The organism is Rhizobium sp. Root1204, from assembly GCF_001424965.1.
Lineage (GTDB): Bacteria > Pseudomonadota > Alphaproteobacteria > Rhizobiales > Rhizobiaceae > Pararhizobium.
Map to the genome: position 1 here is coordinate 57,672 of NZ_LMCZ01000018.1, position 55,625 is coordinate 113,296.

Genomic DNA, 55,625 nt, shown 5'->3' on the forward strand with positions numbered 1-55,625 from the left:
GACCCGCAGCGTAAACTGCTGGACGGTTCCGGCAATACCTGCGTGCACCGTCGTTTTATCAAGTTCCACCTGCGCCTGCGCCAATGCCGCTTCGGCACTCGCCTTTTGGGCCGGCAGGAGGGTGGCGATCTTGGTTTCCAGCGTTGCCTTGGTGGCAATGGTCGCGGCCACGGCGCTTTTGCGGCCCTCGACGGTGGTTTCGAGACGCTCGACCTCGCGTCTGGCAACCGCGTCGGTTTTGAGAAGCTGGGCTTTCATCTCGTATTCGTCGATAGCCGTCTGCAAGGCGCTTTGCGCCTCGCTGATCTGCGCGTCCGCCGTTATGAGTTCGGTTTTGGTGACCGTCATTTCGGCATCGAGTTCCGCGATCTGGCGCCGCGCGGTTTCGATCGCGGCCTCCTGCTGGGCGCCGTCCAGCCGGAAAAGCGGATCGCCGGCGGCGACCTTCTGGTTCAAGCCGACATAGACTTCGTCGACGCGACCGACCGATTCCGGCAGGATCGTCACCGTGCGGAAGATCGCCGTGACACTCTTGGTCGACGGGTGGAAGTAAAAAATCATGGTGATCAGCGAAACCGTCAGCAGCAGACAGGCGCTAATGCCCCAGCGGAGCTCGTACCACATGGTGTAAAGCGTGATGTCGATGCCGATCCTCTTGCCTTGGCCGTAGCGGCGGAAGAGGTAATCCGGGAAGATCGTCAGCATGGAGCATAGGATCAACTCAAACATGTGCAGATCCCTCCGCCATGGTGTTGGTGCGGACCACGGGTTCCGGCAGAGACGCCGGCTCACTGTGTTCGATACGGGCGGGATTGTCGGTCTCCTCATCGACTGTGGGTCTGCCGGAGAGTTTCGCAAGCGAATCCGCGATCGAATAGAGCGGAGTGGAAAAATCCGGAATATGGACGAACGCGAGCAGCAAGCCAGCGATCCAGAAGAGGTGATTGTGGGTAAAGAGCGAGATCAGCGCCAGAACGGCGACGATTTCCATCTGCACCTTGCTGGTGCGATGCGCCATACGTTCGGGCACAGCATGCAACTGAAAATACAGGTTGCCGATCACCAGCACCACGACGATAAGGAAAATGATGACCCCGTAGAAAAGATAGTCCGTCTGCCCCGGCGCCGTGATGAAGGGCGGTAAGTGTTCAATCGCTGCTGGATGTATCGAATCGGCCATGCAAGCTTTCCCCCTGGTCTATAACTGCGTGTCTTCCAAGTCGTCTTCGAAATGTGGCTGGCGGGCTGTCAGAGTTGACGCGTTTGAAGAGGCGAGGTTTGAAGCCCCACCTCGACACGCGCTTCAATCACATCGCCTTGCGGGCTTTCGTCCATCCATGCATTCAGCAAGGTATAGGCTGTCGCCAGGATCACTGGCCCTAGGAATATGCCGAGAATGCCGAAGGCAATCAGTCCGCCGATGACGCCGGAGAGGATCAGAAGCAGCGGCAGGTCGGCACCCTTGCGGATGAGGACGGGTCGCAAAAATCCATCCAGCGTCACGGCAAGCAGGGTGAAAACCAGAAGCACGGTCGCCCACACACCGTCTCCGGAATAGTACAGCCATATGACCGCGGGAAAAAGCACCAGCCCGGGTCCGATCTGGACAAGGCAGAGAACGAACATCAAGGCTGTCAGCAGAGGCGCAAAGGGCATGCCGGCCACGGCGAGGCCGATGCCTCCAAGCGCGCTCTGGGCAACGGCTGTGACCATGACGCCGAGGGCGACGCCGCGGATGGCCTTTCCGGCGAGACGGACGGCCATTTCGCCACGATCACCGCCCAGGCGCCGGCCGAACCGAATGGCCGTCGCCGCTCCAGTTTCGCCACCGGAATACATCACGGCGGCGATCACCGTCGTCAGGACAAACTGCAGGAACATCCCGCCGAAATTGCCGGCGGCCAGGGCGAACCATTGTACGGTAGCACCGGCATAGGGCAGCAGCTTCGGTGCGATCACGTTGATGCCGGAGGTCGCAAGCCGGGTCCAGGCCTCCGCCACTCTGCCGCCGAACAGCGGAATTCTCGCTACCCAGTCCGGGGGCAGGGGGATCTGCAGCGTCAGGGCATTGTGGACGAGTTGGGTAATGCCATCCAGATTGGAAAGGATTGTGCTGACCGCAAGCCAGAAGGGAACGATCAGCGCGAAAAGCAGCGCCAGCGTCATGATCAGCACGGCAATGATGCGGCGATTTCCGGTGTGGCGCTGAACCCAGATCATCAGCGGCCACGTCGCGATCACCAGCGTCATGGCCCAGAGGATGGCGGGCAGAAACGGTTGCAGCACCCAGAAGCTGGCCGCAATTAACCCACTGACGAACATCACGCTCAGCGTGATCTGGGTGAGGTCTCGACGCAACGCATGCTCCCCTGCTTCATCACTAACGTCGGCCTACGGATGTGGATACGCTCCCCAGCGCACCGCTTCGAAACTCGGCCTGCAATTTGCAGCCAGAGGTATGCGCGAGAGATGCTTCCACCGGGCGTCAGACTATCTCTGGCGGGGTGAACTGCAGTAGAATAAGTTGTTGGAAACATACACCCTTGCGCGTCCGTTGCAAGCTGTTAGTGTGTCCAACTGTGTCTCAAATTCTATGGTGAAATAAAAAACCGTGAAACCTGACGGCATGCCCAAAAAATACACACTTTATCAAAGCTTAGATGGCGGGAAGTCGAACATTATTAGTAATGTCTGAAGTTTTTTATGTAAACGTGGCCGAATTCGTGCACGTTTTTTACTGCACTTTGGACTGTCCGAAGTGTGCGTGATTTTTATGTTTCCCGGGTCGAAAAAATTGGAGTGCTGGGCTTAGAACGTCGTTGCCAAAATGCGCGGAAGTCCGATTAAAACTCATTCCAATGAACATAGTTGCAACTCCGTGAGACCGATAGCTTCGTATATTCGAGTGCTGATCTATTACTGATATAAGAGCTTGGGAACGCGGGTTCCTGACGATACGCGTACCCCTTTCGGCGGGGAGCCGATATTGCTTTGCTCCAGCCACGCGGTGCGACGGCCGGTTGAATTGGTTTGCCACAGACTGCTGGATCAACAGGAGAACTAAGCCAATGACCGTAATCGACTATAAGAAGTACGAGAGCATGAGCCCGTTCGAGATCAAGGACGGGCTGATCAAACTCGCCAAGGCCAGTGCGCAAAAATCGGCCCATGCGTTGCTGAATGCCGGCCGTGGCAATCCGAACTGGATCGCGACCACGCCGCGGGAGGGCTTCTTCCTGTTCGGAATGTTCGCACTCTCGGAAGCACGGCTGACGATGGACAATCCTGCGGCCGGTCTTGCCGGCATGCCACAGATGAAAGGCATCGCCGCCCGCCTGGAGGCCTGGCTTGCCAAGCGCGCGGAAGATCCCGGCGCCGAGTTCCTGTCAAAGATGGTCGATCACGGCGTCAAGGCGTTTGGCTTCGACGCCGACGCCTTCGTGCACGAGCTGACGGATTCGATCATTGGCGATAATTATCCGGTTCCCGACCGCATGCTGGTTCACGCCGAGCAGGTCTCGCACCGCTACCTGATGTGGGCTATGGGCGGCGATACGGCCATGTCCGGCAAGTTCGACCTCTACGCCGTCGAGGGCGGCACGGCTGCAATGTGCTACATCTTCAAATCGCTGATGGCCAATCGCCTCCTGAAGAAGGGTGACACGATCGCCATCGGAACACCGGTGTTCACGCCGTACATCGAGATCGCCGAGCTGGAAGACTATGCCTTCGAGGCGGTTCACATCAGAGCGACACAAGAGCACCGCTTCCAGTATTCCGACGAGGAGATCGCCAAGCTCGAAGACCCGAAGATCAAGGCCTTCTTCGTCGTCAATCCGGGCAACCCGACCTCGATGGCGATCGATACGGCAACGCTGAAGAAGCTGGTCAACCTGGTGAAGACCAAACGGCCGGACCTCATCCTTCTGACTGACGACGTCTACGGCACCTTCGTTCCCGGTTTCCGCTCGCTGATGTGCGAGCTGCCTTACAACACCATCGGCGTCTATTCCTATTCGAAGTACTTCGGCTGCACCGGTTGGCGCTTGGGCGTCATCGGCATCAACGAGAAGAACATACTCGACGACATGTTGGCCAAACTTCCGGCCAAGGAGCTGGAGGCGCTCGACAAGCGCTACATCTCGATCACGCTGGAGCCGCGCAAGCTCAAGATGATCGACCGTCTCGTCGCCGACAGCCGTGACGTCGCACTCAATCACACGGCCGGGCTCTCCCTGCCACAGCAGGTGATGATGACGATGTTCTCGATCAGCGAGCTGATGGACACCGAAAAGGTCTACCAAAAAGCCTGCATGGAGATATGCCACAACCGCGTCAACACGCTGCTCGAGGGCCTGCCCCTCGATTTGCAGCCGAACGCGAACTTCGCGGCCTATTACGGTACGATCGATTTCGAATTCTGGCTGCGAAAATACGTCGGCGAGGACATGGTGACATGGCTGAAAGCCAACGTGCATCCACTCGATCTCGTTGCACGTCTTGCTGAGGACCATGCCATCGTGCTGCTCAACGGCGGCGGGTTCGAAGCACCCAACTGGAGTGTGCGGGTGTCTTTCGCCAATCTGCCCGATGATGCCTATGACGATATCGGCCGCGCGGTGCGCGCCGTCGGGCGCAGTTATGTCGATATGTACAACGCGACGAAAGACAAGTGACGCGGAAGAAGCTGGGCCGATCCTTTTCGTTCGGTCTGGTCTGCAGGCCCACTTCGGTTCGCGGCAGAGGCGAACGATATCCAGCGCGTCAGGAGAACGAATATGCAGAGCGGATTTCAGTTTACAAGCGTCCACACCCCTCTCGTACGCCTTTCGGCACCTGAGGCCGACAAGGACAAAATGCTGTCGGGGCGAGAGAAGAGCCAGCTCAACCGCTCATCGACAGCGAAGCGGCGGGACGCTCGAGCGGCAATGTGTGCGCCACTTTCATTCTTTGACGAAAGGCGCATAATCGCCCGGAAGCCTCGACGTTTTCTTCATCGACGCACGGTTGGCTTTCGATCCTCCGGCGCGCTGTCAGGTTTCTCAAGTGGCGCGACTGTCCGCGCCACCGCCTATGGAGGTCTATGAGATGCACCTGCATGGCCTTTCAGCATATCTGCGCTTCGTTTTCGCGATCCTTATGGCCTCGGTGTTCAGCCTTGCGGCCACAGCCGGCGCGATTTCAACCTCGGCCAGCGCGCAGCAACTGCCCTCCTCGGGCAGCGAAGAAACAACCGCGACGCCTACCCCTTTGACCGCGAGTGAACTTGAGGTTCTGGTCGCACGCATCGCGCTCTTTCCGGATGAGTTGGTCGCGCTGGTGTCTTCTTCGTCGCTCTATCCACTACAGATCATCGAGGCGCAACGTTTTCTGGAGCAAAAGAAGGACAGCGCCGATCTGAAACCTAAGGAAAGCTGGGACGACAGTGTGATTTCGCTGCTCAACTATCCTGATATCCTGAAAATGATGAGCGACGACCTCGACTGGACGCAGGCTCTGGGAAGCGCGCTTGCCTATCAGCAAAAAGACGTCCTGATCGCCATTCAGGACTTACGCGACAAGGCCGTTGCAAGCGGCGTGATCAAGACCGACGACAAGGTGAAGGTAGAGACGCAGGGCGAGAACGTCGTAATCCAGGCGGCCGATCCGGAAAAGATCTATGTGCCGAGATACGAACCCGAAATGCTGTACGAGCCGGGTTACGTTCAAGCTCCGGTGACCTACTATGACGATCCTTATCCCAGCTATTACTACCCCTCAGCGCCCTATTTCGCGGCTGCCATAACGGGCGCGGCGATCTGGGCGGCGGTGATCGATTGGGACGATTTGGGCGTCTGGGGCGGGCGCTGGAACGGCGACGTCGATATAGATTGCAACAAGTGTTTCAACAACATCGATATAGATCGCGACAAGTTCAAGATGGGCGACGTGGACTGGAAAAACATCGACCGGTCGAAGATCAAGTTCGACAGGAATCAAATTGCCAACATCGATCGCGGCAAGTTCAAAAACGAGTTCAAGGCCGACCGAGGCAACAACATCGCCAACCGAGCCAACGATGTCCGTCGAAACGGCGGCGACAGGATAACAGGCAACCCAAAGGTTTCGGTGGATGACGTTCGAAAGAGCAAGGTCGACGCCAATCGGACCCGCGCCGAACGTGAGCGCGCCGCCAACAGCAACCGCATCAAGGACAGACCCGCTGCTGCGGACCGAAAGAATGACGGGAAAGCCGCCGCCAATCGATCGGTGGCCGGCAACAAGAAAATCTCCAACAGCCCGAAGAACGTCAACCGCAAGATCAACAAACCGAAACCCGGCGCCCAAGCCAACAAGTCCGGCAACCGCTCGGCGGTTGGGAACGTCAACAATAAGCGTCAGACGCAGATGTCTTCGAATCGTGGCCGCCAGTCAATGAACGGTGGCGGTCATCGACGTCCGCAATCGATGGGTGGCCACCGTGGCGGCGGCGGAAGGCAAATCCATCGGGGCGGTGGTGGCGGACGCCGTCGCTGATGGGACAATCACAGCTGAGGATCATGGAAATGGTACGTGTAAAGCTGATGCTCTCGATTCTAGGAGCAATACTTGTTGGCGAAACGCTGCTGACGCGACCAGCGCATTCTGCAGATTTCGACAACGATCCGCCGCTTGAGGAATATATCTCTGCGGACGGTCCGCCGGAGTTTGCGACGCCCGAGAAGGCGGTTGAGGCGTTCAGGGCGGCCGTGGGAGATTTCGACGAACTGGCGCATTTGCTAGGACTGGATGCGGCGAAAGCCAAAGCCAACGATGGCACTACCGACAACTACGCCGCAATTCAGGCCGGGGTGAAGGAAAAGCTCGTCTTGCAGGATCAAGTCGACGGCAAGATGCTTGAGATCGGCAATCAGCTTTGGCCTCTGCCTTTCCCACTGGTCAAGACGAAAGACGGCAAGTGGTCGTTCGACACCTATGCCGGGCTTGAGGAAATCGCGGACCGCCGCGTCGGCGAAAACGAACTTTCGACCATCGATACCATGCGGGATTATGTCGATGCGCAGGAAGATTACGCCTCGCAAGATCGTGATGACGATGGGATTGAAGAATACGCGCAGAGACTGATCAGCAGTGACGGCAAGCACGACGGACTGTATTGGCCTGCCGAGCAGGGCGACGTCGATGAGAGCCCTGCCGGTTCGGACCTGGTGGAAGGCGACGCGCTGGAAAAAGCAAAGGCGGCTTTGGGATACAACGGCTACCGATACCGTATTCTCACAGCGCAGGGCGACAATGTCGCCGGTGGCAAGTTCGACTATGTCATCAACGGGAATATGATCGCTGGCTTTGGTCTTGTCGCTTGGCCGGTGAAATATGGCATCACCGGCGTCAAATGCTTCGTCGTTAACAAGAGTGGCATCGTCTACGAAGCCGATCTTGGAGATCAGACGAGTGAGATCGCCGATAAAATCCGCACGTTCAACCCCGAGGACCAGTGGGATGTTGCAAAAGAATAGGAGTTTTGGACTTGCGAATGGGAATCGCACGACCAGTTCTTTGCGGCAACGCAGCTGGGAGATTCGTTGGCAAACGGCCGAGGCATGTCCTTCGGATTGCGCGCTCTTGCCAAGTCGGCCATGACCGCCGACGCACAGGCCCTGGCCACCGCTATCGTGTCGATGCCGCGCAGCCGCACTCCCTCACCAGACAATCCTGCAGCGTCGGTTGTCGCGCTCCGTTGTTGCACCGGAAGACGTAGAATAGTACCATCTGCTCTATCGGCGCGGGTAGTATTTTTCGCCCGCATTGAATGTGAACGTTCTTGATACGGCATTTTTTTGCCATCAGGTGATCTCGTCGTCAACTCGGCACAGAGCGCATCTGCCTGTACATCAAAGGGGATATCAATGAAAAAGTTCCTGAACTTCGCTGCTGCGGCCTCGGTCGCGCTTTCGTCAGCGATGGCCGCCCACGCCCAAACGCCCGTTCCAACGGCAAGCGACGTTCTTGTCAAATATGGCGAGGTTGAGGGATGGACTGTCTATGCAAACCAGACCCGCGGAGATTGCTTGATCGTGCGCGATTTTGGCCTGGGCTCGGTGCAGATGGGCGTGACCGCGAATGAGGAGGTGGGATACCTAGGCGTATTCACCAAGGCGGATCTCGGCCTTCAGAACGCGACCAAGTCGGAGGTCTTTGTCTCAATCGACGGCAATCTATATGCTGGCATCGCAACCGCCACGCACGGCGAACTCAAAGGCGGCTACTCTGGCGGCTACATCCTTTCGGACGACCCCAGGTTCAAGCGCGCCTTGGCGAAAAAGTACGAAATGGCCGTGTTTCCTGAAACCAAGGGAGCCTTTGTCGTGGACCTGAAGGGAACATACAAGGCAATGGCGCTGGGCGCGAAGTGCCTTAAACGTTGACACGATCAGCCGCTCCGGTCGATCCCGTGCTCAGAGAGCGAACGCAGCTCACCAGTATGATCTCAGGCCGCGGCGATGACGCAAACACGGGAATTAAGTGACTGACCGAGGCACGTTGGCGCTGAGTCAGGTTTTGGTGGTGTGCGTAAGCACAGAGGTGGCTATTATCCCTGTGGGCGAGCGGGACACCTTCCGCGTTTCGACAGGGCGGGGCGACGAATTTGCCCATGGGTCACCGGGAAGTCCGGATAGTCGCGAGCGGCCGCCGATGGGCGTCAAGGCGGGGGGAATTTTATGTAGCTGACCTGCACATCGATACGCTGAGGGTGAAAATCCGGAATTTTCAGTGATATCAGTTAGTTGAACGGGATGTCTTGGTTCGATTCCGTTCAAGGCGGGGGATAAAACCGGAAAAATTAGCCGGTACGGCATCAACACAGGTGCAGATGCCTGAACGAAGGGAATTCTTAGCGGACAACGACTGAGACGTTGATAGATTCGGATTTGTATGCGCCAGCGCATCCTGGCTTCCGATTACACATCGTGAGGGAAAACACCATACTTGCGGCCCCCAATTTGGTGGATTGCTTGTCTCTGACGACGATATCAAGTGCCCATGACCATGGCAGGCAGATGCGGATAGTTAACTAAATCAGTCCCATAACGGGCAGGAATCCGACTGTTGCAATTTATAAACCGGGTCACGCATCTCGGTTCCTCTGCACCAGTAGCGATATTCAACGTGGCCAAGTATATCTTTGTCACTTTCTTCATTTAGATGTTCGTTATCGTTGGGAACATCAATCACACTTCCAGGATGTTGAGCAAGATAGGCTGCAATCAGGCCGTCACAAACTTGCCTCCTTCCGTTTCCACCACCCAACCGCCCACTCCAAGCCTTCCCATCCGGGCTTGCGCTTCCGGGCCATGGCTGCACTGTACCCCATCGCTCAACGCCATGGTTAGGATGGCGGCATTTAGAATAGCAACTCAAGGCATAAGGCTCTAACTTTCCAAGCTCAACGGTGGTTGTTCTCTTGCGGAGCAAATCCAAAGCCGCGGCGATCGGAATGAAATCGTTCGCTTGTGCGCCTCCTATTGTTCCTCCTTGAACAATTCCGATAACTTCGCCGCTTTCGTTCATGACAGGGCCTCCACTGTATCCAGTTTGGAGAAGGCCATCACCCCGGAGCAATCCGAGTGGAGTTGAAAGATTTTGAATTCCAATCACACCTGGAGTTAGGCCTGAATCTCCTGGGAAGCCCAAAGCCAGAACTCTGTCGAAAACCTTTGGAGAGGTCGCGCTTAACGGGATTATCTGCCGACAGCTAGATGATTGTGGCAATTGCCAGATCGCAACATCGCGCTCGTTGTCCTGTTCGCGGCGCTCGAGTTGAAATTGCACACCCTGGCGGGCCCCAACCACCGCAAAAAGTTTTGTGGCGCCGTCAGGAAAGTTATGAGCAACAGTAATGATATAGCCGTCGCGGCTAACAATGAACCCTGTCCCAGAAATCAGAATAGTTCCGTCCGAATTTTGCGCTTCAAGATAGACAATTGCTCGAGCGGCGTCGGAAAAAATCTCATCAGGGGTGTTCGCCGAAGCTTCACTTAGAAAAAATGGTACAAGTGCCGCGACACTTAATAGAATATGCGGCCATATTCTCATTTTGAGGCCTCCCTTAGACTATTTCTAAATAGGCATTCAACCGCATCACGGCCGGAACGCGCTTCCTGTCCACTGTTCGGAACACGCTTCTGTCCAAAGTTGAGAATGGCTTTACACAAATGAGGCTGGATCTGCCATCGTTTGCTACGTTTCCACTCAAGAGATGTATTGAGTTTTCTCCGGCAACACCGCTGTAAAAGCCAACATGTCCAAGGCCTAGGGATTGACCACCTGTATCAAAACAAGTCCAAACAACGACATCGCCCCGCTTGGGATTGTTTGTACGGCGGAAATACGTTCGGTTTGCCGAACTCAAAAAAGACTGTGAAGCCGCACTGTTGGTGCTTTGTTTGCCGGCTTTCTTAATGCACCAATTGGCAAACGCCGCGCACCAGTCGACCATATCGTTATTAACCTTTAGGCTGGTCGCCTCGTTGAAAAACCGTACAATTAGCGGATTCCAAGCGGCTGGTGCAGGCCATTGAGATATAGCGTCGCGGTCAGAAACATAAAATCTGTCGACAAAACTCTGGGCCACCTCAAACGGGGTGGCCCCTACGGTCTCTTAAATAATCTTATTGACCTTAGCTTTTTGTTCTGAAGTTGCGGGGCTATATCCAAAATTTACAGGAGCATCAATTGCTTCAATCGGTGGGTTTTCAAGTTGGAAAAATTCCGAATCCTCAGATTCAATTTCTTGTCCCACCGACATAGAGGGAAGTGAAAGACCGCCCATAGTTGATACGGCGCCAACTTTGAACAAGCTTCTCCGGGTCAGCATAAAAAGCCTCCAAAATGGGATAAAATTACACAGTAATGTCGTAAAAAAACGTGTGCCATCATACTATTATGCTTAATGAGATTGCAGATGGCTCGGAAGCGACGGCGTGCCAGTTCAGAAGGTTCGTTTCCGACGCGACACGCTGCTGCAATTCTTTGAGCGAGCAGAGCCGGCGATTGTAGGGATGGAATCCTGCGCTGGCTCTCAATGGATTGCCAGGAAGATACAGGCGCTCGGACATAAGGTGCGCTTGATCCCCGCGCAATTTGTGAAGCCCTACGTAAAGTCGAACAAGACCGACATCATCGATGCGGAGGCGATCGCTGAGGCAGCTACGCGGCCAACGATGCGGTTTGCAGCACTCAAGAGCGAGGAACAAGCCGATCTTCAGGCTTTGCACAGGGTGCGAGACCAGATGATCGGAACGCGAACCCGGCTGATCAATCAGATGCGAGCCTTCTGCCTGGAATACGGGATTGCCCTTCGCCAGGGCGCGGGTCTGTTCAAGCTCGATCTGCCGCAGGTTCTCGAAGACCAATCAAACGACCTTTCGTCGGCGATGCGCAAGCTGCTCGCAGATCTGTTTGCCGATCTGCGCCAATTGGAGCAACGTATCAGTGACATCACACGCGAGATCGAAGCCATAGCTAGTCGAGAGGATGTGGCTCGACGGCTCATGACGATCCCCGGCATCGGAGCATTGGGGGCGACTGCACTTCTTGCAGCGATTGGCAGTGGACGGCAATTCCAAAAAGCCCGCGATCTGGCGGCGTGGCTCGGCCTCGTGCCGCGGGAATACTCGACCGGCGGAAAGCAAAAGCTTCTCGGCATCAGCAAGCGAGGAAACCGCTACGTGCGCAAACTGCTTGTCCATGGCGCACGATCATGCTTTCGTCATCTCGACCGAACAAAGGATCGACTGGGGAACTGGCTGGATGGTCTCCAAGCCCGAATGCACCCGAACAAAGCTGTCGTCGCACTTGCCGCCAAAATGGCCCGGATCGTCTGGGTCGTCCTGAACAAGCCTGGAGCGCTCTACGAACGCAGAGACCCTGCCTTCACCTGACGCTCCTGGCTCGATTGCAAGGCTCGGGAATAGTGATGACGAAACAGTGGATCAACATGCCGTAAGTCCTGTGCAAAAAAGCGGGCTTTGTGCCCGAACCATTTATTGGGAACGGTGTGTGCGGATCTCATCATGGCCTGGCTGCAACCGCAGCCCACTCGCGAGAGGCCGGATACATTTATGCAACTGGAATCGTCATTTGCGATGTCGCGAACCCTTGCACGGATGGGGCGGACCATACATTTTTTGAGGCGACATCCTTCAAAATGGCATTGTCCAGCATGGTCTCGGCCAGCAGCTTCTTCAGCTTGGCGTTCTCGTCTTCCAAAGCCTTCAGCTTGNATTTTTTTGAGGCGACATCCTTCAAAATGGCATTGTCCAGCATGGTCTCGGCCAGCAGCTTCTTCAGCTTGGCGTTCTCGTCTTCCAAAGCCTTCAGCTTGCGGGCATCGGAAATCTCCATGCCGCCAAACTTCGCCTTGTATTTGTAGAAGGTCGCTTCGGATATCCCGTGCTTGCGGCAAACATCGGCCGTCCTCAGGCCGTTCTCCTGCTCTTTTAATATCCCGATGATCTGCTCATCCGTGAACCGTGAATGCTTCATGCTGTCCGTCTCCTCAGAGTAACGGACTCTACCAAAATTTGGAGGAAGTTTCGGGTCTCAGGTCAGCGGCCTCACCAATATTGATGATGTTCGGTCACAATGTTCAGCCCTGGCTGATTGTCCTNCCAGTCCATAAGTAAGCCTTCCTTTTAATATCCCGATGATCTGCTCATCCGTGAACCGTGAATGCTTCATGCTGTCCGTCTCCTCAGAGTAACGGACTCTACCAAAATTTGGAGGAAGTTTCGGGTCTCAGGTCAATCGGAAGCGCGCGCCTAAACGCTGCAGGCAAAATTATCCTGGTCAACAGAACGCATCCTGTCATGCCGCTGGCTTTGGCAGCCTCTACCTCTCCAGCTGGTATTGATTGAATGCCGCCGCGCACGATTTCGGTCACGTAGGCAGCGGTATTGAGAGAGAACGCGATGAATGCACAAGACCAGGGATCTCGGAATATGATCCAGAGGATGCTGTCTCGGACTGCCGTGAATTCGCTGACCCCGTAATAGAGCGCGTAGGTCTGGACCAGCAGCGGTGTTCCCCTGAACACATAGGTATAGGCTCCAATGGCTGGGCTCACAAACCTCGTGTTCCGCGCTCTGAGAATACCAAGGGGAATGGCGATAAGCGCGCCCGCTGCGCTAGTCAACACGAACAACAGGGCTTTGTTGACGAGACCTTGGAGGAAAAGCCGCCATTGCGACACAATCAACATGAAGTCAATCGGAGACGTGTTCGCGCTGAAGTCAATTAGGGCCAGGAGCATGTTCAATCCAAGGCGTTTTCGGCGCGTGTCTTGAGACCGTATTTCTTCGCAAATGCGAAAAATACGATCCCGGAGATTGCGGTTGTGAACAGGTATGCCAGCATCGTGGCGGCGAGAAAGAGAAACATGTGGTGGCTTGATCGCCCGGCCTGGAAGCTATTAAAGACAATATCCTCCATCCCGATTACCGACACGAGCGCGGTCGTTTTCATCAGGACTTGCCAGTTGTTTCCCATTCCAGGCAATGCATAGCGCATCAGTTGCGGAAGAATGACGCGCGTGAATTGTCTGGATCTAGGAATTCCGAATGCGATGCTAGCTTCAATCTCCCCGCGCGGGATGCACAGAGCTGCCCCTCGAAACGTCTCGGTCATATAGGCGCCGAATATGAAGGCGATCGTCGTGGTGGACGCGCCGAATGTGCTGATCTCATAGTAATTCCACAGGCCGGTCCAGTCACCAATCTGGTTTATCAGGGCTTGACCGCCGTAATAGATCAGCAGCATCAGCACGAGATCAGGGATCGCGCGGACCACCAACGTGTAGGACGACACGACTCGTCGAACGAGAGGGCGGCCTCTCAGGCTACCCCATGCGCCGAATAGACCAAAGAAGAGCGCCAGGGTAAACGAGGTCAGGCCGACGCTAATCGTTACCAGCGCCCCGGACAGCAGGAAGCCCGCATAAGGGAGAACGATCTCGAACATTAGGTGGACCGACGGTTGGCGCGCGCGAGAAAGCGGTTTAGATGAACCGAAGATGGCTTGCTCAAGATCTCTACCGGTGAGCCCTGTTCCTCGATCTCCCCCTCATGCAGGTAAATTACCTTGTTGGAGACATCCCTCGCGAAATCGATTTCATGGGTTACGACCAACATTGTGCGACCTTCTGCCGCCAGATCCTTCATCACGCTCAGAACTTCGCCCACCAGTTCCGGGTCGAGTGCGGACGTGGGCTCGTCGAACAGCATGACATCGGGATTCATCGCGAGCGCCCTCGCAATGGCGACACGCTGCTGCTGGCCGCCTGAAATATGATAGGGATAATAATCTCGCCGGTTATATAGTCCGACCTTGGCCAGCAGAGCGTCGGCATGTTCAATCGCTTCTGACCTAGATTTCCCGAGGACAGAGATTGGCGCTTCCATGACATTTTCGAGCACCGTCATGTGAGACCACAGATTGAAACTCTGAAAGACCATGCCAAGACGGGATCGCATCTTTGCGAGTTGCTTAGGGTACTTGGCATGAAGTTTGCCGCCTCTGCTTTCTAGGACGAGCTCTTCGCCTTTCAGGCAGATGGACCCGGACGAAGGCTGTTCAAGCATGTTAATGCATCGAAGAAACGTACTCTTCCCAGAACCCGAAGCGCCGATGATCGAAACGACGTCGTGATCGCGGGCGCATAGGTCGATACCCCTGAGCACCTCCAATGACCCAAAATTCTTGTGAATTGCCTTGATATCAAGGGCGACAGCTGCGTCCTCTACCATACAACGACGGCTCCCAAACGTTTGTGCTCTGCTTGAGCAGTGTACGGACGATAGGATGAAGGGGAGGCGATGGTAACAGCTCTCTATCAAACCGGTGTTTGAGAGACAGATGGCCTTGTGGCCAGCAGTCTTGAGTGGTTGATTTCAGAGGCCGAGCGCTCAAAAAATCTAGGGAGTCACGCGACAGCGACTCTCGAATGTTCAGCCCAGCGATCGAAACAATACCAACCCTGCGAAATAGGCGAGACCGACAGAACACCCGATATTGAGAGCCATCCAAGTGTGAGGCCCAACAAAGCGGCGGGTCCACGCGATAGCGCCGGCGCAGATAAAGCACCACAGCACCGAAGCAGCTATGAAACCCGCAAGGAACAAAGCGAATGCCGTCCAGCCGGGGTTAGCAACTCCCAGCGCCGCGATAGTCCCGCCGAGCCCGGTCCAGTACGTGATGTTTTGAGGGTTGGCGAGTGACAGTGCGGCTCCGGTTGCGACAGCTGACCGTCCGGCGGTGGCCGGCGAGGAAGGATCGAAGGTCGGCATGGCCGACAGCCCATCACGCAGGGCTTGCCATGCTGTCCAACCGAGAAGCATAGCGCCAGCGATGGAAAGAGGCCTTTCGACATAAGGAAGCGAGAAAAGCGCCGCCGCCCCGAGCAGGCCCAGAACGGCCCAAATCAAGTCCCCAGCGAGCGATCCGATCTGCACGTCCAGAGCAGGGCGAAACCCTCCCGCCATGCCTCGGCGCAGGCTCTCCGCAAAAATCGCGCCCGGCATGGCATTAAAGATGAAACCAAGGGCAAAAGCGTACATGAAGAGTTCGGTCATTCTAATTCCCGATCAGGATTGATCGCAAACCTGTGACCTGCGCCTCATCTGCCGTCTTGAACGTGATTTCACCCCTTTCGCCATCGACCAGGGGGGACGCCGTATTGAGCGCGGAAACGGCGCGTCAGATGCGCCTGATCCGCAAAACCGAGATCGGCCGCGGCATAGGCGATGTTCTCGCCTCTCTCCATGCGAACGCGCGCTACGTTCAGCCGGCAGTTTGACGCCCAAGCAAAAGGCGGCAGACCATAGGTGCGGGTAAAGGCCCGCACGAGTTGAACCGGCGTCAAGTCAACCTCCGCCGCCAGTTCCGCAAGGGTCGGCATAGGTGTAAGACTGGTCAGGCGATCGGCCACTCGCTGGAGTGCGGGTGGGACATGCCGCGAAACGCCGGGCCGCCGCGATCCTGCAAGCACGAGAAGATCGTCCAATGTCTGCATCAGGCGCTCCAACGCCTCGGTCTCGGTAATGTCAGTATCGAGCGCATGAGCAATAGCCGACTTCATGCGGAATGCTGCGTCGTTATGCTTGAGGATCGGGCGATCAAAGACCGTTTCCGGCGACAGGTCGAAGGCATCGGAGAGAAAGGCGGGATCGACGTAGAGGCTGAGGAATTGCCATTCGCTGCTGACGGGCTGGGAGCTTTGAACCTGCCCCGGATTGTAGAGCGTTATCTCTCCTTCACCCGCCTCAAGCGCTTTCCTGTCGAGCCTGATTCTCTCATGGCCGCGCAAATTGACGCCAAGAACGAACTCGTCGTGGAAATGCGGCGCAAAGTGATGTCCGCCGCAGTCGAGCCTGGCGACTTCGATACCTGACAAATTGCGGCGTCCGAAAAACTTCATACGGCATGTATAGAGGCGCAATCTTATTTTGTATGCTTTTGCCGTAGGATTCCCGAACATCGGCCAAGATCTCTCTTCCATCACCAGAAGTTCCATAAGGTATCTTATCTGATACACGCATAAAGTGTAATACCGTCAACCTCGCCAAAAGGTAGTGATGTAAATTCCCAAGCTATATGGACAGAACTTGTAAAACCATCACCACTGGACTCGATCTTACGTGCCGCCGTAGCGGTCGATCATACGACGCAACTGGGCGTTCTGCTCAAGCAATTTCGCAGACAGTTTCAATCGAAGACTTTTGATTTCAAGGTCTAGCTCACTAGCTTCGTCAGTGGCCGTTTTCTTCGTCGCCACAGGCTGGGCTAACGCTGTTTTGAAAACCGCCCGCTTACCTAGGTTTTCTCGCGGTGAAACCGCTTTCGCCCGTCGCCCTTTTGATTTTTTGGGAACGGTCTCTGTCCCACCGATCCCATCGATAGTCGTCACGGCCGTCGCTACCGGTGCGGGCTGGTCAGGTGCTTCCGGTGCAACGCTAGCTGCCGGCTGCGAAGGCACGGGATCGGTTTGCGCCGCAGGTAAGGATTGCTGGGCGTCTGCTCCGACGGAAGCGGGCTGCCGGTCTGTTTTGTTCCCGTCAGCGATCGATTGAGGACGCCCTTCCAATTCCCTTTGCCGTGCATTGATCTGCTCGAACAAATCAACTTGCGGGTCAGATGTAGGCGCGGCCTCATCGGGCGATGCAACGGTAACATCTGACTTGCGGCGTGATGCAAAGCCTTTGAATAGTTGCCAGGGTGATCTCATCGTCGTCTCCCGACTCGTTTGCTGGTCCATAGTACAGAGCGGGAGACCGGGCTTGCAATGCAAGCCCGGTTTTTAGTCGCCAAGCGGCTTTACATCGGCGGCTGTTGGCGATCGTCTACGATCAAGCTATCCCGAGCTTTCTACGGAGATCAGCGTTTTCGGCGCGGAGTTTGCCGGAAAGCTCTTTACGAAGCTTCTGGTTTTCTTCTTCGAGCTTGAGAAGCTCGGCAAAACCGTCCGTATCAACCGGCGCGGCCTCGGGTTTCGGCGCGCGCTTGCCGGGCTGTGCCTTCGCAGCTTTGGCCTTCTTTGCCGGAGCTGGTGCCTTTGCGGCCGACTCTGCTGCAACAGACGCGCTCACAGCCACTGCTTTCTTTGCGGGACCGCGGGTCTTCTTTACCGGCGCGCTTACCGAAGTGTCAGCCACAGCTTCCGCAGCGGCTTTTGGCTTCCGCGGTGCGCGCGTCTTTTTTTCTTTTGCCTTCGAAGCCGCCTCAGCGGACGCAGTGTCGACTGCAGGAGGTAAATTCGTATCATCAGCCATTGGTGGGTCCTTGCTTAGGGAAAATCGTTCACGACCGTTTTAAGTCGCTGTCAATATGCACAGAATATTATTTCGAGTTTATTGACGAGAAATTTCAGAGCGTTGTCGCCCTGCGCGGAGGCTTCTTGGTATCCGTCATGTCACGAACACTTTTTCCCAGACACGGTTGCCTATAGCAGCAACTGATCAGCGGGTGGGCTTGCAATCGAAATCGGGCATTCAAGTACCCCTGCCGGTCCTATTGTCAGTCGCACAACAGATCACCTTCGGTACTGCCACGATCCGGATCGGGTTGTTATTGAATTATTGGTGAAACACTCATTGGGATCCATTAATTCTCGATAGATCGACGCGGGGATCAGCGCTCGCTGGGTGGTCCCCGTGGCTGGTCACATCTTTCGCGGGGGTGGCCAGCGTAGATGGGGCACCATCGTGGTTCTCAGACTTTATGTTAGCAGCGCCGGTCTCCGGCTTCCCGGGCTCCGGCTCAAGAAACACGGACCTACCCTCGAAATACCCCCTCTGCCAAGCATAGACGGCATCATCGAACGCCTCTGGCGGCTCAGACCCATACCATTTCGTGACGATGCGATAGACCTTCGCGAACAGTCCGGTCCCCACACGAATATTTTCGCAGGCGTCAACGAGGTCGACCTTTAGCTCGGAGGCTTCGTTCACACCGATCCCGGCGGGGTATCGCGTAACTCCAACTCATGACGACCGCGTGGCCAACATATTTTGACACGATCGCCATCGCCTCCTCGCTCGTCCTTGCAACGGGCACGAGAACGAGCCGATCGCCGGATTTCACGGTAACTGATAGGGGGTTCTCGGAACCGGCCTCGGCAATGAACCGTTCGATGATGGCGGGCTTCAGGGCTGGATCCGCGCATTTGGTGATCAAGGCAGGATCAAACATAGATGTTCCAAAGGCTCACGTGTTGAAGGATACGATGATGGGGGTGTTGAACAGAGTTGCCCAGGCGAGTGCACTCGTGCGCTGGATCTAGACGATTGAGGTTCCAGCCGTCCACCAGCCGTTCCCGCTTGCGACGATTACATCAGGCTTATGAAGCTTCGACTGCAGGACGGCCACGTGAGCAGCTGCTCGTAGCAAATCAGAGTGGCAACGCGAGCGCCGGCCACGACGACGATCGGATTGGCGAAGAAGTTGGCCCGGGCGCCGCCACTTCTTCCCAACCATGACAGCCATGGTTGCCACATGGACACGGGTACCGGCATGCGCTGGCGATACCCTGGCGATCCGCCATCCCTGTTCACTGCGACCACGACGTTGTCGTAACCGGCAGGATCAACCACCGAAGCGCCGGCGAACACCGTGACTTCGCTTCCCTCCAGAGCTGTTCGCCAATATCGTTCCATCGTCGGCGTCCAGAAGCCAAGCGCGCTCCCGGGAAGGACCACACTCGAGCTCCGAGTGCCGCTTCCGCTCGCACTGCCCTGATAAGTAACTGTTGCTGCTCAAGATCAAAACCGCGGCCCATTGATTGGCCAAGAAGTGTGTGGACACCCACCCAGCCTTTCGGCGAGGAAGGAGGCGCCCAGCTTGCGGCAGACCAGCGGGCGATGTGGAGAGGCTCAAGGCGGCGGGGCAAATGGATATGGCGCGAGACATCGACGCTGTAATCAAGTCCATGCGACGGCTGGTTGACCATGAAATGGCGCGGGCGAGAATCGCCGATAGCAGCCATCATGCCAGCTCCAATCTGGCCAAGGTAATCGCCAGTGTCATCGCCGTTGTCCAGCGTACCCCGGCCGGCCAGAACATCGAGTGGATCGTCGTTGTTCCCGTAAATCTGAAGGTGCGGATTGATCCTGACGATCTGGCTGAACTCATTGGCAATCTCTGCGAAAACGCGGCCCGCTATGGCAGGGAAGAAGTCTCCATCCATGCGAAGCCAAACGGGGCGATGGTGGAGATTGACATTCGCGACGATGGTCCCGGAATTCCGGAAACGCTTCTGCCTTACGTGCTTCGGCGCGGCGGCCGTCTGGATACGACAAGCGGGGGAGCTGGCCTCGGACTTTCAATCAGCGAAAGCATCGTTCAGGCCGCAGGCGGCACGATCACTCTTGAGAACGCGGGGCCGGGGCTCAGGGCTTCCATCCGATTGCCCGGGATAGCGTAGTGATGGTTTAGTTCAATGCCGCATATTGGCCTCCGCCGAGTGAGCGGATAGCGTCCATCAATCTAGCTTGAAAAGATTGAACGCGTGTGCAATATGAACACGTGTTCAACGCGCTATCTACGGTTAGAGTCCATGGAATCAAAGTCCTACCCAGACACATTGGAAGCTCGTGCCGACCTCTGCCGCGACGTCATTCGCTCTGCCGGAGAGCTGGTATTGAACGGGTTTCACGGCGAGGCAACGCGCAACTATTCGATGAAGGGCCCCCAGGATTTCCTGACGGTCACGGATGCTGCTTCCGAAGCGCATATTCGAGATGCGCTTTCAGCGCATTTTCCGAATGACAGCTTTTTTGGGGAAGAGGGTGGTGGCGATATTGCCGAGCGGGTCTGGGTCGTCGATCCGGTCGATGGAACAGCCAATTTTGCCCGTGGCATCCCGCATTTTTGTATTTCCATCGCCTATGTCGAAAATGGCCGCACCGAAATCGGAGCCATCTACAATCCTGCCCTCGATGAACTCCATTTCGCCCGCCGCGGCGAAGGCGCAACGCGCAATGGGCTGCCGATCAAGGTCGCTGACACAAAGCGCTTCGATGCGGCCTCCATCGAAATGGGATGGTCGACCCGCGTGCCGAACGCCACCTATCTCGATGTCATCAAGAATCTGCTCGATATGGGCACCAATGTCCGCCGCGCGGGGTCTGGCGCTTTGGCGCTCGCTTATGTCGCCGATGGCCGCTCGGATGGTTATATCGAGTTGCACATGAATTCCTGGGATTGCCTCGCGGGCCTGCTACTTGTCAGCGAAGCTGGTGGGGACGTCTGCCCGTTCCTCGATATCGGCAGCTTGAAGGATGGCGGGCCGGTGCTCGCCGCCGCCGCGGGCGTCGCGCGGGGTGTCAGCAAGGCTTCGAATATTCCGCTCGCCGCATCGCAAGTGCAGGACTTGCAGTTGGCAACGTCGGCCTGATTTCTGAAGACGAGCCTGTGAAGGGCGCGCCGCGTGCGTGCGAAGGAGTAGAAATGGATGGACCCGTTTATAGCCGGCCTGCAATCAGCCTGATTGGCGAAGGCCTTGGCCCGCATGGCGCAGCGCTTTACATCGGTGGCAGCGATGGTGCACGCGATCTTGGGCTTCTGCGCCAGCACGGTATTACCACGGTGGTCAATTGCGCGGTCAATCTCGATATAAATTTTGTGTCGGGGGCAGGGGAAGAGGGCGATCTGCGGGCAAGCGGCTACGGCGACATTCGGTATTACAAGCTCGGCCTGATCGATGGAGAAGGCAGCCCGGACACGATGATGCTTGGCGCCTATTATATTCTCGATGGCGCGCTGCGGCAGACGATGCCGAAGCGGGAAACCTATCCCTTTCTGGACGGCGGCAACGTGCTGGTCAACTGCCGGAGCGGTCGCAGCCGGTCCGTCTCGCTGGTGGCGCTTTTTCTGCACAAGCAGCAGCCGCATCTTTACCCCACTTTGGACGATGCAGTCGCCGTGATCCGCGAAAAGCGGGAATTGCGGCCGGATGAATGGTTCGAAACGCCAAAACCGATGCTCTATGCCGCCGCCCGTCGCGCTTCTGAATGGATTGACATCATCGAAGGCAGGAAGCAGCTGTAATCATGCTGACACGCAATCTCCCGTCAGTCGCCGTCATCGCCGACGCTCATTTCCATGACACGGCCGCCGATTTCGGCTTTCCCGGCATCGAGATCGATGGCCAGCGCATAACCATGCGCAGTTGGTCGGACACCCGCCAGTCTACCCGCGTCTTCAACGAAAGTGCCGATGCGCTGCATGCGGCGCTCGACGAGGTGCAACGCCGGGGTATCCGCCATGTCGTGCTGCTCGGCGACTATACCGACGATGGGCAGCGGGCCACCACCGGAATGCTGAAAAGCATCCTGCAGCGCCACAGCGATAAGTATGGCACCGGCTTCTACGCGCTGCCGGGCAACCACGATATCTTCGGCCCGCGCGGTCGGCACCATATCAAGGAATTCCTGGCGGAGGACGGTCGCGGCCTTTCCGTTTCCAGTGATACCCGGCTTGCTGGTGAGCGTGTCGTTATCAACGGTGGCATGTATTGCGAAGGCTATCCCGCGGGCCTTAGTCCCATGGCTGCCTTCGGTTATTTTCGTCACCCTGACTACTTGCACTGGGAAACACCTTTCGGCGAATCCGATGCGCCGGAAGATCGTCTCTACGACGTTTGCTCGCCGGATGGCAGGAATGTCTACCGATTGATGGACGCTTCGTATCTCGTCGAGCCTGAAGCCGGGCTCTGGTTGTTGATGATCGACGCCAACATCTTTGAACCACACGACGGCATCTTCGAGGCAGGAGAAGAAGCGGCCTTCACCGACAGTACATCGGGCGGCTGGAATGCACTTTTGCGCAGCAAGCCCTTCATCATCGACTGGATTGCCGATGTCAGCCGCAGGGCGCAGGCCCTTGGCAAGACGCTGCTTGCCTTCTCTCACTATCCCGCCCTTGATCCCTTTGACGGAGCAACCCGTGCCGAAGGCGCGCTGTTTGGTGAAACCAATGGTGTGCGCCGGACGCCGCGCAAGGCGGTTGAAGATGCCTTGCTGCAGGCGGGACTCGCCGTCCATTTTAGCGGGCATCTGCATGTCGAAGGTGTCACGCGGCGGGAGGCTGCGGATCGATCGTTGACCAATATCGCCGTGCCATCGCTCGTCGCCTTCCCACCCGCGTTCAAGGTCGTTCATCCATCGCAGGATGCGATCGCCATCGAAACCGTGGAAATGTCCGCATTGCCGGTCAGCGGCCCAATCAGTGCCGGATATGCGCGGGAAACTGAGCTTGCCGGCGAGGGGATGGACCCTGCCTTCACGGCCGGCAACTACGGCGCCTTCCTGCGCTGCCACAAGCGCGCGCTGGTCCGGCATCGCTATTTCCTGAAAGAATGGCCGGCCAATATCGTGGCAGCGATCCAGGATCGCACCGTTGCGGAGGTCCTTGGCTCGTTCAGCAGAAAACCCGGGCCGCCGGCCGACGCAGTTCTGTCTGCCGCTCTGCCGATGCTGGATTTGATCGCCGACTGGTACTGCCTTCGCCAGGGAGCAGCGTTGGCATTGCCACATATCGAGCCCGAAAGGCTCGTCCTGTATCGCGCACTGGCGGAGCGCTTCGGCCACGAACCTGAGGATCACGACGGCACCCTTGAGGGCTTTCTTGGCATTTTCTTCGGCGCACTCGGGCTGTTTCTCGACCGCGCCGAACGCGGGTCGCGGAGGATAACGGTAGACCTTGCACCGCGGCACGAACTGCTCGCGGTATGACCGCGGACCGCCTTCCGACGGGCGAGGCCGTCCATGAATTGCGTATCTGCGACCCCCGACAGCAAGCGAGGTGATCTGATGGAATCGATTGTTATCAGCCTCAATCTCTTCGGCGCCGTTGCACTGCTGCTGTTTGGGCTCGGCCAGATCAAGGAGGGCATGACGCGTGCCTTTGGCGCCAAGCTACGCATCGGGTTGGCCGCCGGCACGCGTGGTGGGCTCCGCTCCTTCATCGCCGGCTTCATCGCAACGGTCGCCCTGCAGAGTTCCACGGCAACAGCCTTGATGGTGGCCTCTTTCGTCGAGAAGGATCTGATCGTTCCGGCCATGGCGCAAATCGTATTGCTTGGTGCCAATGTCGGCACGGCAACAACGGCGTGGATCGTTGCCCTTGGCCTCGGTTGGCTTTCGCCGATGTTGATCCTTGCCGGTGTCATTCTTTCGCGCACCAAGTCGGCACCGCGACAGGGGGCGGGTGCCGCTCTCGTCGGCGTCGGCATGATGCTGCTTTCGCTGCACCTGCTTTCCGCTGCGACCGATCCCATACGGCAATCCCCGGCGCTCAGCCTGTTCATCACCATGCTCGGCAATGCCTGGCCCGTCGCGCTGATCTTCTCGGCGGTTCTCGCAGTCCTGGCATCCTCAAGCCTTGCCATCGTCGTTCTGATCCTGTCGCTCGCGGCAAACGGCAGCATTGATACCAGTCTGGTCATCGTGCTGGTTCTCGGTGCCAATCTTGGAGGCGCTATTCCACCCGTGCTGGCAACGTTGAAGGCGCCGGTTTCTGCCCGCCGGGTCACTCTTGGCAACCTCATCGTACGGGCGATCGGCTGTGTTGCGGCCCTTCCACTCGCCGGGTATGGCGCCGGGCTGCTGGAAATGTCGCCTTTCTCGCACACCAATTTCGCTGTTGATGCGCATCTGCTTTTCAATGTCGCCGTTGCCATCATCGCCTGGCCGCTATCGCCGCTGCTTTTGCGCGCAACCACGGTCCTTCTTCCGGAGAAGAAGGAAGACGATGGCGATCGTAGTTATCTCGACAGCCATGATCTCGACCGGCCGGTCGCAGCCCTGGCTGGGGCAAGCCGTGAGGTCATGCTGGTGGGCGATTTGATCGAGCGCATGCTGGTGCAGGCCAGTGAGGCCATGCGCCACAACGATCTGTCCAAGCTCGCCGGCATCAGCGTGTTGGAGGGGCGGGTGGACCACATCCAGCATGGGATCAAGGTCTATGTCTCGAAGGTCGGTCAGGACGGGTTAAGCGGCAAGGACCATCGACGCGCCATGGATATCGTCGAATATGCCATCAATCTCGAACATATCGGCGACATCATCGAGAAGGGGATTCGCCCGGAAATTGCCAAGAAGATCAATCTCGGCCTGCAATTCTCCGGCGACGGCAAGAACGAGCTCGAGCAGCTTTTCACCATCACGCTCGACAATATCCGCATGGCGCAAACGGTATTCGCGACCCAGAATGCGGATCTCGCGCGCCGGTTGGTTGAAGTGAAGGAAGATGTGCGCCGGCTGGAAAAGCAATCCGCCGAACGGCACCTGCAGCGCCTTCGCGACGGCCGGGCCGACAGCATTCAGACGAGTTCCGTGCATCTCGACATGCTGCGCGATTTGAAGCGGATCAATGCCCATATCGCCTCGGTCGCCCACCCAATCCTGGACCAAAGCGGCCTTCTGAGCGAAAGCCGGATCAAGCAGGCGCTTTAACGGGCGGTAATGCGCTCGACCAAGGCGACAGGTACGATTTGGAGCCGGGTTTCCGGCTCGTCGCTTGCAAGCGCCGTCAATACCTTCTCGGTCAAGGCGTCGACGGACTGCCTGACCGTCGTCAATTGATAGCTCTTCCAACCGGCCTGCGGAATGTCGTCAAAGCCGACAATCGACAGGTCTTCCGGTACACGACGGCCCATTTCCAACCGGGCAGCATCTGTAAAGCCCAGTGCAAGCAGATCCGTCACGCAGAATGCGCCATCAATTGCTTTATCGCCTAACAGGTCGCACCCCGCCTGATAGCCACTTTCATAGCTTGTCGGGCCGTCGAACCAGGAAACGACTTCGGCACCTTCCATGGCCATGCGTTTGCTGAAGGCCGTCGCTCGCCGCACCTGTGCCGGTGTCTGGCTTGCGCTGGATATCACCGCGACTTTTCGGCACCGAGCCTCGATCAGGCGCATCGCGGCGAGATCGGCTCCATGGGAATCGTCGCTCAGCACCATATTTGTATCCGTGCGGTCGAGCCTCTGATTGATCAGGATGAGCCTGACACCATTGGCCATGCACTCGTCGATAATCGATGCTGGCGGCTCGCCGGAAAGGACCACGATTGCCTGCGCACGGAATTCGAAGAGAAGCTCGATGAGCGGCGCGATATCCTTGCGGGCGTCTGCCGCATTCAGCAAAAGACATTGCAGCCCGCGCCGCAGGAGGCCGAGGCTCAGGAGATCAAGCTGCTTGGAAATGAAGGGCGAACTGAGATTTGTTCCGACAACGCCAATCAAGTTCGACCGGTCGTTGTTCAGCCCCTGGGCCAGACGATTGACACGGTAGCCCAAGTCACGGGCAGCTTTTAGGACCTTGCGCCGAACCGACTGTGAGACGCTACCGCCGGGGGTGAATGTGCGCGAAACAGCCGAGCGCGAAACCCCGGCCTTCTTGGCCACTTCCTCGGCCGTTACGAAGCCTCTTGCCATGCACGTCCCCAATTCAAATCAAGTGCCTGATATTACAGGCCACATTGTATTGGTTTTTCCAACCTAAAAATTTGCGCCGATGCAGAGTCGGAGCAGCGAGACACGCGCAATCCACCGTCGATGAACGTGCATCCGGCTTCAGGCGATTGCGATGCATCGTTTGCGAAGAGGCACACGTTCGCAGAGCGCGCGAAACTTTGTGCAAAACACGCAAAAATAACCACATAAAATCAAATAGATAAACTAATGACCGCGTGTGCATTTTTTCGTTGACAAAACGGCGATGCCGATAGATCATGTATTCCAAGGTGATCCAAAAAACGGAATATTTATTCCATTTTTCTGAAGAAACGATGCCTCTGGGAGGAGCCGCATCATCGCCGTCAAGTAGGCCCGGCCTGATGCTGGAGGATTGAAACCATTGCCCGCGCCCAAGCGCATCGTGTCAGCCCGTCACGGGAGAACGCGACGTATTTGAAGGTATCTGCCGGAGGGCAGGGGCAATGCTGTGGTTGCGAGGGAATATAATGGCACTTCTAAGTGAAACAGCGAAAGTGGAGGGTCTGGTTCGAAAGCCGGTCGCCACGCCTTCGGCATGGCAGGCCTGGCGATACCGCTTAAAGGTTGCGTTGCGCGAACCAACGACACTCGTCGGCGTCCTGACGGCTCTCATCTTTACCTATCTGATCGTTGTTCCGATCATCTCGATCGTTCTCGACGCAGTGCGCGTGCAATTCGGGCATGAGCGGCGTCTCGGCAAGGATGTCGGCGATCTCACGCTTTACTACATTGACCGGGCGTTCTTCTCACCGGTCGCACACGATCTCTTCTGGCGGCCGCTGTTCAACACCCTCACCGTAGCGCTCGGGGCCATCTCGCTGTCCCTTGTTATCGGCACCGTGCTTGCCTGGCTGATCAGCCGTACGGATATGTTCGGCCGACGCTGGTTCGCAACGGCCCTGATCGTGCCTTACATGCTGCCCGCCTGGACGTTTGCGCTGGCCTGGACGACGCTGTTCAAGAATCGCACGATCGGCGGCCAGCCCGGCTGGTTCGAGGCCATGGGTTTTACGCCGCCGGACTGGGTCGCCTATGGCCGCTTTCCGATCACCATCATTCTGGCGCTGCATTACACGCCTTTCGTCATCCTGTTGTTCGGCTCGGCGCTCCGCCGCTTCGATTCACAGCTGGAGGACTCCGCTCGAATCCTCGGCGCTCACCGCTACCAGGTTGCCATCCAGATCATCATGCCGCTGATGCGTCCGGCGCTTTTGTCTTCGATGGTGCTGATTTTCGCAAAATGCCTTGGCGAATTCGGAGTTCCCTATGTGCTCGGCCTTCCGGTCAAGTTCGAAGTCCTCTCGACCTCGCTGTTCCGCAGCATCGCATCCCGCCAAACCGGCGTTGCCGGGGTCGTGGCCGCATCGATCATGCTCATTGGCATAATCACACTGATGATCGACGCACGGCTGGTGCGCGAAGCCCGCCGCTTTGTCACCATTGGTTCAAAGGGCTCGATGAACAGGCAGAGCCGCCTCGGCAAGATGCGTCTCCCGGCGACGGGCTTTGCAGCAACGGTCTTCATTCTCTCCGTCGGCCTGCCGCTGCTGACGCTTGCGCTGTCGACCGTGATGAAGATGCCGGCGAAATTCACGCTCGACAATTTCACCCTCGACTACTGGATCGGCACCGACCTTCATACCGTGGCGCTGCAGACAGGCATCCTGCTCAGCCCCGAGCTATGGGCTGCAGCCAAAAACACGATGATGATCGTTGGGCTCGCGTCCCTGGTGTCCGGGGTCCTCGGTCTGCTCGTCGGCTATGTCGTCATTCGCACACCGGTTCGCGCCCTGTCCGTCTATCTGCGCCAGGTCACATTCCTTCCCTACCTGGTTCCCGGAATTGCCTTTGCAGCGGCCTATCTTTCGCTGTTTGCCGTTCCGCGCGGCCCAATGCCAGCTCTCTATGGCACGGTAACCATCCTTATTCTGGCTCTCATCGCCGACCAGATGCCTTACGCTTCACGTGCAGGCATCTCCGCCATGACCCAGCTCGGCAAGGATCCGGAAGAAGCAGCCCAGATCGCTGGTGCCGGCTGGTTCCGCCGCATGATTTCCATCGTCATCCCGATCCAGAAGGGATCGCTGGTGACAGGCGTGCTCCTGCCGTTTATCTCGGGCATCAAGGGGCTCAGCCTCTTCGTCATCCTGGCTGTGCCGAGCACGGACGTGCTGACCACCTATTCCCTGCGGCTGGTCGATTATCACTACACGCAAGCCGCAAATGCCGTGGTGCTGATCATCGCCGCCATCGCCTATTTCGGTACGCTTTTGGCCCAGAAGCTGACCCGTACAAATCTTGCAGAAGGACTTGGAAGCTGATGCCTACCATCAACTTGCGCGGTGCGCAGAAGAACTACGGTGTAAACTCCGCCAACGCGGTTTCCGACCTCGACCTCGAAATCCGCGACGGTGAATTCATGTGCCTGCTTGGCCCGTCCGGCTGCGGCAAGACCACGACGCTGCGCATGATCGCCGGCCTCGAAAACCTTTCCGGTGGCGAAATCCGCGTCGGAGACCGGGTCATCGATTCCGTCGCGGACGGGATCTTCATCCCGCCGGAAAGGCGCGAAATGGGCCTCGTCTTCCAGAGTTACGCGCTGTGGCCCCACCTGACGATCGAACGCAATACCGATTTCGGCCTGCGCCTGCGCAAGCTGCCGAAGGCCGAACGTGAGGCGCGCGTAGAGCGCGTCATGCAGGCACTCGACATCGCCAAATACCGCGACCGCTATCCGTCACAGCTTTCGGGCGGGCAGCAGCAACGCGTGGCGCTCGCCCGCATGCTTGCCGTCAATCCCGGTGTGCTTTTGCTCGATGAGCCGCTGTCCAATCTGGACGCGCGGCTGCGGCTGGAAATGCGTGCCGAGTTGAAGCGGCTGCACAAGGAGTTCAAGACGACCATCGTTTTCGTCACCCATGACCAGTGGGAAGCCATGACGCTGGCGACGACGATTGCCGTCATGAATGAGGGCACGCTGCAGCAGATGGGTACGCCCAACGATATCTACGACCGCCCGGCCAACCGTTTCGTCGCGGAATTCGTCGGCAGTCCGCCGATCAACATCCTGACGTTTGGAAAACCTGGCGCCTCCGATATCGCCGACAAGGCCGAGACCTATTTCGCGGCTCGCTATCCGCAGCTGCGCGGCATCGGCTCCATCGGCATGCGGCCGGAAGCCATGGGTTACGCAGCCAAGATCGACGATGTGCCGCAGGGCAGCTTCTCCGGCGAAATGACAGTGACTGGCGTGCTGCCAACGGGGGGCAGCTGGATTCTCGAATTGAGGAGCGAGAACCATACGCTGTTCCTGACCACGCATGCGCTGCCGCGCGTCGATAGCGGCGATCGCGTGTTTTTCCATGTTCCGGCCGAAGCCCTTCATGTTTTCGATGCGGACGGTCAGCGCATAACCGAAGCCGACGCGCTGCTGAGGAGCAGTACCTACAACTAAGATCACCAGGAAACGGACATATGCTTGCTGAAGGAGGAGCAGTATGAAGCGTAAAATGACAGGCGGCAGGCACACCCTGCTATGTGCAACGGCCATCTTAACATTGCTTGGCGGTGCGGCGAAGGCGGAGGAGCCTTTCGACCTCAATGCGCTGATCGAGGCAGCCAAGCAGGAAAAGCCGATCACGGTTTATGACAGCACCGGCAAGATCGTCGAAATGGCTGAGAATTTTGCCAAGAAATACGGCGTCGGGGCCGAAGGCTCGAAGGTCAAGGCAACGGCCCAGCTTGAGATGATCATTCGCGAAGCGCGCGCCAACAACATCCAGGGCGACGTGTCGATCATCAGCGATGCACCGGCCGCCATGGCCCAGCTCATCCCGCAGGGGTTTGCCGAAAGCTGGCTGCCGCCGGATCTCGCCAAGACCATTCCCGCCGAGTACCAGGACCCTCTGACGGTCGTCACCAGCGCCAATGTCTGGGCCTACAACACCGAACTCTTCGACAAGTGCCCCGTTGCCAATATCTGGGAACTGACGGAGCCGAAGTGGAAGGGCAAGGTCGCCATGCAGGATCCGCTCGGCAAAGCGTCCTATGTCGACTGGTTCAACCAGATGGCCAAGCATGGCGACGACAAGGTCGCCGGTGCCTACAAGGAGTTTTATGGCAAGGACCTCCAGACCGGAGAGACGAGCGCCACCGCGGCCTGGATCAAGGCGCTCGCCGCCAACGCGCCGCTGCTTACAGATGCCGATGCCGCGGCAGCCGAAGCCGTCGGTGTTCCCGGTCAGAAAGAGCCTTTCATGGGCCTGATCAGTTCGGCGAAATTCCGCGACAATGCCGACAAGGGCATGAAGCTCGGTCTCTGCAAGGACCTGAAGCCATGGCTTGGCTGGCTCTATCCCGGCGTCGGCCTGATCACCAAGGGCACCAACAGCCCGAACGCCGCCAAGCTGTTCATCCACTACGTGATGACCGAAGAGGGCATCGCACCGCAGGCGATCGACGGCAAGATGTCAACCAATACCGAGGTCAAGCCCCCTGCCGACGAGCCGTCCGGTATCGGCGCCGTTCTCGACCAGGTCCTGCCCTACAGCATGGCAACCAGCCTCGATGACTGGGATCAGCGCGAGACCTGGCAGGACTTCTGGCGGTTGAACTATCAGAAATAACGGGAAGATCAGGGAACAGTCACCATGACCCAAACCATGCAGGCAAACAAGCGGAGGCGGCGTGCAGCCGCCTCCGCACTGGCCCTCATTCTTGCAACGGCGATCGGCGGCGCAGCGCATGCCGACGAGGCTTTCAATCTCGACGCCCTCATCGATGCAGCGAAGAAGGAACCACCGATCACCGTCTATGCCGTGACCGGTAAGATCGTCGACACGGCCGAGGCCTTCACCGCCAAATACGGCGTGCAGGCCAGTGGCAAGAAGGTCAACGAGGCGACTCAGGTCGAATTGATGATCCGCGAGTATCAGGCCGGCAACATCGTCGGTGATGTCAGCGTCGCAACCGATGTTGCTTCGGCCATGGGTGAGCTTCTGCCGGAAGGCATCGCCACCAGCTGGACGCCTGGCGACCTGGCAACCGACATTCCGGAAAAGCTGCGTAGCCCGCTCGTCGTCGTCTCCGATCCGCATGTGTGGACCTACAACACCGAGAAATACGACAAATGCCCGATCACCAACATCTGGCAGCTGACGGAGCCGCAGTGGAAGGGCAAGCTTGCCATGCTCGACCTCTTCGACAAGCCGCTCTACGCGGATTGGTTCAACCAGATTGAAACACATCATGATGCGGATGTGTCCAAGGCGTACGAAGATCTCTACGGCAAGGCGCTGGCGACGGACGAAAAGAGTGCGACAGCAGCCTGGGTGAAGGCCTTTGCCGAGAACGCACCGCTGCTTTCGGATTCAAGCACTGTCGCGGAAGCCGCCGGTGCACCGGGACAGGCAGAGCCATTCTTCGTCATCACGTCAACGGCGAAGTATCGCGACAACGAGGCCAAGGGGCTGAAGCTCGGGCTTTGCGATGGCGTAAAACCCTTTTCCGGCTTTCTATATCCCGGGTTTGGCCTGATGGCCGCCCAGACGAAAAGCCCCAACGCAGCAAAGCTTTTCTTGCGCTACCTGATGACCGAAGAGGGCATCGCGCCACAGACAATCGATGGGAAGATCTCCGGCAATTCCAAGATCGGCCTGCCGGCGAACGAAGCTTCGGGCGTTGGCAAGCATCTTGACGAGTTGATGGCCTTCGATGCCGCAACCGCTGCAGACGATCTCGACAAGCGCGAGAGCTGGCAGGATTTCTGGCGCGTGAACTACAAGAAGTAAACCGGAGGCAGGTCCAAGCCTGCCTTCACTTTTCCTTGGGAGGGGAAACGATGAGAAAAAGCACATACGCGACGATGACGGCGATCGCCATCATTCTGACGGCGGGGATTTCCACTGGCCCGGCTGCGGCGGACGACGCCTTCGATCTCGATGCTCTTGTTGCTGCGGCAAAGCAGGAAAAACCGATCAATATCTATGACAGCACCGGCAAGATCGTCGAGATGGCCGAGAATTTCAGCACCAAATACGGGCTGAAGGCGACGGGCATGAAGGTTTCGGCCAATAGCCAGCTGGAAATGATCATCCGCGAAAGCCAGGCGGACAATGTCCAGGGCGATGTCGTGCTGATCACCGACGCACCAGCCGCACTGGCGCAGCTGCTGCCGGAAAACTTCGTCGAGAACTACCTGCCCGGCAACATGACCTCGAAGATCCCGGCTCAGTTCCAGAATCCGCTGGCGATCTCCACCAACGCCAATGTCTGGGCCTATAATACAGAAGCCTACGACAAATGCCCCGTTTCCAATATCTGGGAACTGACCGAGCCGAAATGGAAGGGCAAGGTCGCCATGGTCGACCCGCTGACCAAAGGCAATTACACCGACTGGTTCAATCAGCTCGAAACGCACAGCACCGACAAGGTGGCCGCAGCCTACAAGGCGCATTTCGGCAAGGACCTCGAAACAAGCGAAAAGAGCGCGGCCGCGGCTTGGATCAAGGCGCTGGCACAGAACGCACCGCTGGCAACGGATGGTGACGATCCGGTTGCCGAAGCCGTTGGCGTTGCCGGCCAGAAAGAGCCCTTCATTGGCCTGCTCAGCTCCGCCAAGTTCCGCGACAATGCGGACAAGGGGTACAAGCTCGGCATCTGCACTGATCTCGATCCCTGGGTTGGCTGGAGCTACATCAAGCTTGGCCTGATCGCTTCAAAGACAAAGAGCCCTAACACCGCCAAGCTCTTCATCCACTATATCCTGACCGAAGAAGGCATCGCGCCACAGATGAAGGACGGCAAGCTGCCGACCAGCACTGACATCAAGATGCCGGCCGACGAGCCGTCAGGCCTGATGAAGGTCGCCGGCAAGCTGCTTGGCTACGATTCATCCACCGGCCTCGACGATTTCGATCGCCGCGAAGAGTGGCAGGATTTCTGGCGCGTAAATTACACCAAGTGACCCCCTTGCCGGCGCGTCCTCCACCGCGCCGGCCCTTTTATCGAACGAGCAGACTGGACATGCCGATGCCAAGCCCTTCCTCAACCGAACCGAAATCCGTAACCGGGGAGCCGCTTTCCCGCTCGATACATTTGATGGAAATCGCGAAATCGGCAGCCCTTGCCGTGCGCGACCCGCTGCTTGAAGCGTTCCGCTCGGATATGGCGGTCGACTACAAGGTCGATCTCCATGACATCGTCACCATCCACGACAAGCGCGCCGAAGCGACCATCCGGGCTTTTATCCTTGAGCATGAACCCAACTCGGCAATCATGGGCGAAGAAGGTGGTCAGATCGGCACCGGCGAAATCCAGTGGTATGTCGATCCTATCGACGGGACAGCAAATTTCGCCCGCGGCCTTGCCTTCTGGTGCATTTCGATTGCAGCCGTCATCGACGGTGAGGTCGTTGCCGGCGCGATCTACGATCCGGTCGCTGACCTGATGTTTGCTGCCGATCTCAAGGCATCCTATGTCAACGAGAAGAGATTGCGTTCCTGCGCAAATCCTGAGGAGACCCGTGCCACGCTGATCACCGGCTATCCGGTGTCGCGTGATTTTCGGCTTGATGGCCGTGAGGTGGCGCTCACCAATCTCGGCGCGCTGGTCGAGACCTTCTCGACATTGCGGCGGCCGGGAAGCGCAGCCCTCAGCCTCGCCCATGTCGCCGCCGGCTGGACGGATGCGGCCACCGGCTTCGGCGTCAATGCCTGGGATGTGGCGGCGGCCACACTTATCCTCAGGAACGCGGGCGGACGTTACGAACCATTGACGCTTGGCAAGGTGGCGGAAGGCTCCGCCGACTTTCTTTGCCCCGGCTATATCGCAACGGGGGAGGGGGCCAACTATCAGACACTTGAACGGGTCGCCCGCTCCATTTCCGAAGGCCGGATCGCAAAGGCTGCGGCACAGCGGGACCAGATTGCGGCTCGCGCTTGAGCAGGCCCTAAACACCAGAGACTTGAAAGGCAGCCGCATCGGCGCCGACGGAGATATGACATGCAACAGCTGGAACGGGATATCGCCCAACAACCGGAATCGCAAGAACTGCCGAAACTCAGCCTCATCTACGAACGCCACCCGCTGTACGGCGTCGATCTGTTCATCTCCGGCAAGGAGGGGGCAAGCGACCTCAATCTCCTGCGCAGCCGGGGCATCACCACGGTTGTCAATTGCGCCGTCAATCTCGACTTCAATTTCGTTGAGCAGCCACAGGTCGTCTCAGATCATGAGGGCAGTGTCTATGGGCCGGGCGAGATCCGCTATTTCAAGATCGGCCTGATCGACGGCGAGGGCAATCCAGAAACCCAGATGGTCGCAGCCCATTATATCTTGCGCGCTGCACTCGAGCAGGTACTCCCGGAAAAGCCCTCCTATCCGAGGCGCGAACGCGGCAGCGTACTGATCAATTGCCGCGGCGGCCGCTCCCGCTCCGTTGCCGTTGTTGCGCTCTTTCTGCACCTGACTGTGCCACAGGAATTCCCAACGCTCGACGATGCGATAGCCTTTGTTCGCCTCAAGCGCGACCTGCCGGAAAACGAATGGTACAAGGCACCTAAACCCGTTCTGGCCAACGCCGCCCGCCGGGCAGCCGCCTGGGTCACCATGATTGACACTTCCCAGTGAAAGGCCGCCGGCGTTGGCGCCCAAAGGCAATATCCTGAAGCTTCGGAGAAATCCTGAAAGACAAATAAGGGCCGGCGTTTTATCGCCGCCCTGACGGGTGATCGTGCCAGCTGATTGACGGAATTCCTCTGACTTTCTTCCATCGCCCTTGCCAGGCGATGGCTGTTTTGGAGTTGTTCTCAGACGCCAGAACCCAGTTTTCAAGGGTGCCCTAACGACCTGAAATCCGATGTTCACGCTGTCGGAAACTTGGTGATCCGGCCAAGCGGCCAGGCGACTGGCAAGGCGTGTTCGAGCGCTGCCTTTAACCGCATCAGGTCCTCCGCCGCGCCATCGTGAAGCGCCTCCGCGACGACCAGCACCGATGCCGTTTGCGGCCGTATGATAGAGCGGCCGCTCTGACGATTCGACCAGCGGCGTGCATGCGCATGGCCCGCATGGTCTGCGAAAATCACTTCACCCGCTTCCGGCGTCTCGGTCTCTCCGGAGAAGGTCTGATAGACCTCGGTTCCCTCGGCTTGGCGGACTTCGAGGTGAGTGTGCACCCTTGCCGTATCGAAGAGCGCGATGGGGATGGCGAAAGCGACGGATATCGCATTGCAGAGATCGACAAGGGGATGGATGGCGGGAAGGTTTTGTTCCTTTCGCAACCGGCGAAGCAGTGCTTCTGCGGCGCACCTATATTGTGTCGGCTTCAACCCCATCTTGGCGAATGTACGCCGCCATGCCTGGATTTCCGGGAATTCGCCCTCTGATCCTGCCTCGAGCCGGACATTGGCGATGCGGGTGAACTCTCGCACTGGCCCGGAGACATCTGCCTCTGTGGTGACGCCATCGAAAAGGATTGCCTGCGAGGCCAACTCCGGAAATCGATGTTTGATGGCGGTGGAGTAACCGAAGGTGATCAAGGGCGTTCCTTTCTTCATGCGGAGTTCCGGTGATTGCAGCTCGAAGACGCGCCAGTCTTGAACAAAATTGCAGCGTCCAAAGCGTCGCGCCCGTTCAAGACGGATGAACGGCGACGGCGATGTCACGTTGTCTGCGGCTTAAAGGTTCGCGGATAATGGTTTGGGATGAACAATCCCACCGTCAGCTACAAGAACCACCGCTTTCCGAGGCAGATCATCGCGCATGCGGTCTGGCTGTATTTCCGGTTCCCTCTTAGCCTGCGGCTGGTCGAGGAAATACTGTTAGAGCGCGTTATGGTCGTGTCGTATGAAACGATCCGGGGATGGGGCCGCAAATCGGCCCCGTTTACGCCAAGCAGCTACGCAGAAAGAAACCGTCGCGCGAGGATATCTGGCATTTGGACGAGGTCGTGATTTCCATCGGCGGCACAAAACATTGGCTTTGGCGTGCCGTTGACGAGGACGGTTACGTTCTCGACGAAATCGTCCAAGCCCGCCGCGATACCAAAGCTGCCAAGCGATTGCTGGTCAGGCTGCTGAAGAAGCAAGGCCTGACGCCGAAGCGGATCGTCACTGACAAGCTGCGCTCATATGGAGCGGCAAGGCGGACCGTCATGCCCGCTGTCGAACATCGCTCGCACAAGGGCCTGAACAATCGTGCAGAGAATTCTCACGTGCCACTTCGAAAACGGGAGCGAATGATGCAGGGATTTCGATCTGTCGGTGGCTTGCAACGTTTCGTCTCGGTCTTCTCAGCACTCCGAAATCTTTTCGTCTATCCGCGCCAAAAAAGCTCAGCTCTCACCACCCACATTCATCGGATCCGCGCAATGGCACAGTGGAAAGCCGTGACCGGTGTAACTGACTGAGATAACAGTCAAACGCCTTGTCCGGGCGTTGATGAAACAACGTGACATCGCCTTCATATCCCTTCAAGGCGAAGGCGCTGAGCTATAACGTGTATCGAAAATTCGCGGCGCAGCCGGATGTATATCCCATTGACATATCCCAGGTGAGGCGTTATGTATATTATATAGTCGGAGATGTAATCCGGAGGGACGTCGGTGGAGCAGGGTGCAGTATTTCAGAGCAATCGAAGCCAAGCTATCCGTCTTCCAAAGGCAGTCGCTTTGCCTGACCATGTAAAGCGCGTCGATATAGTCGCCGTCGGACGCACCCGCATTATCTCACCTGCTGGCGAGGTCTGGGACAGCTGGTTTGAAGGAGCGGCGGCTACATCCGACTTCATGAGCGAGCGTGATCAGGCCTCCTCCCAGGAGCGCGAGGCATTTTAATGCTGAAGTACATGCTAGACACCAACATTTGCATTTTCACAATCAAAAATAGACCGCAGCAGGTGCGCGAGGCGTTCAATCGTTTCTATGATCAATTGTGCATCAGTTCGGTTAGTTTGATGGAGCTGATTTACGGAGCGGAAAAGTCAGTCAGCCCTGAAAAGAACCTTTCCGTGGTGGAGGGCTTCGCAGCGCGTCTTGAAGTGTTATCGTACGATGAACCCGCCGCAAGCCATACGGGGCAACTACGAGCCGAACTGGCGCGCAGTGGAACTCCAATCGGTCCATATGATCAATTGATTGCGGGACACGCTCGCTCGCGGGGGTTGATTGTGGTTACTAATAATCGCAGGGAATTTGATCGCGTTCCCGGATTACGGGTGGAAGACTGGACGAGCTAGTCTCAAGCGTTTCACGACAGCCCCGGATAACGCCTCTCTGTCGGCATCTACTGCCGGGCCGCAGGTTCATATAGGTTCAAGAGCTTAAAAATCCGGTCTTCGATTTGGCAGGCAGTTGGGGCGAGCGGCAAATAGTTGTGGCTTTGAACAGATGGCCGCCTATGCTGGCGGCCATCTGTCTCGGCTGCTTCTAAAGGATCAGCTTTCCTTGACGCCGGCGACTGCGGTGATTTCGATGAGCCGGCGAGGGTCGCCCAGGTCGGCGACGCCGATGGTGGCGCGGGCCGGCAGGTCTTCGCATTGGCCTCATCGATACGGCGATCAATGCCGGCCACGTGAGCCTGACGAATACGCAGCTGGAGGTCATACGTCTTGGCGAAGGGGAAGAGACGAAGTCGGGCGCGCAGCATGGTACTGCCGTCGCCGGCCTCTTGATCGGAGCGTCAGACAGCCGGGTCCCGGGCCTGTTGCCTGGAGCGGAACTCATCGCCGTCGACGCCTTTCAACGGTTCGGAAAATCCGCGGATATCGCCAGTATCTACGACCTGGTTCGTGCGCTGGATCTGCTCGTTCAGCGTGACGTCAAGGTCGTCAACATGAGCTTGACCGGTCCGGCGAACGCGGTGCTTGAGACCTCGGTGAAAACGGCGGCCGATCGCGGGATGATCCTCGTGGCTGCCGGCGGCAATGACGGGCCGAACGCCAAGCCGGTCTACCCCGCAGCCTATGACGACGTGATTGCCGTGACGGCCGTGACAAGGGGCGCAACCCTTACCGCCGCGCCATGCGTGGCGAGTATGTTGATATTGCCGCTCCTGGCGTCGGGGTCTGGACTGCCGCGTCCGTTTCCGGCGCGCGGCAAAAGACCGGCACATCCTTCGCGGCCGCCTTCGTAACGGCGGCGGTCTCGGTGCTGATTGCCAGCGAGCCGGATATGTCGCCTGAGAAGCTGGAGGTAAGAATAAGGCAATTTACCGATGACATCGGGAAGCCCGGCAAGGACCCGGTGTTCGGATGGGGGCTTTTCAACGCAAGCAGGCTTTGCGACGGTGGAAGCGGCATCAAGCCGTCGGAACTATAAATTCAGGCCGCTGACGCTTGCGCCGGAGCGTAGCACTGGTACTTTCCGAGACGCGGCACAGCACCCAGGTCATTCTTTATTGCGACAGGCGCGCGACAGCGCCAGAGCGGGGCTGGATCGACAGGTCTTCATCCTTCTGACCGCTTTCGAGGCTTTGCAGGATTGGGCAGTGGGGGCGGTGGTCGCCGTGGCAGGCGTTGACCAGGGTTGTCAGCGTATGGGCCATGTCCTGCAGCCCCTTGATCTTGTTTTTCAGTTCATCGATGTGGCCTTGTGCCAGCCGTTTGACCTCAGCGCTCTGGCGGGTCTCGTCGCGCCAAAGACCCAGAAGGTCGCTGATCTCGGCAACGGAAAAACCAAGATCACGTGCGCGGCGGATGAAACGCAGCATATGGACATCGGTGTCGGAATAATCGCGGTAGCCGGACAGCTTCCGGTCTGCAGCCGGAATGAGGCCGGTTTGCTCGTAGTAACGGATCATCTTGGCCGAAACGCCCGATGCCTTTGATGCCTGTCCGATGTTCATCTGTATTCTCCCTAAAATGGAACAGCAGCCGCCCCGTATAGAGGGCCGGCTGCTGTGGTTTGTCAGCTTACCATTTTGAACGTGCGTAGCCGCAGCGCATTGCCGAGCACGAACACACTCGACAGTGCCATGGCGCCGGCGGCAAAGACCGGCGACAGCAAAATGCCGTAGGCTGGATAGAGAGCGCCTGCCGCAACCGGGATCAAAGCCGTGTTGTAGGCAAACGCCCAGAACAGGTTCTGGCGGATATTGCCGATCGTCGCCTTTGACAGCGCAATCGCGTTGGGCACACCTTGCAGGCTGCCCGACATCAGGACGACATCCGCCGCCTCGATGGCGATATCCGTACCCGAGCCGATGGCAAGGCCTACATCCGCTTCGGCCAGTGCGGGGGCATCATTGATGCCGTCGCCAACGAAGGCAACCTTGCCGTACTTGGCCCGGAGATGGCGAACCGCATCGACCTTGCCGTCCGGCAGCACTTCCGCCACCACCTCGTCGATCCCCAGCCGGGCAGCGATGGCCCAGGCTGTGCGGGCGTTGTCGCCGGTGATCATCGCGACTTTGAGACCAAGAGCATGCAGCGCGTTGATGGCCGCAGGCGTGGTCGTCTTGACCGGGTCAGCCACGGCGATGATCGCTGCGAGCTTGCCGTCGATCGCGGTATAAAGCGGCGACTTGCCCTCATCGCCCAGACGCCCGGCAACCTTGGAGAACGCTGCCACATCATGGCCAAGCTCGACCATGTAGCGGTCCGCACCGATCTCGACACGCTTGCCTTCGACCACGGCCTTGACGCCGAAACCCGTCACCGATTCAAAGTCCGACACGGCGGACAGCGAAATGCCTTCCGCAGCGGCCGCATCGACGATCGCACTGGCAATCGGATGTTCCGACTTGGCCTCGACAGCGGCGACTAGACTGAGGACAGCCCGGCGGTCGAAGCCATCAGCCAGCTCCAGATCGGTCAGGGCCGGCTTGCCTTCGGTCAGCGTGCCAGTCTTGTCGAGCGCCACGACCTTGGCGTCCTTCAGCAACTGGAGCGCTTCCCCCTTGCGGAAGAGCACGCCGAGTTCGGCACCCCGGCCGGTACCCACCATGATGGAGGTCGGTGTCGCCAGACCCATGGCACACGGGCAAGCGATGATCAGCACGGCCACAGCATTGACCAGCGCGAAAGTGAGTGCGGGCGACGGGCCAAAGGTGAGCCAGGCGGCAAAGGTCAGCGCCGCGACCGCAAAGACCGCCGGCACGAACCACATGGTGACTTTGTCGACCAGCGCCTGGATCGGCAGCTTGGAGCCCTGGGCCTCTTCCACCATACGGATGATTTGCGACAGTACCGTATTGCCGCCGACCGCCGTTGCCCGGAACGAGAACGCGCTCTTCTGGTTGACCGTGCCACCGACAACCTCGCTACCCACCGATTTCGAAACCGGGATCGGTTCGCCTGTGATCATCGACTCGTCGACATAGCTGGCGCCTTCGACCAAGTCGCCATCGACGGGCAGGCGCTCGCCGGGACGAACCTCGACGATATCGCCATAAACGACCGAACCGATCGGCAGATCGATCGTCTTGCCGTCCCGGCGAACGCGTGCCGTCTTGGCCTGAAGGCCGGCCAGGCGCTTGATCGCTTCGGATGTCCGGCCCTTGGCGCGAGCCTCGAGCAGACGGCCAAGCAGAATAAGCGTCACGATGACTGCCGCTGCTTCAAAATAGAGGTTGATCGTGCCGGGCGGCAGGAAGCCGGGGGCGAAGGTCGCGACCAGCGAATACCCGTAGGCGGCAAGCGAGCCGACCGCCACAAGCGAGTTCATGTCCGGGGCAAGACGCCAGAGCGCCGGCAATCCCTTGTCATAAAACCGGATGCCCGGAATGAAGAGGACGAGCGTTGTCAGCGCAAACTGGATGTACCAGCTCCACTGCATGCCAATCGTCGCTTCGATAATGCCATGCACGCCCGGAATGAGGTGCGACCCCATCTCAATGAGAAAGATCGGCGCTGTCAGCACGGCCGCAATGGTGAAGTCTCGGGTTAGCTCGCGGCGCTCTGCGTCCTTCTTTTCGGCACGTTCGGCATTCTCGTCCTCAACGTCATTGGCGGCAGCACCGATTACCCTTGCATCGTAACCGGCATCCCCAATCGCGGTAATCAGGGCAGCAGTACCGGCTGTTCCGTGGATCGTTACGCGTTCTGTCGCCAGATTGACAACTGCTTCCGTCACGCCGGGGACTGCCTTCAGTGCGCGCTCGACGCGGCCAACGCAGGATGCGCAGGTCATGCCATCAATCGACAACTCTGTGGGACCGACGGAAGCGGCGGATTTGACCGGCACGGAGTATCCGGCGTTTTCGACTGCAGCGACAAGTTTTTCACGGGCAACAGCCGATTTTGTCGTGATGCTCGCCCGTTCCGTTGCCAGGTTGACTGAAACGGTGTCGACGCCAGGCACGTCTTTCAATGCTCTTCCAATACGGCCGACGCAGGACGCGCAAGTCATGCCCTCGATGGGTAGCGATGTCGCTCCAGATAAGTCTGTTGGTCGAACGGGGGCATTCATAGCCGCCTCCTTTTCTCGTTCCGAAATTCAGGTTCGGACGGAAGATGGGGCTTCCAACCATGGGAAGGTCAATAGCAGATTTTTCTTTTCCGCACCACTTGACCTTCCCATGGTTGGAAGCCCCACCTTCAGCGTCATAGGACCCAAGCAAGGAGAATTCCAGTGGAACTGAAAATCGAGAACATGACCTGCGGTGGCTGCGCCAGATCCGTCACCAAGGCGATCCAGTCCGTCGATCCCAACGCGGTGATCGAGACCAATCCCGCCGCGCGCATCGTCAGGGTCGAAACGACTGCGAGCGCGGTTGTTGTTCAAAAGGTTCTCGATGATGCCGGCTATCCGGCAACCGCGAACTGAACAGGAGCGTTTGCATGAACAAGCTCACTCCGATTTTCATCGCAGGCTCGCTCGCGATCAGCGCGGGTCTGGCGACAGCACAGAGCCAAATGAACAAGAACAATCCGATGCAAGAACACGACATGACAGGAATGGAGATGCCAGCATCCGGCAGTCCTTCCACGAAGGCCTACATAGCCGCCAACGATCGCATGCATAAGGCCATGATGGTCGAGTTCAGCGGCGATGCCGACATCGACTTCATGCGGGGCATGATCCCGCACCATCAGGGCGCGATCGACATGGCAAAAATCGTGCTTGAGCACGGCAAGGACCCGCAGGTCCGCCAACTCGCCGAGGAGGTGATCAAAGCTCAGGAAGGCGAGATTGCAATGATGAGGGCATGGCTTGCCGCACAAGGCCACTGATAGCCGGAGGGCGGCTCTTTGGAGCCCTTGCCTTCCGGTCCTGTCCACTAGCCATCAACGCTCCAGATCAGATAAGCCGTCGGCGGCGAAGGGCAATGGTCGCAGCCACGGTCATGATGGCAAGGCCATACCAGGTGATCGCATAGACGAGATGGCTGTTGCGGAAGTTGATCACCGTCAGCCCACCGACTGGCAATCCGCCGGGATTGGGGGTCGCATCTGCGTCGATAAAATAGGGCGCGACGGAGGGGCCAAGGCCTTTAGCGAGCGCGATGGCAGCAACGTCACGGGAATACCAGCGGTCATTGCCCGGGTCGTTTAAGCGCAGAAAAGCGCCGCCGGGTTCGCTTATGCGCAGCAGGCCGGTGACTGCGACAGGTCCGGCCGCGATCTCGCTTGCGACGCGTGACGTGGAATCACTTTGTCCGCTCGGCAAAAAACCACGATTGACGAGAATCGTCGACGCATCCGAAAGATGCAGGGGCGTCAGCAGCCAGAATCCGGCGCCGCGCTCGGTCACGGCCTGAACAAGGACCGATTTGTCATGCTCGAAGAGGCCGGTCACGGTAACGTGCCGGTATTCGTCTTTTTCCGTGCTGATCGTCCCCCAATCCGCCACCGCCGGCGCCGGATCGGGAGCCGCGTGGATACGGGCTTCCACGCGGGCAATGAGGTCAAGCTTCCAGAACAACCGCTGGACCTGCCAGGTACCGAGCGCGAGGAAGGCAGTTGTCAGCACCAGCATGACGCTGACGAAAACCAGCCGGGCGCGGCGCGGGTTGCCCGTGGTCGCGGGATGTTCTGCGGCCACCGTGACCACCCGTCAGGGCATATTCTTCATCATCTCCGGCGACATCGGCATCATGTTCGCATTGAGATGATGCATGACCCAGAGTGAGCCGGCGAGCGTAATGCCGACGATGACAAGCGTGAAGATCAGCGCCATCATCGTCCAGCCGCCCTCTGAGCGCGGGCTCATGTGCAGGAAATAGACCATGTGGACGATGATCTGGACGACGGCAAGCGCCATCACGAGGAAAGCCGTCAGCAACCTGCTGTCGAAGGTCCCGGCCATGACGAGAATGAACGGAACGGCCGTCAGGATGACGGAAAGCCCGAAACCAATCATATAGCCCTTCAGTGAACCATGCCCTGCCTCGTGACCATGGCCGTGGTGAGCGTCGGCGGCATTTTCATGCGCGGGGGCGTGCGGGTGTGAGCTCATCCGAGGACTCCCATTAGATAGACAAAGGAGAAGACGCCGATCCAGATGACGTCAAGGAAGTGCCAGAACATCGACAGGCACATCAGCCGGCGGCGGTTTTCCGGAATCAGACCGCGCTTGGAGACCTGAACCATCAAGGTGACCAGCCAGATGATGCCGAAGGTGACGTGCAGGCCGTGGGTACCGACCAGAGTGAAGAAGGACGACAGGAACGCACTGCGCGTCGGGCCGGCGCCTTCGTTGATCAAATGGGCAAACTCGTAGAGTTCGAGGCCGAGGAAGGCCAGACCGAACAGGCCGGTGATGGCGAGCCAGAACAGCGTTTCAGCCTTGGCGTTCCGCTCCATCTGCAACATCGCGAAGCCATAGGTGATGGAAGAGAACAAGAGCATTGCCGTATTGATCGCTACCAGCGGCAGATCAAAGAGGTCAGCTGGCGATGGACCGGCCGCATAGTTGCGGCCGAGCACGCCGTGGGTGGCAAACAGCACGGCGAAGATCAGGCAGTCGCTCATCAGGTAGAGCCAGAAGCCCAGATTGGTGCTGCTTTCCGGATGATGATCTTCGGTCAGGTAGAAGACCGGCTTCTCGCCCGCTTGCGTTTGAATGTCGTGTGCCATGTCAGGTCCGCTCCGCGAGCAGTTTCGTGCGCGCATCTTCCGTCGACGTAACGGTTTCCGCCGGGATGTAGAAGTCGCGGTTGTAGTTGAACGTATGTCCGATCGCGACAGCGACGAGAGCGACGAAGGAAAGGATGGCCAGCCACCACATGTACCAGATCATAGCAAAGGCAAACGCAATGCTGATGGCGGACAGAATGAGGCCGGTGCCCGTGCTCTTCGGCATGTGGATCCGCTTGAATCCGGTGAGCGGACGCTCATAGCCGCGGTTCTTCATGTCGTACCAGCTGTCATGATCGTGAACCACCGGCGTGAAGGCGAAATTGTACTCCGGCGGCGGCGATGACGTCGACCATTCGAGCGTGCGGCCATCCCAGGGATCGCTGCCGCAAGCCAGCTGGTCACGGCGCAGGAAGCTGACGACAAGCTGGATGACGAAGGAAGCAATGCCGAGCGCGATGAGGACAGCACCGAAGGCCGCGATGATGAACCAGATCTGCAACGAGGGATCTTCGAATTGCGAGACGCGCCGCGTCACGCCCATCAGGCCGAGCACGTAGAGCGGCATGAAGGCAAAGAAGAAGCCGATCTGCCAGAACCAGAAGCTCATCAGGCCCCAGAACCGGTCAAGCTTGTAACCGAAGGCCTTTGGCCACCAATAGACGATGCCCGCCATCAACCCGAACAGCACGCCGCCGATGATGACGTTGTGGAAATGGGCGATGAGGAACAGCGAGTTGTGCAGGACGAAGTCCGCTGGCGGAACGGCAAGCAGAACACCGGTCATGCCGCCGATGACGAAGGTGATCATGAAGCCGATCGTCCAGTACATCGGCAATTCGTAGCGAATGCGGCCGCGATACATGGTGAAAAGCCAGTTGAATATTTTGGCTCCAGTCGGGATCGAGATGATCATCGTGGTAATACCGAAGAAGGCATTCACCGAAGCGCCCGAACCCATCGTGAAGAAGTGGTGCAGCCACACGAGGTAGGAGAGGATCATGATCACGCAGGTCGCGTAGACCATCGAGGCATAACCGAAGAGGCGCTTGCCACTGAAGGTTGCCACCACTTCGGAGAAAATGCCGAAGGCCGGTAGCACGAGGATGTAGACTTCCGGGTGACCCCAGATCCAGATGAGGTTGATATACATCATCGGATTGCCGCCGAGGTCGTTCGTGAAGAAGTTCGTACCGGCGTAACGGTCGAGGGTCAGCAGAGCGAGCGTTGCGGTCAGGACCGGGAACGTGGCGACGATCAGGATGTTGGTGCAGAGCGCGGTCCAGGTAAAGACCGGCATCTTCATGAAGGTCATGCCTGGCGCGCGCATCTTGACGATGGTGGCGATCAGGTTGATCCCGGACAATGTCGTTCCTACGCCGGCGACCTGAAGCCCCCAAATATAATAGTCGACCCCGACGCCCGGACTGTAATCTGAGCCAGACAATGGCGGATAGGCAAGCCAGCCCGTGCGGGCGAACTCGCCGACGAAAAGCGACATCATGATGATGATCGCGCCAGCGGTGGTCATCCAGAAGGAGAAGTTGTTGAGGAACGGGAACGACACGTCGCGCGCGCCGATCTGCAGCGGCACGACATAGTTCATGAAACCCGTGACGAACGGCATTGCCACGAAGAAGATCATGATCACGCCGTGGGCGGTGAAAATCTGGTCATAATGATGCGGATTGAGATAGCCCTCATTGCCGTTGAAGGCGATCGCCTGCTGGACCCGCATCATGATCGCATCGGCAAAGCCGCGCAGCAGCATGATGATCGCCAGGATGATGTACATGATGCCGATCTTCTTGTGATCGACGCTGGTAAACCATTCCGTCCACAGGTAGCCCCAGAGCTTGAACTTGGTGATGAGGGCGAGAACCGCGATACCGCCAAGTGCCACGCCAAGGAACGTCACGACGAGAATAGGCTCGTGATAGGGGATGGCCTCCAAGGTCAGCCGCCCAAAGATGAATTCCGTCAAGGTATTATAGCCGAACATTGTTTTGTCCAAAATGTCGCGGGCGCGGCCTCACGGCTGCGTCGTGCTGTTGGTATTCAGTTGCGCCGGAGCAGGGCTGTTCTGATCGTTTTCGGGCATGGAGTGGCCCTGATGCGTGTCGTGGTTCATCGGCTGCTCATCCACACCCTCTGCCGGCTGCTCGCTGCGTGCCGGGTTGCCGGTTGCGGGGAACGTGGCAGCCGGTGCCTGTTCGGTGCTGTGGCGGGTATCGTATTCGAGGCGAGCCCGGTTTTCATGGCTCTCGACACCGGCGCCCCCCATCATGTCGATATGCATCATCTCGCTCATGCACATCTTGCCGGGATGTGTGCACATGTTGAGGACCGCGTCGTAGAGCCCGTCAGCAACGGTGGCGTAGTAACGCACTGGTTCCTTGGCGCTCGGCTTTTCGAGCTTCAGATAGGTGTCGCGGTTCAGCGCCGTGCCCTGCGCCTTGACCCGTGCAACCCACTGGTCGAAGCCTTCCTGTTGCAGGCCATGGAACTTGAAGCGCATATGAGAGAAGCCGTCGCCGGAATAGTTGGCGGAGAGGCCTTCATATTCGCCTTCCTTGTTGATGACGGCATGAAGGCGCGTCTGCATGCCCGGCATGGCGTAGATCATGCCGGCAAGAGCAGGCACGTAGAACGAGTTCATCACCGAGGATGCCGTGATCTTGAAATTGATCGGCACATCAACGGGCGCCGCCATCTCGTTGACTGTGGCTATGTCGTATTCCGGATAGAAGAACAGCCATTTCCAGTCCAGCGCGACCACTTCGACGGTGATCGGCTTTACATCGGCAGGAAGGGCGCGTTCCGCGTCGATCCGGTCCAGCGGGCGATAAGGGTCAAGCTTGTGTGTGCTGATCCAGGTGATCGCGCCGAGCGCGACGATGATGGCGAGAGGCGCAGACCAGATAACCACTTCCAGCGCCGTCGAATGATGCCATTCGGGGGCGTAGGTGGCGCTGGTGTTGGAGCCGCGGTACCTCCAGGCGAAAAACACGATCAGGAACAGCACGGGCACAATGATCAAAAGCATCAGCACCGTCGAGATGATGATAAGGTCCCGCTGCTGCATGGCGATATCGCCGGACGGGGCCATGACAACCATGTTGCACCCGGCCAAAGCCAAGAGGGGCAACAGGGCGAGAAAGCGGCTGGCGGATTTCCATTTTGACATAGCGGGCTCGAGTTTTTGCGTTCGTCTGGTCCGCACTAACGAAGCACCTCGGATGACGGAATGAGGTGGTTCGTCGCAGTGCAGCAATTTGTCGCGTTGCAAAAAGTGTGGCTGCGATCGAAGTCGAATGTCTGGCTGGGCTAAGGTATAGACGGTCTTTGGTTGAGGTCAAAGCGTCTGTTGCATTTCCTGAATGGTACAATCGTTTATAGGATGGACCGCAACGGTTTTGCACCATATTCTTGATCAAAGCCCGGCCAGGGTTCACATTGTGCTGAAATCGCAATCCTGCGAGGAGAAAAAATTATGGGCGTGGCTGGAAATCCATCGTCATCAGGGCTCGAACAAGACGCCCGGCGAATGCACGGTGACAAGCCGCTTTCTGCCGGCAGTATCGCCTTGGGTGTGATTATCGGCCGCATGTCGGAATTTTTCGACTTCTTCGTCTACGGCCTTGCCTCCGTTCTGGTCTTTCCGCGGCTGGTTTTTTCGTTTGCGCCCAATCCGGTTGCGGCAACGATGATGTCTTTTGCGGTGTTCTCGCTGGCGTTCCTGGCGCGCCCGGTCGGTTCCTTCGTCTTCATGTGGATCGATCGCAATTACGGACGTGGCACCAAGCTCACCATTGCCCTTTTCATTCTCGGCGGCTCCACGGCCTCCATCGCGTTCCTGCCGGGCTATGAAACCGTCGGATACTGGTCGGTCGCACTTCTGGCGCTGTTCCGGCTGGGCCAGGGGTTCGCGCTCGGCGGGGCCTGGGATGGTCTCGCGTCGCTGCTCAACCTCAACGCGCCGTCGCATCGCCGCGGCTGGTACGCCATGATCCCGCAGCTCGGCGCACCCATCGGGTTTGCGCTTGCAAGCACGCTCTTCGGTTATTTCGTGACCAATCTGCCCGACGCGGACTTTCTGTCCTGGGGATGGCGTTATCCGTTCTTCGTCGCCTTCGCCATCAACGTCGTGGCGCTGTTTGCCCGCCTGCGCATCGTTGCCAGCCAGGAGTTCGGCTCGGCACTGGAAAACAACGAGCTGCAGGCGCGGCCGGTTTTCGAGATGCTGAGCAAGCACGCGTCTGACGTTGTGCTCGGAGCCTTCGCGCCGCTGGCGAGTTTTGCGATGTTCCACCTCGTCACGATCTTCCCGCTGAGCTGGGTCACGCTGTTCGGCGGACAGTCGGCGGCACAGTTCCTCTGGGTACAAGTAGCGGGTGCGGCCGTCGGCCTCATCGGCATTGTCCTGTCCGGCGTCATTGCCGACCGTATCGGACGCCGCAATCAGCTGATGATTGGCGCGATCATCATCGCCATCTTCTCGTTCTCGGCACCGTTCCTGCTGGATGCAGGCCGCACGGGGCAGGATGCCTTCATCATCATCGGCTTTGGCATTCTGGGGCTGTCCTTCGGCCAGGCCTCCGGCGCCGTTTCGTCGCGCTTTGGCCAGTATTACCGCTATACTGGTGCGGCGCTGACCTCCGATCTCGCATGGCTGATTGGCGCAGGCTTTGCGCCACTCGTTGCGCTTGGCCTCGCCAGCAATTTCGGGATCATCTTCATTGGCGGTTATCTGATCTCCGGCGCGATCTGCACGATCATCGCGCTGAGCGTCACCCGGGCGCTGGATTTGAGCGGCGAACCCGACGCGAAATCAGACGCGTCTTCGAATGCTAGATGATGCGGCAGAGTCGGATTTCCGATCTCTGGGCTAACGCTTGACAAGAATTGCGTTGACGCCAACACGCTGGCCTAAACGCTCTTGATCCAAAGCATCGTCGGACGAGAATATCGTAGGATAATTGAGGCTCTCGTCCGACCCATACCCTGCCGTCTTATGAGACCTTTGCGCAGGGAGCATTTTGCGTTGATTTGTTTTCTCTTTTTGGCGTCCAAGGCAAATTTCGCAAAGACACCGGCGCCGACGAACTGGCTGTGGTTTGTGAAGCTCTCGTGGTGTTCTTGCCCGCTCTCCAGCCATGGCGATGACCATTGTATTGTAGGCGATGGCGGTGAGATGAATTTGAGCGCCGGCCTTTGCATCTTCCCGCCATCGCATTCAGCGAAGGTCGTACCTTCGTTTCCAGGTGCCGGAGATCCTCTCCATCCGGCCTCGAATTCGGTGGATCGGTTGGTCAAAGGTCTCACGGCATGCGCGTGTTTCGGCTTCGTCACGTCCCTATTCCGGTCGCGACGAAGCGCGGTGTTCCACGGCGCATACCGCACCTCCGAAATGATTGCCCCGGTAGGCGCTGTCAGCAAAACACTTCGCCGGAAGAAAAAAGGAATCGGCTTCCCGCTGTAGGAAGCTTGTTATCGCCAACATGGAGCCGTTGTGGGGTGTTCCCGATTCCGGCGGCATTCAGCGAAGCTATTGAACAACGATGAAAGTTTGGCTGGGGAACCTGGATTCTCACATTATCTCAATAGCTTAGTTCAAAAGCCTTGAAATTCCCTCTGTTTTCCAATCGCGAGCGACCGTGGATGCCACCTTTGTGCCCTGGCTTTGGGCATCAGTCAACTAGACGGTCTAACGGCAATAATTTCCGCTTTCGGGCCTCAAGTTTGCGGTGAGGCAGCCACAGAGCGCCCGGCAGCTTTGCGCCTTCAAATTAGCCGTTCAGCTCGCTTGGGTGCCTTCCTAACAGCAGACATTGTCAAGCAAGGCTTCGACGCCCGATACGGAATTGAGCCAGCACCTCACGTCGCTGATGCGCCAATTGCGGTCATCGTCAGGCGCAGCACTTGGCTCCGGACGGCGACGGCCCGCAACACGCCGAAGCCTGTTTCACGCTCTCGGCTAACCACCGATCGCGGGGCTTGCAGCTCGCCGGGCGAGGTCCGAGGTCGACATGGAGGATGCCGTCGCGGAGCACTGGCGAAGAAGCCTTGTGGAGCTGCATCGGAGCGACGCCGTCGGACACTTCGAAGGTCAGTTTGGCCGCCCCGTCGAGCGCGACATGCTCCGAAACCTTCCGGACGATCGAAGCGAACTTGCGCGCTGCCATATGGGTGCGGGCATCCTCGTCGATATCCCAGAGCTGCACGAATATCTCCGACCAGGCTTCCGGGTTCGCCCCGCAGTCGAGCGCGGAGAAGTGCCCGGCCTTGACTTCGGTAATGTGATATCCGCCGCGGATGTCGTTGCCATCGTAGCTGAAGACGAGCGGTGCATCAGGGTTGGCGTCCAGCACCCCGAGCAGGAAACCGAGATCGATGTCATCTGGCGACGAAAGGGTATTGTCTGATATCGTCATCTGCGCTACTCCTTATTTTGACATTTTTAGGATTGTTGAAATATGGAAGAACGTCAAGCCCTCCTTTCATTCGGCGCACTGTCGCAAGAAACCCGCCTTCGGATCGTTCGTGCCCTCGTCATAGCCGGGCCAGAAGGCATGGCCGCTGGATCGGTCGCCGAGAAGGTCGGTGTCTCCGCCACCAATGTCAGCTTCCACCTCAAGGCGCTCGAGCAGGCAGGCCTCGTCAGGCAGCAACGCGCCTCCCGCTCGATCATCTACACGGCGAGCTACGACGCGCTCGGCGAACTGGTGCGTTTCCTGATGGAGGACTGCTGCGCCGGGCATCCGGAGATTTGCGCGCCCGTGGGAGCATCCAAGGTGTGTTGCGCGCCCGAGATCGCGGAGAAGGTCTGATGATCGACATCCAACCAGCTCGCGGCCGCGATCTCGCCCTCAAGGCGCTGTTGGAGGGCGCTGGCCTACCCACTGACGACCTGGAAGATTCCGGGCGCATGTTCTTCCTTGCAAGCGCGGGCGGATCGGTCTGCGGCTCTGGCGGCTTCGAAACCGCTGGCAGCGACATCCTCCTCCGCTCCATCGCGGTCAATCCCGATTACCGTGGCCAGGGCCTCGGGAAGACGATCACGATGGATGTCCTCGAACGCGCCCGCCGCTGCGGTGCCGTCCGGGCCTATCTGCTGACGACATCGGCGGCTCCATTCTTTGAGAGCCTCGGCTTCGCCCGCATCGACCGAGCGGCCGCGCCCGAGGCAATCCTGCGGACCCGGCAGGCGGCATCCATCTGCCCGGCGTCGGCCGTCCTTATGGTGAAGGGCCTGACCGCGTGACAACCTTCGAGCTCAAGCGCCGCCTCTTTGCGGAGACCCTCGGCACGGCGCTCCTCGTCGCCACCGTGGTCGGATCGGGCATCATGGCCGACAGGCTGTCGGACGACGCCGCTGTCTCGCTCCTCGGTAACACTATCCCGACGGGGGCGATCCTCGTCGTCCTGATCACCCTGCTCGGTCCGATATCCGGCGCGCATTTCAATCCGGTCGTCACCATGGTCTTCGCCGTAAGGCGCGAGATCAGTTCGCGGGACACGCTGTTCTACGTCCTCGCACAGGTGATTGGTGGTATCGCCGGCACGTGGATCGCGCATGCCATGTTCGATCTTCCGATCTTGCAGGTGTCGCAGACCGTGCGCGCGGGAACGGGCCAATGGATCGCAGAGATCGTCGCCACCTTCGGCCTCCTATTCACCATCCTCTGCAGTCTGCGGTTCCGTTCCGATGCCATTCCGTGGCTCGTCGGCCTCAACATCACAGCGGCCTATTGGGCCACGGCGTCGACGTCCTTTGCCAATCCCGCGGTCGCCATCGCCCGGTCATTTACCGACACCTTCTCGGGCATCCGCCCGCTCGACCTTCCCGGCTTCATCGCCTCCGAGGCCGTCGGTGCGCTTCTGGCGGCCGCCGTCGCCGGATGGCTACTTGCCGGACCGTCAAGCCTTCCGAAAACCACCACTCCCAAAGGTGCCGAATGACCTTCCCCGTCACGATCTATCACAACCCCGAATGCGGGACCTCCCGCAACACGCTGGCGCTGATCCGCCATGCCGGGATCGAGCCGACCGTGGTCGAGTATCTAAAGACGCCGCCGACCAAGATCGGGCTGTCGAAGATGATCACCGAGGCCGGACTGACGGTGCGCGAGGCGATCCGAGAAAAGGGAACGCCCTATGCCGACCTCGGACTCGACGATCAGGCGCTCACCGACGACCAGTTGCTGGACGCGATGCTGGAGCACCCGATTCTGATCAACCGTCCCCTTGTCGTGACCCCGATGGGCACGCGGCTGGCGCGACCCTCCGAGGTAGTCCTCGACATCATCCCGGCTGAGATGTTCACTTTGGAGTTCGTCAAGGAAGACGGCGAGCGCGTTCTTGACGCCCTCGGTAAGCGGGTCGCATGAGGACATGGAGAGGCGTCTTCCCCTCTGGGCGCTGATCGGCCTGGGCGCGACACAGATCATTGGCTACGGCACCGTCTACTACGCCTTCAGCATCCTCGCGGCCGACATGGCCCGCGATCTGGGGAAGTCCGACACTTGGGTGTTCGGGGCCTTCTCCGTGTCTCTCCTCGTGGGCAGCTTCTTCGCACCGCCCGCAGGCCGTCTGGCGGATCGTTTCGGAGCCGGACGCATGATGGCTGCTGGATCGGCGGCTGTCGCGCTGACCTTCGTCCTCGCCGCCCTATCGCCGGGGCCGATAACCTTCGCGCTCGCTCTGATCGCCATGCAGGCGGTAGCGGCTACCGTTCTTTATGCGACGGCGTTTACGGCGATCGTCCAGGCTGGAGGGAGTGCGGCCAAGACGTCGATCGTCCATCTGACGCTCATCGCGGGATTCGCTTCGACGCTGTTCTGGCCGTTGACCGCGTGGCTGCACACTTTCATGTCGTGGCGGGAAATCTTCATGGCGTTCGCCGTCGCCAACCTCGCGCTGTGCTTCCCCCTCCATTGGGCGCTATCCCGGTTGACTGTCCCCACTTCGGGCGTTCCACGAGGGCCAACGACTATGGATGAAGCACCGCCGCACGGGAACACGCTTCTGATGGCTTTGATGTTGGCCGGGTTCGCGATCGAGGGCTACGCGCTGTCGGCCGTGTTGGCGCAGTTGGTGCCGTTGACGCAGGCGCTGGGACTCGGAGCGTCGGGACTGCTCGTGGCAACGCTGTTCGGTCCGGCGCAGGTGGCCAGCCGATTGATCAACCTGATATTCGGGCGGGAGCTCTCCCAGGCCTGGCTCGCAGTGATCGCCGCCGCCCTTCTCCCCGTTGGCCTTGCGATCCTTCTTTGGACCACGCCATGGTTCGGTGGAGCGGTGCTGTTCGCCCTCTGCGCAGGCCTCGGCTCAGGTCTGACGAGCATCGTCGGCGGCACGCTGCCACTGGAACTGTTCGGTCGGAAGGGCTACGGCAAACTGATCGGATGGTCGACCTTCGCCAAGCAGGTGCCCGCATCCGTCGCTCCGTTCGCGATGTCTGCCTCGTTGGCGTCGACAGGGGTCGTCCCGTCCCTCTGGATAGTCGCCGCGGTGGGCATCGTCGGCCTGGCCGCCTTCGTCGTCATCCCGTTCGCGCTCAGGATGTCGAGAGATCGAGGAAGCGCATCATATAGACCGACGACTTGAACTCGCCCCAAGGATCGACGAAGTGCTTCGGTACGACACCGATCTCCTGCCAGCCAAGACGGCGGTAGAGGCGCTCGCCTGCGCCACCCTTCACGGTGTCGAGAAGAAGCAGCGTGCGGGCTTGCTTTCGTGCCTCGGCCTCAACGGCAAGCATCAGCGCCTCGCCGATACCACGGGTCCTGAACTCGCGGTGGACGAGCAGCTTGTAGACCTCGCCGCGATGCGGCGCGTTCGGCTCCGGCGACAGATAGAGCTGGACCGTTCCCGCGATTTGGCCTTCAACGGACGCGCAGATCAGAAGGCGCTCCCCCGCTCCGACCGACGCGATGACATCCTCCCAATAGGAAGCCACGGCGGCGATGTTCACCGGGATGACGTGACCGATGAGTGCGCCCCCTTCGACGCTATCAACGAGGATGTCGGAGAACCGAGGAAGTTGCTCAGTGGCCTTGTCGGAATCGAGGATGTCGATCTCTATCGTGGACATTCTTGGCCGCCTCCAGCACGGCGGCCAAAGTGGTCGCATGATCCCGTCACAAAATGAAGACTTGGCAGATCAGCGATGACCGGTTTGGGTGGTGGGCTCACGGGGTGAGCGCAACATACTATTCTTTTCTCAAAGAGGAGTGTGGACATGAAGCGCAGACCCCGCATGTATCTTTCTGCTGCTCAGCGATCGGAGATTTGGGACCGATGGCAGGCCGGCGAGTCAATGAAATCGATCGGACGTCTTATTGATCGAGGCTCTTCATCCGTATTTTCGGTGATTTCGCCCACCGGTGGCATACGCCCAGCCGAGCGGCGTCGGGCGCGGAGGGCACTCAGCCTGCATGAGCGTGAGGAGATCTCCCGAGGGCTGAGTACGCGATCTTCGTTACGATCTATTGCATGCGCATTAGGTCGATCTCCCTCAACGATCAGCCGCGAAATCCGTCGCAACGGCGGGCTGGATTGCTATCGGGCAGCACGTTCCGATCAAGCCGCCTGGGATCGGTCAATGCGCCCCAAGCCGTGCAAGCTGGCTTGCAATGCGTCGCTGGCCCGCACAGTATCTGCCAAGCTGCAGCGGAAGTGGTCGCCAGAGCAGATTGCTGGCTGGCTCAAGCGCACTTACCCAGGGGAGCCACTTAGACAGGTGTCGCACGAAACGATCTATCGCAGCCTGTACATTCAGGCGCGTGGGGTGTTGAAAAAGGAGCTGCTAGAACACCTTAGAGCAAGCCGGACCATCCGCCGTTCCCGGCACGCTACCATGAAGCGGAGTGGGTTGGGCCAGATAACGGATGCGATTTCCATAAGCGAGAGACCTGCATCTGTCGAAGACCGCGCAATTCCAGGTCATTGGGAGGGTGATCTTATCGGTGGGTCGAAGAACAGCTACATAGCGACACTGGTCGAGCGCCACTCCCGATATGTCATGCTGATTAAGGTCGCCAATAAAGATACAGAAAGCGTAGTCTCAGCCCTTATTCGACATACGCAGAAACTCCCTGGCGAACTCTATCAATCGCTAACCTGGGATCGAGGCAAGGAACTGGCAGATCACCAGCGACTGGCAATGGCCACCGACATTGAGATTTACTTCTGCGATCCTCGATCTCCTTGGCAGCGCGGTTCGAATGAGAATACCAATCGATTGCTACGCCAGTATCTCCCGCGCGGCACCGACCTGTCCGTGCACAGCCAAGCCAAACTCAGTGCAATCGCTAGGCAGCTCAACGAGCGTCCAAGAAAGACCTTGCTTTATCAGACGCCAGCCGAAAGATTTGCAGAGTGTGTTGCGGCGATCAATTGAACCCACTGTCGATAACGGAAGTCGGCGAGGCTCAGCGGTTCGGCCGCTTTTGTCGATCTTTTTCGATAAGCGGACCGTCTGGAGACGTGAAGAGTTTCGGGCGCCGGCAGGCGTACGAAAGTCCCCGAGGAAGGAACCCGCGGGCCACAGGCTATGGCGATGGTTATGGGGATTTCAGAT

55 protein-coding genes and 3 pseudogenes (1 of these 58 only partly in view) are annotated in these 55,625 nt (G+C 58.4%); 31 read left to right on the forward strand and 27 right to left on the reverse strand.

The genetic code is table 11. The features are described from left to right. From ASC96_RS16985 to ydiK, 3 genes are all read right to left on the reverse strand, one after another. Positions 1-729 carry the 5' portion of a biotin/lipoyl-binding protein gene (locus tag ASC96_RS16985; protein ID WP_060504330.1) on the reverse strand. The gene continues 498 nt to the left of window position 1, outside the view, so the window shows 729 of its 1,227 coding nt (coding positions 1-729); the start codon lies at positions 727-729; its stop codon lies off the left edge, out of view. Then, a complete protein-coding gene (locus ASC96_RS16990; RefSeq protein ID WP_060504331.1) occupies positions 722-1,180 on the reverse strand; it encodes a hypothetical protein in 459 nt (152 codons plus the stop codon). The genes ASC96_RS16985 and ASC96_RS16990 overlap by 8 nt, the downstream gene beginning before the upstream one ends. Before the next feature lie 68 nt (positions 1,181-1,248). After that, positions 1,249-2,358: an AI-2E family transporter YdiK gene (ydiK, locus tag ASC96_RS16995; RefSeq protein ID WP_244482117.1), complete on the reverse strand. Its 1,110-nt coding sequence runs from the start codon at positions 2,356-2,358 to the stop codon at positions 1,249-1,251. A gap of 710 nt (positions 2,359-3,068) precedes the next feature. Between ydiK and ASC96_RS17000 the strand changes: the two genes are divergently transcribed. The 4 genes from ASC96_RS17000 (at position 3,069) to ASC96_RS17015 (ending at position 8,405) form a co-directional block, all read left to right on the forward strand. Then, a complete protein-coding gene (locus tag ASC96_RS17000) occupies positions 3,069-4,676 on the forward strand; it encodes a bifunctional aspartate transaminase/aspartate 4-decarboxylase (protein WP_060504332.1) in 1,608 nt (535 codons plus the stop codon). 412 nt (positions 4,677-5,088) lie between these two features. Then, positions 5,089-6,516, forward strand: a complete 1,428-nt coding sequence (locus tag ASC96_RS17005) for a DUF3300 domain-containing protein (protein ID WP_060504377.1) — start codon at positions 5,089-5,091, stop codon at positions 6,514-6,516. Positions 6,517-6,545: 29 nt separating this feature from the next. Beyond that, on the forward strand, positions 6,546-7,496 hold the full coding sequence (locus ASC96_RS17010) for a DUF2950 family protein (RefSeq protein ID WP_060504378.1): 951 nt from the start codon (positions 6,546-6,548) through the stop codon (positions 7,494-7,496). Positions 7,497-7,886: 390 nt separating this feature from the next. Next, the gene (locus ASC96_RS17015) at positions 7,887-8,405 is read left to right on the forward strand and encodes a hypothetical protein (RefSeq protein WP_037102076.1); all 519 of its coding nucleotides are present in this window, start codon (positions 7,887-7,889) and stop codon (positions 8,403-8,405) included. A gap of 652 nt (positions 8,406-9,057) precedes the next feature. Here ASC96_RS17015 and ASC96_RS31870 read toward each other — a convergent pair. Continuing rightward, entirely contained in the window at positions 9,058-10,074 is a 1,017-nt protein-coding gene (locus tag ASC96_RS31870) for a serine protease (protein WP_082512129.1), read from the reverse strand. 565 nt (positions 10,075-10,639) lie between these two features. Then, positions 10,640-10,855 carry a hypothetical protein gene (locus ASC96_RS32730; protein WP_156397598.1) on the reverse strand — a complete coding sequence of 72 codons (216 nt, stop codon included), beginning with the start codon at positions 10,853-10,855 and terminating at the stop codon, positions 10,640-10,642. 97 nt (positions 10,856-10,952) lie between these two features. Here ASC96_RS32730 and ASC96_RS17020 point away from each other — a divergent pair. Then, positions 10,953-11,921, forward strand: a pseudogene (locus tag ASC96_RS17020) (IS110 family transposase); the annotation flags it as partial. A 342-nt stretch (positions 11,922-12,263) separates the two neighbouring features. On the opposite strand, the pseudogene ASC96_RS17025 reads toward ASC96_RS17020, so the two are convergent. The 11 genes and pseudogenes from ASC96_RS17025 to ASC96_RS33860 form a co-directional block, all read right to left on the reverse strand. Beyond that, positions 12,264-12,525: pseudogene (locus tag ASC96_RS17025) on the reverse strand (transposase); the annotation flags it as partial. Positions 12,526-12,748: 223 nt separating this feature from the next. Further along, complete coding sequence (locus tag ASC96_RS17030) at positions 12,749-13,291, reverse strand: ABC transporter permease subunit (RefSeq protein WP_060504334.1); 543 nt, start codon at positions 13,289-13,291, stop codon at positions 12,749-12,751. Positions 13,292-13,293: 2 nt separating this feature from the next. Beyond that, positions 13,294-13,998 (reverse strand): ABC transporter permease subunit, encoded by a 705-nt coding sequence (locus ASC96_RS17035; protein ID WP_060504335.1) that lies wholly within the window; start codon positions 13,996-13,998, stop codon positions 13,294-13,296. Beyond that, on the reverse strand, positions 13,998-14,783 hold the full coding sequence (locus tag ASC96_RS17040; protein ID WP_060504336.1) for an ATP-binding cassette domain-containing protein: 786 nt from the start codon (positions 14,781-14,783) through the stop codon (positions 13,998-14,000). The genes ASC96_RS17035 and ASC96_RS17040 overlap by 1 nt, the downstream gene beginning before the upstream one ends. Before the next feature lie 201 nt (positions 14,784-14,984). Next, complete coding sequence (locus ASC96_RS17045) at positions 14,985-15,608, reverse strand: LysE family transporter (protein WP_060504337.1); 624 nt, start codon at positions 15,606-15,608, stop codon at positions 14,985-14,987. 68 nt (positions 15,609-15,676) lie between these two features. Beyond that, positions 15,677-16,429: an AraC family transcriptional regulator gene (locus tag ASC96_RS17050; protein ID WP_162246368.1), complete on the reverse strand. Its 753-nt coding sequence runs from the start codon at positions 16,427-16,429 to the stop codon at positions 15,677-15,679. A 240-nt stretch (positions 16,430-16,669) separates the two neighbouring features. Next, positions 16,670-17,260: a hypothetical protein gene (locus ASC96_RS17055; RefSeq protein ID WP_060504339.1), complete on the reverse strand. Its 591-nt coding sequence runs from the start codon at positions 17,258-17,260 to the stop codon at positions 16,670-16,672. Between the two features lie 121 nt (positions 17,261-17,381). Further along, positions 17,382-17,804 carry a hypothetical protein gene (locus tag ASC96_RS17060; RefSeq protein WP_060504340.1) on the reverse strand — a complete coding sequence of 141 codons (423 nt, stop codon included), beginning with the start codon at positions 17,802-17,804 and terminating at the stop codon, positions 17,382-17,384. Between the two features lie 318 nt (positions 17,805-18,122). Continuing rightward, on the reverse strand, positions 18,123-18,482 hold the full coding sequence (locus ASC96_RS34390) for a hypothetical protein (RefSeq protein ID WP_348270808.1): 360 nt from the start codon (positions 18,480-18,482) through the stop codon (positions 18,123-18,125). Then, positions 18,445-18,723, reverse strand: a complete 279-nt coding sequence (locus tag ASC96_RS34395) for a hypothetical protein (RefSeq protein WP_348270809.1) — start codon at positions 18,721-18,723, stop codon at positions 18,445-18,447. The genes ASC96_RS34390 and ASC96_RS34395 overlap by 38 nt, the downstream gene beginning before the upstream one ends. Before the next feature lie 137 nt (positions 18,724-18,860). Beyond that, on the reverse strand, positions 18,861-19,187 hold the full coding sequence (locus tag ASC96_RS33860) for a nitrilase-related carbon-nitrogen hydrolase (RefSeq protein WP_244482120.1): 327 nt from the start codon (positions 19,185-19,187) through the stop codon (positions 18,861-18,863). A gap of 233 nt (positions 19,188-19,420) precedes the next feature. Between ASC96_RS33860 and ASC96_RS33205 the strand changes: the two genes are divergently transcribed. The 5 genes from ASC96_RS33205 to ASC96_RS17095 all read left to right on the forward strand — a co-directional run bounded on the left by ASC96_RS33205 (position 19,421) and on the right by ASC96_RS17095 (position 24,986). Further along, a complete protein-coding gene (locus tag ASC96_RS33205) occupies positions 19,421-19,954 on the forward strand; it encodes a HAMP domain-containing sensor histidine kinase (RefSeq protein ID WP_060504342.1) in 534 nt (177 codons plus the stop codon). Between the two features lie 132 nt (positions 19,955-20,086). Then, the gene (locus ASC96_RS17080; protein WP_060504343.1) at positions 20,087-20,926 is read left to right on the forward strand and encodes an inositol monophosphatase; all 840 of its coding nucleotides are present in this window, start codon (positions 20,087-20,089) and stop codon (positions 20,924-20,926) included. A gap of 53 nt (positions 20,927-20,979) precedes the next feature. Then, on the forward strand, positions 20,980-21,579 hold the full coding sequence (locus tag ASC96_RS17085) for a dual specificity protein phosphatase (RefSeq protein ID WP_060504344.1): 600 nt from the start codon (positions 20,980-20,982) through the stop codon (positions 21,577-21,579). 2 nt (positions 21,580-21,581) lie between these two features. Further along, positions 21,582-23,264, forward strand: coding sequence for a metallophosphoesterase (locus tag ASC96_RS17090; protein ID WP_060504345.1), 1,683 nt, complete (start codon positions 21,582-21,584; stop codon positions 23,262-23,264). A 78-nt stretch (positions 23,265-23,342) separates the two neighbouring features. Then, positions 23,343-24,986 carry a Na/Pi cotransporter family protein gene (locus tag ASC96_RS17095; RefSeq protein ID WP_060504346.1) on the forward strand — a complete coding sequence of 548 codons (1,644 nt, stop codon included), beginning with the start codon at positions 23,343-23,345 and terminating at the stop codon, positions 24,984-24,986. Here ASC96_RS17095 and ASC96_RS17100 read toward each other — a convergent pair. Further along, a complete protein-coding gene (locus tag ASC96_RS17100) occupies positions 24,983-25,969 on the reverse strand; it encodes a LacI family DNA-binding transcriptional regulator (RefSeq protein WP_060504347.1) in 987 nt (328 codons plus the stop codon). The genes ASC96_RS17095 and ASC96_RS17100 overlap by 4 nt on opposite strands. A gap of 527 nt (positions 25,970-26,496) precedes the next feature. On the opposite strand from ASC96_RS17100, the gene ASC96_RS17105 reads away from it, so the two are divergent. The 7 genes from ASC96_RS17105 (at position 26,497) to ASC96_RS17135 (ending at position 34,657) form a co-directional block, all read left to right on the forward strand. After that, the gene (locus ASC96_RS17105; protein ID WP_060504348.1) at positions 26,497-28,350 is read left to right on the forward strand and encodes an iron ABC transporter permease; all 1,854 of its coding nucleotides are present in this window, start codon (positions 26,497-26,499) and stop codon (positions 28,348-28,350) included. After that, on the forward strand, positions 28,350-29,483 hold the full coding sequence (locus tag ASC96_RS17110; RefSeq protein WP_060504349.1) for an ABC transporter ATP-binding protein: 1,134 nt from the start codon (positions 28,350-28,352) through the stop codon (positions 29,481-29,483). The genes ASC96_RS17105 and ASC96_RS17110 overlap by 1 nt, the downstream gene beginning before the upstream one ends. A gap of 43 nt (positions 29,484-29,526) precedes the next feature. Beyond that, positions 29,527-30,654 (forward strand): ABC transporter substrate-binding protein, encoded by a 1,128-nt coding sequence (locus tag ASC96_RS17115; RefSeq protein WP_060504350.1) that lies wholly within the window; start codon positions 29,527-29,529, stop codon positions 30,652-30,654. A 24-nt stretch (positions 30,655-30,678) separates the two neighbouring features. After that, a complete protein-coding gene (locus ASC96_RS17120; RefSeq protein ID WP_060504351.1) occupies positions 30,679-31,818 on the forward strand; it encodes an ABC transporter substrate-binding protein in 1,140 nt (379 codons plus the stop codon). A gap of 74 nt (positions 31,819-31,892) precedes the next feature. Further along, positions 31,893-32,993: an ABC transporter substrate-binding protein gene (locus ASC96_RS17125; protein ID WP_060504352.1), complete on the forward strand. Its 1,101-nt coding sequence runs from the start codon at positions 31,893-31,895 to the stop codon at positions 32,991-32,993. Between the two features lie 134 nt (positions 32,994-33,127). Beyond that, positions 33,128-33,970 carry an inositol monophosphatase family protein gene (locus ASC96_RS17130; protein ID WP_244482121.1) on the forward strand — a complete coding sequence of 281 codons (843 nt, stop codon included), beginning with the start codon at positions 33,128-33,130 and terminating at the stop codon, positions 33,968-33,970. Positions 33,971-34,030: 60 nt separating this feature from the next. Next, complete coding sequence (locus tag ASC96_RS17135; protein ID WP_060504354.1) at positions 34,031-34,657, forward strand: dual specificity protein phosphatase; 627 nt, start codon at positions 34,031-34,033, stop codon at positions 34,655-34,657. Positions 34,658-34,890: 233 nt separating this feature from the next. Here ASC96_RS17135 and ASC96_RS17140 read toward each other — a convergent pair whose 3' ends face one another. Next, positions 34,891-35,562 carry a phenylalanine--tRNA ligase beta subunit-related protein gene (locus ASC96_RS17140; protein ID WP_060504379.1) on the reverse strand — a complete coding sequence of 224 codons (672 nt, stop codon included), beginning with the start codon at positions 35,560-35,562 and terminating at the stop codon, positions 34,891-34,893. A gap of 122 nt (positions 35,563-35,684) precedes the next feature. Between ASC96_RS17140 and ASC96_RS17145 the strand changes: the two are divergent. The 5 genes and pseudogenes from ASC96_RS17145 to ASC96_RS34400 all read left to right on the forward strand — a co-directional run bounded on the left by ASC96_RS17145 (position 35,685) and on the right by ASC96_RS34400 (position 38,342). Then, a pseudogene (locus ASC96_RS17145) lies at positions 35,685-36,434 on the forward strand (IS6 family transposase). A 195-nt stretch (positions 36,435-36,629) separates the two neighbouring features. Beyond that, positions 36,630-36,860 (forward strand): type II toxin-antitoxin system VapB family antitoxin, encoded by a 231-nt coding sequence (vapB, locus tag ASC96_RS17150; RefSeq protein WP_060504355.1) that lies wholly within the window; start codon positions 36,630-36,632, stop codon positions 36,858-36,860. After that, positions 36,860-37,261, forward strand: a complete 402-nt coding sequence (vapC, locus tag ASC96_RS17155; RefSeq protein WP_060504356.1) for a tRNA(fMet)-specific endonuclease VapC — start codon at positions 36,860-36,862, stop codon at positions 37,259-37,261. Before vapB ends, vapC begins: the two co-directional genes overlap by 1 nt. 335 nt (positions 37,262-37,596) lie before the next feature. Then, a complete protein-coding gene (locus ASC96_RS17160) occupies positions 37,597-38,157 on the forward strand; it encodes a S8 family serine peptidase (protein WP_348270810.1) in 561 nt (186 codons plus the stop codon). Further along, positions 38,046-38,342, forward strand: coding sequence for a S8 family serine peptidase (locus ASC96_RS34400; protein WP_348270811.1), 297 nt, complete (start codon positions 38,046-38,048; stop codon positions 38,340-38,342). The genes ASC96_RS17160 and ASC96_RS34400 overlap by 112 nt, the downstream gene beginning before the upstream one ends. Positions 38,343-38,418: 76 nt before the next feature. On the opposite strand, the gene cueR is transcribed toward ASC96_RS34400, so the two are convergent. Further along, a complete protein-coding gene (gene cueR, locus ASC96_RS17165) occupies positions 38,419-38,868 on the reverse strand; it encodes a Cu(I)-responsive transcriptional regulator (protein ID WP_060504357.1) in 450 nt (149 codons plus the stop codon). A gap of 62 nt (positions 38,869-38,930) precedes the next feature. Then, positions 38,931-41,432 (reverse strand): heavy metal translocating P-type ATPase, encoded by a 2,502-nt coding sequence (locus ASC96_RS17170; RefSeq protein ID WP_060504358.1) that lies wholly within the window; start codon positions 41,430-41,432, stop codon positions 38,931-38,933. 162 nt (positions 41,433-41,594) lie between these two features. Between ASC96_RS17170 and ASC96_RS17175 the strand changes: the two genes are divergently transcribed. Both ASC96_RS17175 and ASC96_RS17180 read left to right on the forward strand, forming a co-directional pair. Then, on the forward strand, positions 41,595-41,789 hold the full coding sequence (locus ASC96_RS17175) for a heavy-metal-associated domain-containing protein (protein WP_060504359.1): 195 nt from the start codon (positions 41,595-41,597) through the stop codon (positions 41,787-41,789). Positions 41,790-41,803: 14 nt separating this feature from the next. After that, positions 41,804-42,196, forward strand: coding sequence for a DUF305 domain-containing protein (locus tag ASC96_RS17180; protein WP_060504360.1), 393 nt, complete (start codon positions 41,804-41,806; stop codon positions 42,194-42,196). A gap of 67 nt (positions 42,197-42,263) precedes the next feature. Here the strand turns inward: ASC96_RS17180 and ASC96_RS17185 are convergent, their stop codons facing one another. The 5 genes from ASC96_RS17185 to cyoA all read right to left on the reverse strand — a co-directional run bounded on the left by ASC96_RS17185 (position 42,264) and on the right by cyoA (position 47,228). Beyond that, on the reverse strand, positions 42,264-42,941 hold the full coding sequence (locus ASC96_RS17185; protein ID WP_060504380.1) for an SURF1 family protein: 678 nt from the start codon (positions 42,939-42,941) through the stop codon (positions 42,264-42,266). A 78-nt stretch (positions 42,942-43,019) separates the two neighbouring features. Beyond that, on the reverse strand, positions 43,020-43,421 hold the full coding sequence (gene cyoD / locus ASC96_RS17190) for a cytochrome o ubiquinol oxidase subunit IV (protein WP_060504361.1): 402 nt from the start codon (positions 43,419-43,421) through the stop codon (positions 43,020-43,022). Then, the gene (cyoC, locus tag ASC96_RS17195; protein WP_060504362.1) at positions 43,418-44,041 is read right to left on the reverse strand and encodes a cytochrome o ubiquinol oxidase subunit III; all 624 of its coding nucleotides are present in this window, start codon (positions 44,039-44,041) and stop codon (positions 43,418-43,420) included. The genes cyoD and cyoC overlap by 4 nt, the downstream gene beginning before the upstream one ends. 1 nt (position 44,042) lies before the next feature. After that, positions 44,043-46,043: a cytochrome o ubiquinol oxidase subunit I gene (gene cyoB, locus ASC96_RS17200; protein ID WP_060504363.1), complete on the reverse strand. Its 2,001-nt coding sequence runs from the start codon at positions 46,041-46,043 to the stop codon at positions 44,043-44,045. Positions 46,044-46,073: 30 nt separating this feature from the next. Then, positions 46,074-47,228 (reverse strand): ubiquinol oxidase subunit II, encoded by a 1,155-nt coding sequence (gene cyoA / locus ASC96_RS17205; RefSeq protein ID WP_060504364.1) that lies wholly within the window; start codon positions 47,226-47,228, stop codon positions 46,074-46,076. Between the two features lie 306 nt (positions 47,229-47,534). On the opposite strand from cyoA, the gene ASC96_RS17210 reads away from it, so the two are divergent. Then, positions 47,535-48,899, forward strand: a complete 1,365-nt coding sequence (locus tag ASC96_RS17210; protein WP_060504365.1) for an MFS transporter — start codon at positions 47,535-47,537, stop codon at positions 48,897-48,899. Between the two features lie 1,051 nt (positions 48,900-49,950). Here the strand turns inward: ASC96_RS17210 and ASC96_RS17220 are convergent. Next, positions 49,951-50,475 carry a DUF6428 family protein gene (locus ASC96_RS17220; RefSeq protein WP_060504367.1) on the reverse strand — a complete coding sequence of 175 codons (525 nt, stop codon included), beginning with the start codon at positions 50,473-50,475 and terminating at the stop codon, positions 49,951-49,953. A 42-nt stretch (positions 50,476-50,517) separates the two neighbouring features. Here ASC96_RS17220 and ASC96_RS17225 point away from each other — a divergent pair, with 42 nt between their 5' ends. The 5 genes from ASC96_RS17225 to arsK are packed head-to-tail and all read left to right on the forward strand — an operon-like array spanning position 50,518 to position 53,650. Further along, positions 50,518-50,871 (forward strand): metalloregulator ArsR/SmtB family transcription factor, encoded by a 354-nt coding sequence (locus tag ASC96_RS17225; RefSeq protein WP_060504368.1) that lies wholly within the window; start codon positions 50,518-50,520, stop codon positions 50,869-50,871. Continuing rightward, positions 50,871-51,305 carry an arsenic resistance N-acetyltransferase ArsN2 gene (arsN2, locus tag ASC96_RS17230; RefSeq protein ID WP_060504369.1) on the forward strand — a complete coding sequence of 145 codons (435 nt, stop codon included), beginning with the start codon at positions 50,871-50,873 and terminating at the stop codon, positions 51,303-51,305. Before ASC96_RS17225 ends, arsN2 begins: the two co-directional genes overlap by 1 nt. Then, positions 51,302-52,003, forward strand: a complete 702-nt coding sequence (locus ASC96_RS17235) for an MIP/aquaporin family protein (RefSeq protein ID WP_060504370.1) — start codon at positions 51,302-51,304, stop codon at positions 52,001-52,003. The genes arsN2 and ASC96_RS17235 overlap by 4 nt, the downstream gene beginning before the upstream one ends. Beyond that, complete coding sequence (arsC, locus tag ASC96_RS17240) at positions 52,000-52,431, forward strand: arsenate reductase (glutaredoxin) (RefSeq protein WP_060504371.1); 432 nt, start codon at positions 52,000-52,002, stop codon at positions 52,429-52,431. The genes ASC96_RS17235 and arsC overlap by 4 nt, the downstream gene beginning before the upstream one ends. A gap of 4 nt (positions 52,432-52,435) precedes the next feature. After that, entirely contained in the window at positions 52,436-53,650 is a 1,215-nt protein-coding gene (gene arsK / locus ASC96_RS17245; protein WP_060504372.1) for an arsenite efflux MFS transporter ArsK, read from the forward strand. On the opposite strand, the gene ASC96_RS17250 is transcribed toward arsK, so the two are convergent. Further along, positions 53,601-54,137, reverse strand: coding sequence for a GNAT family N-acetyltransferase (locus tag ASC96_RS17250; protein ID WP_060504373.1), 537 nt, complete (start codon positions 54,135-54,137; stop codon positions 53,601-53,603). The genes arsK and ASC96_RS17250 overlap by 50 nt on opposite strands. Positions 54,138-54,284: 147 nt before the next feature. On the opposite strand from ASC96_RS17250, the gene ASC96_RS17255 reads away from it, so the two are divergent. After that, on the forward strand, positions 54,285-55,445 hold the full coding sequence (locus ASC96_RS17255) for an IS30 family transposase (protein ID WP_060504374.1): 1,161 nt from the start codon (positions 54,285-54,287) through the stop codon (positions 55,443-55,445). Positions 55,446-55,625 lie beyond the last annotated feature (180 nt).

What these genes read in the sequence shown, in the direction of transcription:
- ASC96_RS16990 (WP_060504331.1), bottom strand. Translation starts at nt 1,180, where the DNA reads ATGGCCGATTCGATACATCCAGCAGCGATTGAACACTTACCGCCCTTC.
- ASC96_RS17000 (WP_060504332.1), top strand. Translation starts at nt 3,069, where the DNA reads ATGACCGTAATCGACTATAAGAAGTACGAGAGCATGAGCCCGTTCGAG.
- ASC96_RS17005 (WP_060504377.1), top strand. Translation starts at nt 5,089, where the DNA reads ATGCACCTGCATGGCCTTTCAGCATATCTGCGCTTCGTTTTCGCGATC.
- ASC96_RS17010 (WP_060504378.1), top strand. Translation starts at nt 6,546, where the DNA reads ATGGTACGTGTAAAGCTGATGCTCTCGATTCTAGGAGCAATACTTGTT.
- ASC96_RS17015 (WP_037102076.1), top strand. Translation starts at nt 7,887, where the DNA reads ATGAAAAAGTTCCTGAACTTCGCTGCTGCGGCCTCGGTCGCGCTTTCG.
- ASC96_RS31870 (WP_082512129.1), bottom strand. Translation starts at nt 10,074, where the DNA reads ATGAGAATATGGCCGCATATTCTATTAAGTGTCGCGGCACTTGTACCA.
- ASC96_RS32730 (WP_156397598.1), bottom strand. Translation starts at nt 10,855, where the DNA reads ATGCTGACCCGGAGAAGCTTGTTCAAAGTTGGCGCCGTATCAACTATG.
- ASC96_RS17030 (WP_060504334.1), bottom strand. Translation starts at nt 13,291, where the DNA reads ATGCTCCTGGCCCTAATTGACTTCAGCGCGAACACGTCTCCGATTGAC.
- ASC96_RS17035 (WP_060504335.1), bottom strand. Translation starts at nt 13,998, where the DNA reads ATGTTCGAGATCGTTCTCCCTTATGCGGGCTTCCTGCTGTCCGGGGCG.
- ASC96_RS17040 (WP_060504336.1), bottom strand. Translation starts at nt 14,783, where the DNA reads ATGGTAGAGGACGCAGCTGTCGCCCTTGATATCAAGGCAATTCACAAG.
- ASC96_RS17045 (WP_060504337.1), bottom strand. Translation starts at nt 15,608, where the DNA reads ATGACCGAACTCTTCATGTACGCTTTTGCCCTTGGTTTCATCTTTAAT.
- ASC96_RS17055 (WP_060504339.1), bottom strand. Translation starts at nt 17,260, where the DNA reads ATGAGATCACCCTGGCAACTATTCAAAGGCTTTGCATCACGCCGCAAG.
- ASC96_RS17060 (WP_060504340.1), bottom strand. Translation starts at nt 17,804, where the DNA reads ATGGCTGATGATACGAATTTACCTCCTGCAGTCGACACTGCGTCCGCT.
- ASC96_RS34395 (WP_348270809.1), bottom strand. Translation starts at nt 18,723, where the DNA reads ATGTTTGATCCTGCCTTGATCACCAAATGCGCGGATCCAGCCCTGAAG.
- ASC96_RS33860 (WP_244482120.1), bottom strand. Translation starts at nt 19,187, where the DNA reads ATGGAACGATATTGGCGAACAGCTCTGGAGGGAAGCGAAGTCACGGTG.
- ASC96_RS33205 (WP_060504342.1), top strand. Translation starts at nt 19,421, where the DNA reads ATGGATATGGCGCGAGACATCGACGCTGTAATCAAGTCCATGCGACGG.
- ASC96_RS17080 (WP_060504343.1), top strand. Translation starts at nt 20,087, where the DNA reads ATGGAATCAAAGTCCTACCCAGACACATTGGAAGCTCGTGCCGACCTC.
- ASC96_RS17085 (WP_060504344.1), top strand. Translation starts at nt 20,980, where the DNA reads ATGGATGGACCCGTTTATAGCCGGCCTGCAATCAGCCTGATTGGCGAA.
- ASC96_RS17090 (WP_060504345.1), top strand. Translation starts at nt 21,582, where the DNA reads ATGCTGACACGCAATCTCCCGTCAGTCGCCGTCATCGCCGACGCTCAT.
- ASC96_RS17095 (WP_060504346.1), top strand. Translation starts at nt 23,343, where the DNA reads ATGGAATCGATTGTTATCAGCCTCAATCTCTTCGGCGCCGTTGCACTG.
- ASC96_RS17100 (WP_060504347.1), bottom strand. Translation starts at nt 25,969, where the DNA reads ATGGCAAGAGGCTTCGTAACGGCCGAGGAAGTGGCCAAGAAGGCCGGG.
- ASC96_RS17105 (WP_060504348.1), top strand. Translation starts at nt 26,497, where the DNA reads ATGGCACTTCTAAGTGAAACAGCGAAAGTGGAGGGTCTGGTTCGAAAG.
- ASC96_RS17110 (WP_060504349.1), top strand. Translation starts at nt 28,350, where the DNA reads ATGCCTACCATCAACTTGCGCGGTGCGCAGAAGAACTACGGTGTAAAC.
- ASC96_RS17115 (WP_060504350.1), top strand. Translation starts at nt 29,527, where the DNA reads ATGAAGCGTAAAATGACAGGCGGCAGGCACACCCTGCTATGTGCAACG.
- ASC96_RS17120 (WP_060504351.1), top strand. Translation starts at nt 30,679, where the DNA reads ATGACCCAAACCATGCAGGCAAACAAGCGGAGGCGGCGTGCAGCCGCC.
- ASC96_RS17125 (WP_060504352.1), top strand. Translation starts at nt 31,893, where the DNA reads ATGACGGCGATCGCCATCATTCTGACGGCGGGGATTTCCACTGGCCCG.
- ASC96_RS17130 (WP_244482121.1), top strand. Translation starts at nt 33,128, where the DNA reads ATGGAAATCGCGAAATCGGCAGCCCTTGCCGTGCGCGACCCGCTGCTT.
- ASC96_RS17135 (WP_060504354.1), top strand. Translation starts at nt 34,031, where the DNA reads ATGCAACAGCTGGAACGGGATATCGCCCAACAACCGGAATCGCAAGAA.
- vapC (WP_060504356.1), top strand. Translation starts at nt 36,860, where the DNA reads ATGCTGAAGTACATGCTAGACACCAACATTTGCATTTTCACAATCAAA.
- ASC96_RS34400 (WP_348270811.1), top strand. Translation starts at nt 38,046, where the DNA reads ATGCGTGGCGAGTATGTTGATATTGCCGCTCCTGGCGTCGGGGTCTGG.
- cueR (WP_060504357.1), bottom strand. Translation starts at nt 38,868, where the DNA reads ATGAACATCGGACAGGCATCAAAGGCATCGGGCGTTTCGGCCAAGATG.
- ASC96_RS17170 (WP_060504358.1), bottom strand. Translation starts at nt 41,432, where the DNA reads ATGAATGCCCCCGTTCGACCAACAGACTTATCTGGAGCGACATCGCTA.
- ASC96_RS17180 (WP_060504360.1), top strand. Translation starts at nt 41,804, where the DNA reads ATGAACAAGCTCACTCCGATTTTCATCGCAGGCTCGCTCGCGATCAGC.
- ASC96_RS17185 (WP_060504380.1), bottom strand. Translation starts at nt 42,941, where the DNA reads ATGCTGGTGCTGACAACTGCCTTCCTCGCGCTCGGTACCTGGCAGGTC.
- cyoD (WP_060504361.1), bottom strand. Translation starts at nt 43,421, where the DNA reads ATGAGCTCACACCCGCACGCCCCCGCGCATGAAAATGCCGCCGACGCT.
- cyoC (WP_060504362.1), bottom strand. Translation starts at nt 44,041, where the DNA reads ATGGCACACGACATTCAAACGCAAGCGGGCGAGAAGCCGGTCTTCTAC.
- cyoB (WP_060504363.1), bottom strand. Translation starts at nt 46,043, where the DNA reads ATGTTCGGCTATAATACCTTGACGGAATTCATCTTTGGGCGGCTGACC.
- cyoA (WP_060504364.1), bottom strand. Translation starts at nt 47,228, where the DNA reads ATGTCAAAATGGAAATCCGCCAGCCGCTTTCTCGCCCTGTTGCCCCTC.
- ASC96_RS17210 (WP_060504365.1), top strand. Translation starts at nt 47,535, where the DNA reads ATGGGCGTGGCTGGAAATCCATCGTCATCAGGGCTCGAACAAGACGCC.
- ASC96_RS17220 (WP_060504367.1), bottom strand. Translation starts at nt 50,475, where the DNA reads ATGACGATATCAGACAATACCCTTTCGTCGCCAGATGACATCGATCTC.
- ASC96_RS17225 (WP_060504368.1), top strand. Translation starts at nt 50,518, where the DNA reads ATGGAAGAACGTCAAGCCCTCCTTTCATTCGGCGCACTGTCGCAAGAA.
- arsN2 (WP_060504369.1), top strand. Translation starts at nt 50,871, where the DNA reads ATGATCGACATCCAACCAGCTCGCGGCCGCGATCTCGCCCTCAAGGCG.
- arsC (WP_060504371.1), top strand. Translation starts at nt 52,000, where the DNA reads ATGACCTTCCCCGTCACGATCTATCACAACCCCGAATGCGGGACCTCC.
- arsK (WP_060504372.1), top strand. Translation starts at nt 52,436, where the DNA reads ATGGAGAGGCGTCTTCCCCTCTGGGCGCTGATCGGCCTGGGCGCGACA.
- ASC96_RS17250 (WP_060504373.1), bottom strand. Translation starts at nt 54,137, where the DNA reads ATGTCCACGATAGAGATCGACATCCTCGATTCCGACAAGGCCACTGAG.
- ASC96_RS17255 (WP_060504374.1), top strand. Translation starts at nt 54,285, where the DNA reads ATGAAGCGCAGACCCCGCATGTATCTTTCTGCTGCTCAGCGATCGGAG.